The sequence below is a fragment of the Pseudomonas sp. CFBP13528 genome, assembly GCF_005233615.1.
GTDB lineage: Bacteria > Pseudomonadota > Gammaproteobacteria > Pseudomonadales > Pseudomonadaceae > Aquipseudomonas > Aquipseudomonas fluorescens_AM.
Genome location: NZ_QGAJ01000001.1, coordinates 619,177 through 676,239 on the forward strand (window position 1 = coordinate 619,177; position 57,063 = coordinate 676,239).

The 57,063-nt window shown below is 62.1% G+C and carries 52 protein-coding genes (2 of these 52 cut by a window edge); 27 read left to right on the forward strand and 25 right to left on the reverse strand.

Annotated features, from left to right (window positions below):
* The 8 genes from PspCFBP13528_RS02925 to fdhA form a co-directional block, all read left to right on the forward strand.
* Positions 1-2: a 2-nt sliver of a TraX family protein gene (locus tag PspCFBP13528_RS02925; protein ID WP_065949500.1), read on the forward strand. Its footprint begins 727 nt before the window's first position; only 2 of the gene's 729 nt are visible here; its start codon lies off the left edge, out of view; only part of the stop codon is in view: it crosses the left edge, with 2 bases visible at positions 1-2.
* Positions 3-253: 251 nt separating this feature from the next.
* Entirely contained in the window at positions 254-1,507 is a 1,254-nt protein-coding gene (gene glyA, locus PspCFBP13528_RS02930; protein WP_137199609.1) for a serine hydroxymethyltransferase, read from the forward strand.
* Between the two features lie 22 nt (positions 1,508-1,529).
* The gene (locus PspCFBP13528_RS02935) at positions 1,530-2,780 is read left to right on the forward strand and encodes a sarcosine oxidase subunit beta (RefSeq protein ID WP_010207084.1); all 1,251 of its coding nucleotides are present in this window, start codon (positions 1,530-1,532) and stop codon (positions 2,778-2,780) included.
* Positions 2,781-2,795: 15 nt separating this feature from the next.
* The gene (locus tag PspCFBP13528_RS02940) at positions 2,796-3,098 is read left to right on the forward strand and encodes a sarcosine oxidase subunit delta (protein ID WP_065885450.1); all 303 of its coding nucleotides are present in this window, start codon (positions 2,796-2,798) and stop codon (positions 3,096-3,098) included.
* Positions 3,095-6,112: a sarcosine oxidase subunit alpha gene (locus PspCFBP13528_RS02945; protein ID WP_137199610.1), complete on the forward strand. Its 3,018-nt coding sequence runs from the start codon at positions 3,095-3,097 to the stop codon at positions 6,110-6,112. The genes PspCFBP13528_RS02940 and PspCFBP13528_RS02945 overlap by 4 nt, the downstream gene beginning before the upstream one ends.
* 122 nt (positions 6,113-6,234) lie before the next feature.
* On the forward strand, positions 6,235-6,867 hold the full coding sequence (soxG, locus tag PspCFBP13528_RS02950; RefSeq protein ID WP_065949504.1) for a sarcosine oxidase subunit gamma family protein: 633 nt from the start codon (positions 6,235-6,237) through the stop codon (positions 6,865-6,867).
* Positions 6,868-7,028: 161 nt separating this feature from the next.
* A complete protein-coding gene (gene purU, locus PspCFBP13528_RS02955; RefSeq protein ID WP_137199611.1) occupies positions 7,029-7,886 on the forward strand; it encodes a formyltetrahydrofolate deformylase in 858 nt (285 codons plus the stop codon).
* Between the two features lie 182 nt (positions 7,887-8,068).
* The gene (gene fdhA, locus PspCFBP13528_RS02960; RefSeq protein ID WP_005792122.1) at positions 8,069-9,268 is read left to right on the forward strand and encodes a formaldehyde dehydrogenase, glutathione-independent; all 1,200 of its coding nucleotides are present in this window, start codon (positions 8,069-8,071) and stop codon (positions 9,266-9,268) included.
* Between the two features lie 59 nt (positions 9,269-9,327).
* On the opposite strand, the gene PspCFBP13528_RS02965 is transcribed toward fdhA, so the two are convergent.
* A complete protein-coding gene (locus PspCFBP13528_RS02965; RefSeq protein WP_065949505.1) occupies positions 9,328-9,786 on the reverse strand; it encodes an anti-sigma factor in 459 nt (152 codons plus the stop codon).
* A gap of 124 nt (positions 9,787-9,910) precedes the next feature.
* On the opposite strand from PspCFBP13528_RS02965, the gene PspCFBP13528_RS02970 reads away from it, so the two are divergent.
* Positions 9,911-10,483, forward strand: a complete 573-nt coding sequence (locus PspCFBP13528_RS02970) for a DUF2780 domain-containing protein (protein WP_065949506.1) — start codon at positions 9,911-9,913, stop codon at positions 10,481-10,483.
* Here PspCFBP13528_RS02970 and PspCFBP13528_RS02975 read toward each other — a convergent pair.
* Positions 10,480-11,367 carry an acyltransferase gene (locus PspCFBP13528_RS02975; protein ID WP_065949507.1) on the reverse strand — a complete coding sequence of 296 codons (888 nt, stop codon included), beginning with the start codon at positions 11,365-11,367 and terminating at the stop codon, positions 10,480-10,482. The two genes, PspCFBP13528_RS02970 and PspCFBP13528_RS02975, sit on opposite strands and share 4 nt — an antisense overlap.
* A 173-nt stretch (positions 11,368-11,540) precedes the next feature.
* Between PspCFBP13528_RS02975 and PspCFBP13528_RS02980 the strand changes: the two genes are divergently transcribed.
* Genes PspCFBP13528_RS02980 through creD form a run of 4 tightly spaced genes read left to right on the forward strand, consistent with a single transcriptional unit; the run spans position 11,541 to position 15,559 of the window.
* Positions 11,541-12,041: an ATP-dependent zinc protease gene (locus PspCFBP13528_RS02980; protein WP_065949508.1), complete on the forward strand. Its 501-nt coding sequence runs from the start codon at positions 11,541-11,543 to the stop codon at positions 12,039-12,041.
* Between the two features lie 9 nt (positions 12,042-12,050).
* Entirely contained in the window at positions 12,051-12,719 is a 669-nt protein-coding gene (creB, locus tag PspCFBP13528_RS02985; protein ID WP_065949509.1) for a two-component system response regulator CreB, read from the forward strand.
* Positions 12,719-14,158, forward strand: a complete 1,440-nt coding sequence (creC, locus tag PspCFBP13528_RS02990; RefSeq protein ID WP_137199612.1) for a two-component system sensor histidine kinase CreC — start codon at positions 12,719-12,721, stop codon at positions 14,156-14,158. The genes creB and creC overlap by 1 nt, the downstream gene beginning before the upstream one ends.
* Before the next feature lie 51 nt (positions 14,159-14,209).
* Positions 14,210-15,559, forward strand: coding sequence for a cell envelope integrity protein CreD (gene creD / locus PspCFBP13528_RS02995; RefSeq protein ID WP_137199613.1), 1,350 nt, complete (start codon positions 14,210-14,212; stop codon positions 15,557-15,559).
* 91 nt (positions 15,560-15,650) lie between these two features.
* On the opposite strand, the gene PspCFBP13528_RS03000 is transcribed toward creD, so the two are convergent.
* The 8 genes from PspCFBP13528_RS03000 to PspCFBP13528_RS03035 all read right to left on the reverse strand — a co-directional run bounded on the left by PspCFBP13528_RS03000 (position 15,651) and on the right by PspCFBP13528_RS03035 (position 24,627).
* A complete protein-coding gene (locus PspCFBP13528_RS03000) occupies positions 15,651-16,280 on the reverse strand; it encodes a glutathione S-transferase family protein (RefSeq protein ID WP_065949512.1) in 630 nt (209 codons plus the stop codon).
* A 163-nt stretch (positions 16,281-16,443) separates the two neighbouring features.
* On the reverse strand, positions 16,444-16,626 hold the full coding sequence (locus tag PspCFBP13528_RS03005) for a hypothetical protein (protein ID WP_137199614.1): 183 nt from the start codon (positions 16,624-16,626) through the stop codon (positions 16,444-16,446).
* A complete protein-coding gene (locus tag PspCFBP13528_RS03010) occupies positions 16,623-17,726 on the reverse strand; it encodes a PepSY-associated TM helix domain-containing protein (RefSeq protein WP_137199615.1) in 1,104 nt (367 codons plus the stop codon). Before PspCFBP13528_RS03010 ends, PspCFBP13528_RS03005 begins: the two co-directional genes overlap by 4 nt.
* 62 nt (positions 17,727-17,788) lie before the next feature.
* Complete coding sequence (locus PspCFBP13528_RS03015) at positions 17,789-20,218, reverse strand: TonB-dependent siderophore receptor (RefSeq protein ID WP_137199616.1); 2,430 nt, start codon at positions 20,216-20,218, stop codon at positions 17,789-17,791.
* A 204-nt stretch (positions 20,219-20,422) separates the two neighbouring features.
* Entirely contained in the window at positions 20,423-21,391 is a 969-nt protein-coding gene (locus PspCFBP13528_RS03020) for a FecR family protein (RefSeq protein ID WP_137199617.1), read from the reverse strand.
* Positions 21,388-21,906, reverse strand: coding sequence for an RNA polymerase sigma factor (locus PspCFBP13528_RS03025; RefSeq protein WP_057723624.1), 519 nt, complete (start codon positions 21,904-21,906; stop codon positions 21,388-21,390). Before PspCFBP13528_RS03025 ends, PspCFBP13528_RS03020 begins: the two co-directional genes overlap by 4 nt.
* 94 nt (positions 21,907-22,000) lie before the next feature.
* A complete protein-coding gene (locus PspCFBP13528_RS03030; RefSeq protein WP_137199618.1) occupies positions 22,001-22,708 on the reverse strand; it encodes a 3'-5' exonuclease in 708 nt (235 codons plus the stop codon).
* Positions 22,705-24,627: a putative nucleotidyltransferase substrate binding domain-containing protein gene (locus tag PspCFBP13528_RS03035; RefSeq protein WP_178084412.1), complete on the reverse strand. Its 1,923-nt coding sequence runs from the start codon at positions 24,625-24,627 to the stop codon at positions 22,705-22,707. The genes PspCFBP13528_RS03030 and PspCFBP13528_RS03035 overlap by 4 nt, the downstream gene beginning before the upstream one ends.
* Before the next feature lie 244 nt (positions 24,628-24,871).
* Between PspCFBP13528_RS03035 and PspCFBP13528_RS03040 the strand changes: the two genes are divergently transcribed.
* The gene (locus PspCFBP13528_RS03040) at positions 24,872-25,318 is read left to right on the forward strand and encodes a response regulator (RefSeq protein WP_065949519.1); all 447 of its coding nucleotides are present in this window, start codon (positions 24,872-24,874) and stop codon (positions 25,316-25,318) included.
* 163 nt (positions 25,319-25,481) lie between these two features.
* Here PspCFBP13528_RS03040 and PspCFBP13528_RS03045 read toward each other — a convergent pair whose 3' ends face one another.
* On the reverse strand, positions 25,482-27,659 hold the full coding sequence (locus PspCFBP13528_RS03045) for a malate synthase G (protein ID WP_137199619.1): 2,178 nt from the start codon (positions 27,657-27,659) through the stop codon (positions 25,482-25,484).
* Positions 27,660-28,022: 363 nt separating this feature from the next.
* On the opposite strand from PspCFBP13528_RS03045, the gene PspCFBP13528_RS03050 reads away from it, so the two are divergent.
* On the forward strand, positions 28,023-28,535 hold the full coding sequence (locus PspCFBP13528_RS03050) for an ACT domain-containing protein (protein ID WP_065949521.1): 513 nt from the start codon (positions 28,023-28,025) through the stop codon (positions 28,533-28,535).
* Between the two features lie 221 nt (positions 28,536-28,756).
* On the opposite strand, the gene rarD is transcribed toward PspCFBP13528_RS03050, so the two are convergent.
* The 5 genes from rarD to PspCFBP13528_RS03075 form a co-directional block, all read right to left on the reverse strand.
* On the reverse strand, positions 28,757-29,641 hold the full coding sequence (gene rarD, locus PspCFBP13528_RS03055; protein WP_065934285.1) for an EamA family transporter RarD: 885 nt from the start codon (positions 29,639-29,641) through the stop codon (positions 28,757-28,759).
* 183 nt (positions 29,642-29,824) lie between these two features.
* Positions 29,825-30,799, reverse strand: coding sequence for a serine/threonine protein kinase (locus PspCFBP13528_RS03060; protein WP_003176519.1), 975 nt, complete (start codon positions 30,797-30,799; stop codon positions 29,825-29,827).
* Positions 30,800-30,981: 182 nt separating this feature from the next.
* Positions 30,982-32,880, reverse strand: a complete 1,899-nt coding sequence (locus tag PspCFBP13528_RS03065) for a PhoX family phosphatase (RefSeq protein ID WP_137199620.1) — start codon at positions 32,878-32,880, stop codon at positions 30,982-30,984.
* Positions 32,881-32,959: 79 nt separating this feature from the next.
* Positions 32,960-33,724: a TOBE domain-containing protein gene (locus PspCFBP13528_RS03070; protein ID WP_101219885.1), complete on the reverse strand. Its 765-nt coding sequence runs from the start codon at positions 33,722-33,724 to the stop codon at positions 32,960-32,962.
* A gap of 57 nt (positions 33,725-33,781) precedes the next feature.
* The gene (locus tag PspCFBP13528_RS03075; protein ID WP_101219886.1) at positions 33,782-34,519 is read right to left on the reverse strand and encodes a ComF family protein; all 738 of its coding nucleotides are present in this window, start codon (positions 34,517-34,519) and stop codon (positions 33,782-33,784) included.
* 92 nt (positions 34,520-34,611) lie between these two features.
* Here PspCFBP13528_RS03075 and bioB point away from each other — a divergent pair, with 92 nt between their 5' ends.
* The 10 genes from bioB to PspCFBP13528_RS03125 all read left to right on the forward strand — a co-directional run bounded on the left by bioB (position 34,612) and on the right by PspCFBP13528_RS03125 (position 47,086).
* Positions 34,612-35,670 (forward strand): biotin synthase BioB, encoded by a 1,059-nt coding sequence (gene bioB, locus PspCFBP13528_RS03080; RefSeq protein ID WP_137199621.1) that lies wholly within the window; start codon positions 34,612-34,614, stop codon positions 35,668-35,670.
* 83 nt (positions 35,671-35,753) lie between these two features.
* Positions 35,754-36,935, forward strand: a complete 1,182-nt coding sequence (gene bioF, locus PspCFBP13528_RS03085) for an 8-amino-7-oxononanoate synthase (RefSeq protein WP_065950944.1) — start codon at positions 35,754-35,756, stop codon at positions 36,933-36,935.
* Positions 36,928-37,659, forward strand: a complete 732-nt coding sequence (locus PspCFBP13528_RS03090; RefSeq protein WP_101219888.1) for an alpha/beta fold hydrolase — start codon at positions 36,928-36,930, stop codon at positions 37,657-37,659. Before bioF ends, PspCFBP13528_RS03090 begins: the two co-directional genes overlap by 8 nt.
* Positions 37,652-38,464 (forward strand): malonyl-ACP O-methyltransferase BioC, encoded by an 813-nt coding sequence (gene bioC, locus PspCFBP13528_RS03095; RefSeq protein ID WP_137199622.1) that lies wholly within the window; start codon positions 37,652-37,654, stop codon positions 38,462-38,464. The genes PspCFBP13528_RS03090 and bioC overlap by 8 nt, the downstream gene beginning before the upstream one ends.
* Entirely contained in the window at positions 38,461-39,141 is a 681-nt protein-coding gene (gene bioD / locus PspCFBP13528_RS03100) for a dethiobiotin synthase (RefSeq protein WP_137199623.1), read from the forward strand. Before bioC ends, bioD begins: the two co-directional genes overlap by 4 nt.
* Positions 39,142-39,247: 106 nt before the next feature.
* Entirely contained in the window at positions 39,248-39,529 is a 282-nt protein-coding gene (locus PspCFBP13528_RS03105) for a pyrroloquinoline quinone biosynthesis protein PqqE (protein ID WP_065950940.1), read from the forward strand.
* Positions 39,530-39,865: 336 nt separating this feature from the next.
* Positions 39,866-41,671: a phenylacyl-CoA dehydrogenase gene (locus PspCFBP13528_RS03110; protein ID WP_101219891.1), complete on the forward strand. Its 1,806-nt coding sequence runs from the start codon at positions 39,866-39,868 to the stop codon at positions 41,669-41,671.
* 340 nt (positions 41,672-42,011) lie between these two features.
* Positions 42,012-43,301: a GGDEF domain-containing protein gene (locus tag PspCFBP13528_RS03115; protein ID WP_137199624.1), complete on the forward strand. Its 1,290-nt coding sequence runs from the start codon at positions 42,012-42,014 to the stop codon at positions 43,299-43,301.
* Positions 43,302-43,391: 90 nt separating this feature from the next.
* A complete protein-coding gene (locus PspCFBP13528_RS03120; protein ID WP_137199625.1) occupies positions 43,392-45,161 on the forward strand; it encodes an acyl-CoA dehydrogenase C-terminal domain-containing protein in 1,770 nt (589 codons plus the stop codon).
* A gap of 146 nt (positions 45,162-45,307) precedes the next feature.
* The gene (locus tag PspCFBP13528_RS03125; protein ID WP_137199626.1) at positions 45,308-47,086 is read left to right on the forward strand and encodes an acyl-CoA dehydrogenase C-terminal domain-containing protein; all 1,779 of its coding nucleotides are present in this window, start codon (positions 45,308-45,310) and stop codon (positions 47,084-47,086) included.
* A 226-nt stretch (positions 47,087-47,312) separates the two neighbouring features.
* Here PspCFBP13528_RS03125 and PspCFBP13528_RS03130 read toward each other — a convergent pair whose 3' ends face one another.
* Positions 47,313-48,212 (reverse strand): LysR family transcriptional regulator, encoded by a 900-nt coding sequence (locus PspCFBP13528_RS03130; RefSeq protein WP_065885481.1) that lies wholly within the window; start codon positions 48,210-48,212, stop codon positions 47,313-47,315.
* A 209-nt stretch (positions 48,213-48,421) separates the two neighbouring features.
* On the opposite strand from PspCFBP13528_RS03130, the gene PspCFBP13528_RS03135 reads away from it, so the two are divergent.
* Together PspCFBP13528_RS03135 and PspCFBP13528_RS03140 are read left to right on the forward strand one after the other, a co-directional pair.
* Complete coding sequence (locus PspCFBP13528_RS03135) at positions 48,422-49,684, forward strand: aminotransferase class III-fold pyridoxal phosphate-dependent enzyme (RefSeq protein ID WP_137199627.1); 1,263 nt, start codon at positions 48,422-48,424, stop codon at positions 49,682-49,684.
* Positions 49,685-49,865: 181 nt separating this feature from the next.
* Complete coding sequence (locus tag PspCFBP13528_RS03140) at positions 49,866-50,024, forward strand: YqaE/Pmp3 family membrane protein (protein ID WP_003194776.1); 159 nt, start codon at positions 49,866-49,868, stop codon at positions 50,022-50,024.
* A gap of 5 nt (positions 50,025-50,029) precedes the next feature.
* Here the strand turns inward: PspCFBP13528_RS03140 and pqqE are convergent, their stop codons facing one another.
* The 8 genes from pqqE to PspCFBP13528_RS03180 all read right to left on the reverse strand — a co-directional run.
* The gene (gene pqqE, locus PspCFBP13528_RS03145; protein ID WP_162515415.1) at positions 50,030-51,181 is read right to left on the reverse strand and encodes a pyrroloquinoline quinone biosynthesis protein PqqE; all 1,152 of its coding nucleotides are present in this window, start codon (positions 51,179-51,181) and stop codon (positions 50,030-50,032) included.
* On the reverse strand, positions 51,153-51,428 hold the full coding sequence (pqqD, locus tag PspCFBP13528_RS03150) for a pyrroloquinoline quinone biosynthesis peptide chaperone PqqD (RefSeq protein ID WP_065950933.1): 276 nt from the start codon (positions 51,426-51,428) through the stop codon (positions 51,153-51,155). The genes pqqE and pqqD overlap by 29 nt, the downstream gene beginning before the upstream one ends.
* Positions 51,425-52,177, reverse strand: coding sequence for a pyrroloquinoline-quinone synthase PqqC (gene pqqC / locus PspCFBP13528_RS03155; protein ID WP_057723649.1), 753 nt, complete (start codon positions 52,175-52,177; stop codon positions 51,425-51,427). The genes pqqD and pqqC overlap by 4 nt, the downstream gene beginning before the upstream one ends.
* Positions 52,178-52,187: 10 nt before the next feature.
* A complete protein-coding gene (gene pqqB / locus PspCFBP13528_RS03160; protein ID WP_065950931.1) occupies positions 52,188-53,099 on the reverse strand; it encodes a pyrroloquinoline quinone biosynthesis protein PqqB in 912 nt (303 codons plus the stop codon).
* A 70-nt stretch (positions 53,100-53,169) separates the two neighbouring features.
* Positions 53,170-53,244, reverse strand: coding sequence for a pyrroloquinoline quinone precursor peptide PqqA (gene pqqA / locus PspCFBP13528_RS03165; protein WP_003194766.1), 75 nt, complete (start codon positions 53,242-53,244; stop codon positions 53,170-53,172).
* A gap of 159 nt (positions 53,245-53,403) precedes the next feature.
* Positions 53,404-55,776 carry a pyrroloquinoline quinone biosynthesis protein PqqF gene (pqqF, locus tag PspCFBP13528_RS03170; protein ID WP_137199629.1) on the reverse strand — a complete coding sequence of 791 codons (2,373 nt, stop codon included), beginning with the start codon at positions 55,774-55,776 and terminating at the stop codon, positions 53,404-53,406.
* 48 nt (positions 55,777-55,824) lie between these two features.
* Positions 55,825-56,619 (reverse strand): carbon-nitrogen hydrolase family protein, encoded by a 795-nt coding sequence (locus PspCFBP13528_RS03175; RefSeq protein WP_065950929.1) that lies wholly within the window; start codon positions 56,617-56,619, stop codon positions 55,825-55,827.
* Between the two features lie 10 nt (positions 56,620-56,629).
* Positions 56,630-57,063, reverse strand: the end of a protein-coding gene (locus PspCFBP13528_RS03180; RefSeq protein ID WP_101219922.1) for an NAD(P)/FAD-dependent oxidoreductase. 1,249 nt of this gene lie beyond the right edge of the window; the window shows 434 of its 1,683 coding nt (coding positions 1,250-1,683); its start codon lies beyond the right edge, outside the window — the gene reads right to left on this strand; its stop codon occupies positions 56,630-56,632.

Genomic DNA, 57,063 nt, shown 5'->3' on the forward strand with positions numbered 1-57,063 from the left:
GACCCCTGTGGGAGGGGCTTGCCCCCGATGGCTGAGTGTCAGCCTCTGCATAGGCAAGCTGACCCACCGCTATCGGGAGCAAGCTCCCTCCCACACAAGCCCTATTCCACATTTGTTCTGCGTCGCTGGAGGAATGTCGTAAACGCACCTTTGCGTGGCGTGCGCAGGCATTTGGCCCGCACGCGCCAGCCCTACCATCGCATCAAAGGGCCCTGCGAGGGCCTCAACAATACGAAAGGCTGGGAGAGACGCGATGTTCAGCAAACAAGACCAGATCCAGGGATATGACGACGCACTGCTGGCGGCGATGAATGCCGAGGAGCAGCGTCAGGAAGACCATATCGAGCTGATCGCGTCGGAGAACTACACCAGCAAACGCGTGATGCAAGCGCAAGGCAGCGGCCTCACCAACAAATACGCCGAAGGCTACCCGGGCAAGCGCTACTACGGTGGCTGCGAGCATGTGGACAAGGTCGAGGCCCTGGCCATCGAGCGCGCCAAGCAGCTGTTCGGCGCCGATTACGCCAACGTGCAGCCGCACTCCGGTTCGTCCGCCAACAGCGCGGTGTATCTGGCGCTGATCAATCCCGGCGACACGATCCTGGGCATGAGCCTGGCCCACGGCGGCCACCTGACCCACGGCGCCAAGGTGTCGTCCTCGGGCAAGCTGTACAACGCGGTGCAATACGGCATCAACACCGACACCGGCCTGATCGATTACGACGAAGTCGAACGCCTGGCCGTGGAGCACCAGCCGAAGATGGTGGTAGCCGGTTTCTCCGCCTACTCCAAGACCCTGGATTTCCCACGTTTCCGTGCGATTGCCGACAAGGTGGGCGCGCTGCTGTTCGTCGACATGGCCCACGTCGCCGGCCTGGTTGCCGCCGGCCTGTACCCGAACCCGCTGCCGTACGCCGATGTGGTCACCACCACCACGCACAAGACCCTGCGCGGTCCGCGTGGCGGCCTGATCCTGGCCAAGGCCAACGAAGCCATTGAAAAGAAACTCAACGCCGCCGTATTCCCCGGCGCCCAGGGCGGCCCGCTGATGCATGTGATCGCCGGCAAGGCGGTGTGCTTCAAGGAGGCGCTGGAGCCCGGCTTCAAGGCGTATCAGCAACAGGTGATCGATAACGCCCAGGCCATGGCCGAGGTGTTCATCAAGCGCGGCTACGACGTGGTCTCCGGTGGCACCGATAACCACCTGTTCCTGGTCAGCCTGATCCGTCAGGGCCTCACCGGTAAAGACGCGGACGCCGCCCTCGGTCGCGCCCACATCACCGTCAACAAGAACGCCGTGCCGAATGACCCGCAGTCGCCATTCGTGACCTCGGGCCTGCGCATCGGCACTCCGGCGGTGACCACCCGCGGTTTCAAGGTGGCGCAGTGCATCGAATTGGCGGGCTGGATCTGCGACATCCTCGACAACCTCGGCGACGCCGACGTCGAGGCCAACGTGGCCAAACACGTGTCTGCCCTGTGCGCTGATTTCCCGGTTTATCGCTGAGCGCGGTTTTGGAGTAATGACTATGCAACGCTACTCAGGCTTCGGCCTCTTCAAGCACTCCCTCAGCCATCACGAAAACTGGCAGAAGATGTGGCGCACGCCGACCCCGAAAAAGGTCTACGACGTGGTCATCGTCGGCGGCGGCGGGCATGGTCTGGCGACCGCCTACTACCTGGCCAAGGAGCACGGCATCACCAACGTGGCCGTGGTCGAAAAAGGCTGGCTGGGCGGCGGTAACACCGCGCGCAACACCACCATCGTGCGCTCCAACTACCTGTGGGACGAGTCGGCGCACCTGTACGAACACGCGATGAAACTCTGGGAAGGTTTGTCCCAGGACCTGAACTACAACGTGATGTTCTCCCAGCGCGGCGTCTACAACCTGTGCCACACCCTGCAGGACATCCGTGATTCCGAGCGTCGCGTCAGCGCCAACCGCCTCAATGGCGTGGACGGCGAACTGCTCAATGCCAAGCAGGTAGCGGACGAGATTCCGTACCTCGACTGCTCGAAAAACACCCGCTACCCGGTGCTCGGCGCCACTGTGCAACGTCGCGGCGGCGTGGCCCGTCACGATGCCGTGGCCTGGGGCTTTGCCCGCGCCGCCGACGCCCTTGGCGTGGACCTGATCCAGCAGACCGAAGTGATCGGCTTTCGCAAGGAAAACGGCGTGTGCATCGGCGTGGAAACCAACAAGGGCTTTATCGGCGCCAAGCGCGTCGGTGTGGTCACGGCCGGTAACTCCGGGCACATGGCCTCGCTGGCCGGTTTCCGCCTGCCGATCGAATCCCATCCACTGCAAGCACTGGTGTCGGAGCCGATCAAACCGATTATCGACAGCGTGATCATGTCCAACGCCGTGCACGGTTACATCAGCCAGTCCGACAAGGGCGACCTGGTGATCGGCGCCGGTATCGATGGCTACAACGGTTACGGCCAGCGCGGCTCGTACCCGGTGATCGAACACACCATCCAGGCCATCGTCGAGATGTTCCCGGTGCTCTCACGCGTGCGCATGAACCGCCAGTGGGGCGGCATCGTCGACACCACGCCGGACGCGTGCCCGATCATCTCCAAGACCCCGGTGCCGAACATGTTCTTCAACTGCGGGTGGGGCACCGGTGGCTTCAAGGCCACGCCGGGCTCGGGCAACGTGTTCGCCGCGAGCCTGGCCAAGGGTGAAATGCACCCATTGGCTGCGCCTTTCTCCATCGACCGTTTCCACAACGGTGCGCTGATCGACGAACACGGCGCCGCGGCCGTCGCCCACTAACAGGAGAACCACCTTATGTTGCATATCTTCTGTCCTCACTGTGGCGAACTGCGCTCCGAAGAGGAATTCCACGCGTCCGGCCAAGCGCACATCCCGCGCCCGCTGGACCCGAATGCCTGCACCGACGCCGAGTGGGGCGACTACATGTTCTTTCGCGACAACCCCCGTGGCCTGCATCACGAACTGTGGATTCACGCCGCCGGTTGCCGCCAGTATTTCAACGCGACCCGTGACACCGTGACCTACGAAATTCTTGAAACCTACAAGATCGGTGAGAAGCCTCAGTTCACCGCCAAGGCCTCTGGAGAGAAGGTATGAGCCAGATCAATCGCCTGTCCAACGGTGGCCGCATCGACCGCAATAAAGTCCTGACCTTCACGTTCAACGGCCAGAGCTACAAAGGCTTTGAAGGCGACACCCTGGCCGCCGCCCTGCTGGCCAACGGCGTCGACATCATCGGCCGCAGCTTCAAGTACTCGCGGCCTCGCGGCATCTTTGCTGCGGGCGCCGAAGAGCCGAACGCGGTGCTGCAGATCGGGGCCACCGAAGCCACCCAGATTCCCAACGTGCGCGCCACGCAACAGGCACTGTACCAGGGCTTGGTCGCCACCAGCACCAACGGCTGGCCGAGCGTCAACAACGACATGATGGGCATTCTTGGCAAGGTCGGCGGCAAGCTGATGCCGCCGGGTTTCTACTACAAAACCTTCATGTACCCGCAATCGTTCTGGATGACTTACGAGAAGTACATCCGCAAAGCGGCTGGCCTTGGCCGTTCGCCGACCGAGAACGACCCGGACACCTACGACAACTTCAACCGTCACTGCGACGTGCTGGTGGTCGGCGCAGGCCCTTCCGGTCTCGCCGCAGCACTGGCGGCTGCGCGCAGCGGTGCGCGGGTGATCATCGCCGATGAGCAGGAAGAGTTCGGCGGTTCGCTGCTCGATTCGCGTGAAAGCCTCGACGGCAAGCCGGCCACCGAATGGGTTGCCAGCGTCATCGCTGAACTCAAAGCCCTGCCGGACGTGGTGCTGCTGCCCCGCGCCACCGTCAACGGCTACCACGACCATAACTTCCTGACCATTCACGAGCGCCTCACCGACCACCTTGGCGACCGCGCACCGATTGGCGTGGTGCGCCAGCGCATCCACCGCGTGCGCGCCAAGCGTGTGGTGCTGGCGACCGGTGCTTGCGAGCGCCCGCTGGTGTACGGCAACAACGACGTGCCGGGCAACATGCTGGCCGGTGCGGTCTCTACCTACGTGCGTCGCTACGGCGTGGCACCGGGCAAGAAACTGGTGCTGTCGACCAACAACGACCACGCCTACCGGGTCGCGTTGGACTGGCTCGACGCCGGCCTGCAAGTGGTCGCCGTCGCCGATGTACGCCATAACCCACGCGGTGCCCTGGTTGAAGAAGCCCGCGCCAAAGGCATTCGTATCCTCACCGGCAGCGCCGTGGTCGAAGCCCGGGGCACCAAGCGCGTGAGTGCTGCGCGTGTGGCTGCGATCGATGTCAAAGCCCACAAAGTCACCAGCCCCGGCGAGTGGCTGGACTGCGACCTGGTGGCCAGCTCCGGCGGCTACAGCCCGGTGGTGCACCTGGCTTCGCACCTGGGCGGCAAGCCGACCTGGCGTGAAGACATCCTCGGTTTTGTGCCAGGCGAAGCCCCGCAGAAACGCGTGTGCGTCGGCGGTATCAATGGCGTCTACGGCCTTGGGGATTCCCTCGCCGATGGGTTCGAAGGTGGCGTGCGCGCTGCCAGCGAAGCGGGTTTTGCCCCGGTTGAAGGGGTGTTGCCCAAAGCCCTGAGCCGTCTGGAAGAACCAACCCTGGCGCTGTTCCAGGTGCCCCACGAAAAAGCCACCGCGCGGGCGCCGAAGCAATTTGTCGACCTGCAGAACGACGTCACCGCTGCCGCCATCGAACTGGCGACCCGCGAAGGTTTCGAGTCGGTGGAGCACGTCAAGCGCTACACCGCGCTGGGCTTCGGCACCGACCAGGGCAAGCTGGGTAACGTCAACGGTTTGGCCATTGCGGCGCGCTCGCTGAACGTGACCATCCCGCAGATGGGCACCACCATGTTCCGCCCCAACTACACGCCGGTGACTTTCGGTGCGATAGCGGGGCGTCACTGTGGGCACATTTTCGAACCGGTGCGCTACACCGCGCTGCAAGCCTGGCACGTAAAGAGCGGCGCCGAGTTTGAAGATGTCGGCCAGTGGAAACGCCCTTGGTATTTCCCACGCAACGGTGAAGACCTGCACGCGGCGGTCAAACGTGAATGCCTGGCGGTGCGCGACAGCGTCGGCCTGCTCGATGCCTCGACCCTCGGCAAGATCGACATCCAGGGTCCGGATGCCCGTGAGTTTCTCAACCGCATCTACAGCAACGCCTGGACCAAGCTTGACGTGGGCAAGGCGCGCTACGGCCTGATGTGCAAGGAAGACGGCATGGTCTTCGATGACGGCGTCACCGCCTGTCTGGCCGACAACCATTTCCTGATGACCACCACCACCGGCGGCGCCGCCCGCGTGCTGCAGTGGCTGGAAATCTATCAGCAGACCGAATGGCCGGACCTCAAGGTGTATTTCACCTCGGTCACCGACCACTGGGCGACCATGACCCTGTCCGGCCCCAACAGCCGCAAGCTGCTCAGTGAGGTCACCGACATCGACCTGGACAAGGACGGCTTCCCGTTCATGACCTGGAAGGAAGGCCTGGTCGGCGGCGTACCGGCGCGGGTGTTCCGTATCTCGTTTACCGGTGAGCTGTCGTATGAAGTCAACGTGCAGGCCGACTACGCCATGGGCGTGCTGGAAAAGATCGTCGAGGCCGGCAAAAAGTACAACCTGACCCCGTACGGCACCGAAACCATGCACGTCCTGCGCGCCGAAAAGGGCTTCATCATTGTCGGCCAGGATACCGACGGCTCGATGACCCCGGACGACCTGAACATGGGTTGGTGCGTGGGCCGTACCAAACCGTTCTCGTGGATCGGCTGGCGTGGGATGAACCGTGAAGATTGCGTGCGTGAAGAGCGTAAGCAGCTGGTCGGGCTCAAACCGATTGATCCGACCGTATGGCTGCCGGAAGGCGCGCAACTGGTGTTCGATCCGAAGCAGACGATTCCGATGAAAATGGTCGGCCACGTGACCTCAAGCTATGCACACAACTCCCTGGGTTATTCGTTTGCCATGGGCGTGGTGAAAGGCGGCTTGAAGCGCATCGGCGAGCGGGTGTTTTCGCCGCAGGCCGATGGCAGTGTGATCGAGGCGGAGATTGTCTCTTCGGTGTTCTTTGACCCTAAGGGTGATCGGCAGAACATCTGATAGACCGCGGCGCGCCCATCGGGGGCAAGCCCCCTCCCACAGGGGAATGCATTCCAAGTGTGGGAGGGGCTTGCCCCCGATGAGGCCATCAGCCTCACAACAGAATTCAGAACAGGTGCTTTATGACAGCAGCCAATGTTTACCAGCAACGCCCCACCACCGGCGCCAAGGCCGAGTCGTCGCTGCACCATGCCGACCTCGCCAGCCTGGTCGGCAAGGGCCGCAAGAATGCCGGCGTAACCGTGCGGGAAAAGAAACTCCTCGGCCACTTGACCCTCCGTGGCGATGGCCACGATGCCGCGTTCGCCGCCGGGGTGCACACGGCCCTGGGCATCGAACTGCCCGGTGCCCTGAGCGTGGTCTTCAAGGGTGAGACGAGCCTGCAATGGCTCGGCCCGGACGAATGGCTGCTCATTGTCCCGGGCGGCGAAGAATTCGCCGCCGAACAGAACCTGCGCGCGGCTCTGGGCGACCTGCATATCCAGATCGTCAACGTCAGTGGCGGCCAGCAGATCCTCGAACTCAGCGGCCCGAACGTGCGCGATGTGTTGATGAAATCCACCAGCTACGATGTGCACCCCGACAACTTCCCGGTGGGCAAGGCGGTAGGCACGGTGTTCGCGAAATCGCAACTGGTGATCCGCCATACCGCTGAGGACACCTGGGAACTGCTGATTCGCCGCAGCTTCTCGGATTACTGGTGGCTGTGGCTGCAGGACGCCTCGGCCGAATTCGGCCTGAGCGTTCAAGCCTGACATGGCGCTCGCGCTGTCTCACCCCTTCACTGTAGGAGCGAGCTTGCTCGCGAAAAACTCAAAGACGCCGCGTTCATTCAGCATGCACGCATCATCGTTGGCGTTCTTCGCGAGCAAGCTCGCTCCTACAGTAGATAGCGTTGTTTGAGGAGTTACCCGCTATGAGCCGCGCACCCGATACATGGATTTTGACCGCCGACTGCCCCAGCGTGCTCGGCACGGTGGACGCGGTCACCCGCTACCTGTTCGAGCAGGGTTGCTACGTTACCGAGCACCATTCGTTCGATGACCGCCTCTCGGGCCGCTTTTTTATTCGGGTGGAATTCCGTCAGCCCGATGGATTTGACGAGCAGGGTTTTCGCAATGGCCTGGCCACGCGCGGTGAAGCCTTTGGCATGATCTTCGAGCTGACGGCGCCGAACTACCGGCCAAAAGTGGTGATCATGGTCTCCAAGGCCGATCACTGCCTCAACGACCTGTTGTACCGCCAGCGCATCGGCCAGTTGTCGATGGACGTGGTCGCGGTGGTGTCCAACCATCCCGATTTGAAACCTTTGGCCGACTGGCATCAAATTCCCTACTACCATTTCCCCCTCGACCCCAACGACAAACCGTCCCAGGAGCGTCAAGTGTGGCAAGTGGTAGAAGACACCGGCGCCGAACTGGTGATCCTTGCGCGTTACATGCAAGTGCTGTCGCCGGAGCTGTGCCGCAAGCTGGACGGCAAGGCGATCAACATTCATCACTCGTTGCTGCCGGGGTTCAAGGGCGCCAAGCCGTATCACCAGGCGTACAACAAGGGGGTGAAACTGGTCGGCGCCACGGCGCATTACATCAACAACGACCTGGATGAAGGGCCGATCATCGCCCAGGGTGTGGAGGTGGTGGATCACAGCCACTATCCCGAGGATTTGATTGCCAAGGGGCGGGATATCGAAGGGCTGACATTGGCACGGGCGGTGGGGTATCACATTGAGCGGCGGGTGTTTTTGAACGCCAATAGAACGGTGGTGCTCTGACTGACGCCATCGGGGGCAAGCCCCCTCCCACATTTGAAATGCGTTCCCCTGTGGGAGGGGGCTTGCCCCCGATGAGGCCCTCACCCACAACCCAAGAAACAGCATCTGTACCCGAGCACTTAAACGCGCTGCCCATCCAAACAGGCAACGCAGTTCCATAAAAACAACAGCGAGGTGAAAGCATGTCTGGTAATCGTGGTGTCGTGTATCTCGGCAATGGCAAAGTCGAAGTACAGAAAATCGACTATCCCAAAATGCAGGACCCCCGTGGCAGGAAGATCGAGCATGGCGTCATCCTGCGCGTGGTTTCCACCAACATCTGCGGCTCCGACCAACACATGGTGCGTGGCCGCACCACTGCCCAGACCGGCCTGGTGCTGGGGCATGAAATCACTGGCGAAGTGATCGAGAAGGGCAGCGACGTTGAAAACCTGAAAATCGGTGACCTGGTCTCCGTTCCCTTCAACGTGGCCTGCGGTCGTTGCCGCTCCTGCAAAGAGCAACACACCGGCGTATGCCTGACCGTCAACCCGGCGCGTGCCGGTGGCGCCTACGGTTATGTGGACATGGGCGACTGGACCGGCGGCCAGGCTGAGTACGTGCTGGTGCCCTACGCCGACTTCAACCTGCTGAAACTGCCGGACCGCGACAAGGCCATGGAAAAAATCCGCGACCTGACCTGCCTCTCCGACATTCTGCCGACCGGCTACCACGGCGCCGTGACGGCCGGGGTTGGCCCTGGCAGCACCGTGTACATCGCCGGCGCCGGCCCGGTCGGGCTTGCCGCTGCGGCGTCCGCACGCTTGCTCGGCGCGGCAGTGGTGATCATCGGCGACGTCAATTCAATCCGCCTGGCCCATGCCAAGGCCCAGGGTTTCGAAATTGTCGACCTGTCCACCGACACCCCGCTGCACGAGCAGATCGCCGCACTATTGGGCGAGCCCGAAGTGGATTGCGCCGTCGACTGCGTGGGCTTTGAAGCACGCGGCCACGGCCACGACGGCGTCAAGGCCGAAGCCCCGGCCACCGTGCTCAACTCGCTGATGGGCGTGGTGCGCGTGGCAGGCAAGATCGGTATCCCCGGCCTGTACGTCACTGAAGATCCAGGTGCCGTCGATGCCGCCGCAAAAATGGGCAGCCTGAGCATTCGCTTTGGGTTGGGCTGGGCCAAATCCCACAGCTTCCACACCGGGCAGACACCCGTGATGAAGTACAACCGCCAACTGATGCAGGCGATCATGTGGGACCGTATCAACATCGCCGAGATCGTCGGCGTGCAGGTCATCAGCCTGGATGACGCGCCACGCGGTTATGGCGAGTTCGATGCGGGTGTGCCGAAGAAGTTTGTGATCGATCCGCACAAGCTGTTCAGCGCGGCGTAACGCGTTGAGCAAATGAAAAGGGCGACCTATGGGTCGCCCTTTTTTTGTGGGAGGGGGGATCAGCGTGTGGCCAGTGCGCCCTGGTAGACGGTCGGGCCTGTCGGTTGTTTGCTGATGGAACCACCTTTGGTCTCCGAACTGACCATCAACTCCACCGGCTGGCTGATGGTTTCCTGCTGGCGCGGGTTGAGGCCGATGATGCCCTTGCCGTCCTCCGGCAACAGGCCCAGGGACACAGGCGTACCATCTTTAGGAATTGCCCACAGCTCCAGGCTCTGGTCTGGCGCGGGTGCCGTGGCGGCAATCGGCTGCACTTCCAGGTAATCCTTGTGGGCCATGATTTGTGCGGCCGGCTGCTGGGTGGTGGTCACCAACGTCGCCGCGGACTTGACGCTGTCCTGGGTGTAGAGCGCGCCACCAATACCGGCAACCACCACGGCGCAGGCGCCAATGAACAGGCGAGGGCGGCTCCAGAACGCAGGCTTGTGCTCAATCGCTTGGGGGTGGATCGCAGTCATAAGTCTCTTCCTGACAAATTTTGTAGTCAGTTCATGGACCCGCTTATCCCCAATGGGTTCCGGAACAACCGACGGGATACCCAGTCCAACGCCTGCTTTGCACCTATCTCCTGAGGTTGTCTTGATGAAGATTTCACGCGGTTTCGCCCTTTCCTGCCTGTTGACCGTGGCCGCCGGCCCGGTGTTCGCCGCAGGTTTCAGCCTTGGCGATGCAGCCAACGCCATTTCCGGCATGCAGGGTGGCAACAACAAAGCCGCCGCCGCCGCGCCAACATCGGAAACGGCCGACCTGCTGACGGCCCTGACCTCGCAACTCAATATCACCCCGGAGCAAGCGGTCGGTGGCACCGGCGCCATGCTGGGCCTGGCCAAGAACAAACTGAGCGGCAACGACTTTGCGCAGCTGGGCAACAGCGTGCCAGGCCTCGATAAGTTGTCGGGTAACAATGCATTGGGCAGCCTTGGTGCCCTGAGCGGGATGCTCGGCCAGAACGGCGGCAGCAAGACCAGCGGCCTGGACGGCCTGCTGGGTAACGTGAAAAACACCAATGACTTGAACACTGCGTTCAGCGCCCTGGGCATGGACAGCGGCATGATCGGCCAGTTTGCCCCGGTGATCCTGCAATACCTGGGCGGGCAGGGCGCCGACAGCTCGGTACTGGGCAAACTGGCCCAGGCCTGGGGCACCGGTAGCTAAGACCGCTCCGCGCGCAAGTGTTCGATGCGCGCATCCTTCTCCGTCCAGAGCTGGTTGACCCAGTTCTGGACGGTCTGGCGAAACGCCGGATCGTTCTCGTAATCCCCCTGCCACAACGCCGGGTCCAGTTCACGGGTGCGGATATCCACAATCACCTTCGGCACCGCGCCGCTGATCAAATCCCAGAACCCCGGAATCCTGTGTTGTGGGTAGACCACGGTCACGTCGAGGATGGCGTCCAGTTGCTCACCCATTGCCGCCAGTACAAACGCGACGCCGCCTGCCTTGGGCTTGAGCAGCCGGGTGAACGGTGAATCCTGCTGGGTGCGTTTGGCCTCGCTGAACCGCGTGCCTTCCAGGTAATTGACCACGGTCACCGGCTGGCGCTTGAACAGCTCGCAGGCCTGTTTGGTGATCTTCAGGTCCTGTCCGGCCAGCTCCGGGTGCTTGGCCAGGAACGCCTTGGTGTAGCGCTTCATGAACGGGTAATCCAGCGCCCACCAGGCCAGGCCGAGGAAGGGCACCCAGATCAGCTCTTTTTTCAGGAAGAATTTGAAGAACGGCGTACGCCGGTTCAGCGCCTGGATCAATGCGGGAATATCCACCCAGGACTGGTGGTTGCTGATGACCAGGTAAGAGGTGTCACCCCGCAGGTCCTCACCGCCGCGAATATCCCATTGGGTTGGAATGCACACGGCGAAGATCAGCTTGTCGATCTCGGCCCAGGTCTCGGCGATCCACATCACCGCCCAGGACGCATAGTCACGCCAGCGGCCCGGCGCCACCAGCTTGAGCAGGGCGAATACCATCAAGGGGCCGATCAGGATCAGCGTGTTGAGTAACAGCAGCAGTGTGACCAGACAGCCGGTGAGCAGGCGGCGCATAAATAACTCTTGGAATTCTGTGGACGGACCATGATAAGCAGCTTGAGTCCAGAGGCCAAATCCCGATTCGCCGCACCAATGTGATCGTTCCCACACGCAGCGCGGGAACGAGCTAACTAAGTGCCGCCTTTGCGGTCTAGAATTCGCCTACTTCTCTCCGAGGAAATCACGTCGTGAAACTGCTCCTAGCCTCGCTCGCTCTCGCGGCCTTGCCCGTCATGGCTGCCGAACCGACCCTCTACGGTCGCTACGAATACATCCAATTGCCGGAAATCGGCCAGACCTTCAAGGCCAAGATGGACACCGGCGCGCTGACCGCCTCGCTGTCGGCCCGTGACATCGAGACCTTCACCCGTGATGGCGACGATTGGGTACGCTTCCGCCTCGGCGGCAAGGACGCCGACAACAAAGTCTACGAACACAAGGTCTCGCGCATCAGCAAGATCAAGAGCCGCGCCGATGAAGATGACGACAAGGACGAAGCCAGTGTGGCCAAGCGCCCGGTGATCGATCTGGAAATGTGCCTGGGCGACGTCAAGCGTACCGTGGAGGTCAACCTCACCGACCGCAGCAGCTTCAACTACCCGCTGCTGATCGGCGCCAAGGCCCTGCGTGAATTCGGTGCAGCGGTTAACCCGGCGCGTCGCTACACTGCCGACAAACCGGACTGCTGACGGACCCACATGGCGCATATCCTGATTGTCGAAGACGAAGCGGCGATAGCCGACACGCTGATATTCGCCCTGCAGGGCGAGGGCTTTACCACCACCTGGCTGAGCCTCGGCCAGGCGGCGCTGGAGCATCAGCGTCATACCCCGGCCGACCTGATCATCCTCGACATCGGCCTGCCTGACATCACAGGTTTTGAAACCTGCAAGCAGCTGCGCCGGTTCAGCGAAGTGCCGGTGATGTTCCTCAGCGCGCGGGATGGCGAGATCGACCGCGTGGTGGGGCTGGAGATCGGCGCCGACGATTATGTGGTCAAACCGTTCAGCCCGCGTGAAGTCGCCGCAAGGGTGCGGGCGATTCTCAAGCGTGTCGGGCCGGGTGTGGCGCCTGCTGTCTTCCAGGTGGACCTGGAGCGCATGCAGATCCACTATCGCGGCCAGCCGCTGAGCCTGACGCGTCATGAATTCCTTCTGTTGCAAAGCCTGCTGGAGCAACCCGAACGTGTGTTCAGCCGCGAGCAACTGCTGGACGCGGTGGGGGTACCGGCCGACGCCGGCTACGAGCGCAATATCGACAGTCATATCAAAAGCCTGCGCAGCAAGTTGCGCAACGTGGCGGCCGAGGCTGAGCCGATCCAGACCCATCGCGGCCTGGGTTACAGCTACAACCCGAGCCACAGCTGATGCGCCTGGGGCTGCGGATTTTCCTGGTGTACGCGCTGTTCATCGGCCTCACCGGCTATTTTGTGCTCAGCACTGTGATGAAGGAAATCCGCCCCGGCGTGCGCCAGTCCACCGAAGAAACCCTGGTGGACACCGCCAACCTGCTCGCCGAAATCCTGCGCAATGATGTGAAGAACGGCACCCTCGGCCAGAGCCATTGGCCAGAGTTGCTCAAGGCTTACGGCAATCGCCAACCCGGCGCGGTGATCTGGGGCCTGCCGAAAAACCAGGTCAACCACCGCATCTACGTGACCGACGCCCACGGCACGGTGTTGCTCGACTCCACCGGCGAAGCGGTGGGCCAGGACTATTCGAAATGGAACGACGTGTACCTGACCCTGCGCGGCGAATATGGCGCGCGCTCCACCCGCAGCGCACCGGATGACCCTGCTTCATCGGTGATGCATGTGGGCGCGCCGATTCGCGACGAGGGCCGGATCATCGGCGTGGTCACCGTGGCCAAGCCCAACAGCTCGTTGCAGCCCTACGTTGACCGTACCGAGCGCCGTCTGCTGTGGTACGGCGCCGGGCTGGTCATTCTCGGCCTGCTGCTGGGCGCACTGTTGTCTTGGTGGCTGAGCGTCGCCCTGAAACGCCTGACCGCCTATGCCGAGGCCGTCAGCGAAGGCCGTCGTGCCGAGTTGCCCCATTACCGGGGCGGCGAGCTCAAGCAGTTGTCCACCGCTGTCGAGCACATGCGCACACAGTTGGAGGGCAAGGCCTATGTCGAACACTATGTACATACCCTGACTCACGAACTGAAAAGCCCGCTGGCGGCGATTCGCGGTGCGGCGGAGTTGCTGCAGGGCGACATGACACGCGAACAGCAGCAGCGTTTTGTCGGCAATATCGACAGCGAAAGCGCGCGCCTGCAGCAGTTGATCGAGCGGCTGTTGAACCTGGCGCAGGTGGAGCAACGCCAGGGGCTGGAAGAGCAGTCGAACATCCCGTTGGCGGCCCTGGTCGAGGCTGCTCTCAACGCCCAGTGTGCGCGGATCGAAGGCGCCGGGTTGCACGTCGAGCAGACGATTTCGGCTGATGTGAAGGTGTATGGCGAGCCTTTCCTGCTGCGCCAGGCCCTGGGCAACCTGCTGGACAACGCCCTGGATTTCACCCCGCCCGGCGGCGCGCTGCGGTTCAGTGCGCAGGTACGGCACAACGACGTTCACGTCAGCCTGTTCAACCAGGCTGCGCCGATTCCCGACTACGCTTTGCCGCGCCTGAGCGAGCGTTTCTATTCCCTGCCGCGCCCGGCCAGCGGACGCAAAAGCACCGGGCTGGGCCTCAACTTTGTCGAGGAAGTGATGAAACTGCACGGCGGCGCGTTGCAGGTCGGCAACGTACCGGGTGGCGTGCAAGCGGTGCTGCATCTCCACACAGTCTCCACATTGCCCACATAAACCGTCCACACAGGCTGCCCAGACTCTCCCCATCAAAACAGGGAGAGACCCATGAACCGCAGCCTGCTTTTCAAACTTGGCGCGATTGCGCTGCTGATCCTGCTGTTGCTGATTCCGTTGTTGATGATCAACGGCATCATCAGCGACCGCCAGCAACTGCGCGACGGCGTATTGATGGACATCGCCCGCAGTTCAAGCTTCGCCCAGCGGCTCACCGGGCCGGTGCTGGTGGTGCCGTTTCGCAAGACGGTGCGCGAGTGGAAGCTCAATGAAAAGCTCAACAAACGCTACGAGGAAACCCGTGAAGAGCGCGGCCGCTTGTATTTTCTGCCGGAGCGTTTCGAACTCGACGGCCAGGTGCAAACCGAACTGCGCGCCCGGGGCATTTACCAGGCGCGGTTGTTCCATGCCGACAACCGCATCAGTGGGCGTTTCGAGTTGCCTGCGCAACTGGGTATCACGGAAAACTTCGCCGATTACCGTTTTGAACCGGCGTTTCTGGCCGTGGGCATCAGCGATATTCGCGGCATCGAAAACGCGCTGGAGCTGGAGCTGGGCGAGCAGCGCCTGGCGTTTTCGCCGAGCTCTCAAGTTGATTGGTTGGGCGAGGGCGTGCATGTGATGCTGCCGGAGCAGGACAGCAAAAAGCCTGCCGCCGTGGATTTCGCCTTCGACCTGCGCCTGCAGGGCACCGAACAACTGCAGGTGGTGCCGGTGGGCAAGACCAGCCAGGTATCACTGGCCTCCAACTGGCCGCACCCGAGTTTTGTCGGCAACTTTCTGCCGACACAGCGCGAGGTCACCGACAAGGGTTTCACTGCCAAGTGGCAGACCTCGTTTTTCGCCACGAACCTCGAACAGGCCCTGCAAACCTGCCTGGACCGCCAAGGCTGTGATGACTTCAACAACCGCAGCTTCGGTGTGAACTTCATCGACCCGGTGGACCAGTACCTCAAGAGCGACCGCGCGATCAAATACGCGCTGCTGTTCATCGCCCTGACGTTTGCCGGCTTCTTCCTGTTCGAAGTACTCAAGAACCTGGCGGTGCACCCCGTCCAATACGCGTTGGTGGGCGTTGCGCTGGCGTTCTTCTACCTGCTGTTGCTGTCGCTGTCCGAGCATTTGGGGTTTGCCCTGGCTTATCTGATATCGGCCAGCGCCTGCGTGGTGTTGATTGGTTTCTACGTGTGCCATGTGCTGCGCAGCGTGGCCCACGGCCTGGGCTTTTCGGCGGGGCTGGCGGCATTGTATGGCTTGTTGTACGGGCTGCTGAGTGCCGAGGATTACGCGTTGCTGATGGGCTCGTTGCTGCTGTTCGGCCTGCTCGGAACGGTGATGGTGCTGACACGCAAGCTGGATTGGTATGGGGTAGGCAAGCGCAAGGTGGAGGCGGTGCAATGATCGGGTTGCGCGAAGACCAGCAAATGAAGGCCAGGATGGTCACCTTCCTCAATCACGCCGCCGCCCCTCCCACATTGGGTCCGGGTGAAGGTCAGACGGGCGGCTGGGTCTGCTGCATCGAAGGCCGCTGGCTGACCTCGGCGTACCAGGCGGCAAGCTTGGGATTGTCCGCGCGCCATTGCAGGTCCGGGTGGCGAAAGTCGAGGTAGCCCAGGGCGCAGGCCACGCTGATGGCGGCGACGTCGAAGTGGCTGGCCAGTTCAGCGATGGCGTCCTGTTCCAGCTCAGCCAGTGCACGCCGCATCTTGTTGCGCTGCTCGTCCAGCCACTGGTCCCAGTGTTTCTCCACCGGGCGCATGGCGGTTTCGTAGCGCACCAGCACGGCGGCATCCATGATCCCGTCAGCCATCGAGGCCAGGGTCAGGCGGCGCCAGCGGGCCGAGCCGTCGCGGGGGATCAGCGGGTTGCCGACGTGCTGGTGGTCGAAGTAATCGAGGATCACTCGGCTGTCGTGCAGCACCGAACCGTCGGCCAGGCGCAGGGCCGGGATCTTGCCGACCGGGTTGCCTTGCACCACCTCGGCGTCCGGGTTGACGGGGGTGGGCAGGCAGGCGTGCAGGGCGACACGGTCCTGCTGACCGGTCTCGATCAACAACACGCGGACTTTGCGTACGAAGGGCGAAGCGGGGTTGTGGAACAAGGTCATGCTGGGGGCGGACATGGGCATTCCTCGAAATAGGCTGGGGTTAGCCTAGAGGGTTGCGCGGTGGCTGGCGAGGGAGATTTTCGCTGGAGCTGATGGCCTCATCGGGGGCAAGCCCCCTCCCACACTTGAATGTGTTCACAAATCAAATGTGGGAGGGGGCTTGCCCCCGATGAGGCCATCAGCCACGCCGCCTGACCAACGCCCAGGCACCAATGCCCGCCGGTATACCCAACCCCACCCAACTCAACGAATCCCACCCCCCATCCCCCAGCAACGCCGCAAACAACCCGGCGGCGCTGAGCAGGCCAATCCCCAGCGGAATGCCAAACACCTTCCAGAAACTCGACTGTCGCGGCCTCATGCCTTGCCCGCCTTGCGCCGCACGCTCCATAGGTAAATCCCGCTGACCAGCACCACGATGGTCAGCACATCCAGCGCCGCCCACAGGATTTTCATCGGCATGCCGCCATAGTCACCGAAGTGCAGCGGCTGGGACATGCCCATGGCGTCCATGTACCACGGCCGTTCGGCGATGGCGGTGACGGCCAGGGTGCTGGCGTCGATCAACACCGGTGTGAGCAGATGGGAGGTGAGGTGGGTACTGCCTTTCATGAACACGGCGTAGTGATGCTCGCTGGAGAAGCGCGTGCCGGGGAAGGCGATAAAGTCCGGTTGCATGCCGGGCGCAGCCTTGGCAGCGATGCTCAGCAAATCGCTTGCCGGCGCGCGTTGGGTCAGTGGCGGGGCGTCTTTGTAGGGTTCGATCAGGGCGCCGAGGCTGTCCTGGCGCCAGGCGGCGATGATCAGGTCGGCACAGGCGCTGATCACACCGGTCACGCCCACCACCAGCGCCCAGGTCAGGGTGACCACGCCGATCAGGTTATGCAGGTCGAGCCAGCGCAGGCGGGTGGATTTGTCCTGGCGCACGGTGGCGAACTTCAAGCGGCGCATGAACGGCAGGTACAGCACCGTCCCTGATACAAGCGCCAGCACGAACAGCAAGCCCATGAACGCAAGCAGCAGTTTGCCTGGCAGCCCGGCGAACATGTCCACATGCAGGCGCAACAGGAACAGGGTGAGCCCGCCATTGGCTGAAGGCATCTCCACCGTTTCGCCGGTACGCGCATCGAGCATGAAGGTATGCGACGCATTCGGCTCGGTACCGGCCGTGGCGGCCATGATCGCGATCACACCGTTCTTGTCGTCCTCGTCCCAGGCCAGGTACTGCATGGCCTCGCCGGGGCGATGGGCCTGGGCCTTGGCCACCAGTTGCTCCAGGTTGAGCTGTGGCGTATCGGCGGCCATCTGCTTGAGCTCGGGTTCGTTGCCCAGCAGGTGATCGATCTCGTGGTGAAACACCAGCGGCAGGCCGGTGAGGGCGAGCAGCAGCAGGAAAACGGTGCAGATCAGGCTGGTCCAGGTGTGGACGAAGGACCAGCGGCGGATGGTTTTGCTTTTCATTTTCTAGCCTTCAGACACACCAAAGCCGCCCCTGTGGACGGCCTGGTCGTTAACTCAGCCGATTACCACTGGTAGGTGGCGCTGGCGACAACGCTGCGTTGGTCGCCGAAGTAGCAGTAGGAACCGTCACAGGTGGAAATGTAGTCCTTGTTGAACAGGTTGGTAGCGTTGAGTTTGACCGATGCACCTTTGAGGCTGTTGTCGAGGCGGCCCAGGTCGTAATGCACCGCACCGTCGAACACGGTGTAGGCGTTGGCCTTACCCAGCCAGGTGTTGCCCTGGTCGCCATAGGTATTGCCGGTGTAGCGGGCGCCGAAGCCGATACCGAAGCCGTCGAGTACGCCGGTGTGCCAGGTGTAGTCGGTCCAGAGCGAAGCCTGCTGGTTGGGCATCAGTTGCAGGCGGTTGCCCTTGAAGTCGCCTTTTTGCACTTCGGATTTGGCCAGGGTGTACGCCGCGATCACCTTGAGGTTCTCGGTCACGTCAGAAACGGCTTCCAGTTCCAGGCCTTTGACTTTCACTTCGCCGGTCTGGTCGGTGATCGGGGTGCCGCTCGTTCCGGTGCTGGTGACCAGTACGTTTTTCTGCGTGAGGCTATAGATCGCCGCACTCAGCAAGGTATTGGAGCCCGGTGGCTGATACTTGATTCCCAGTTCCCATTGCTTACCTTCGGTGGGCTTATACGACTTGACCGGGTCGGCGCTGGCGTTGCTTGCTGGCTGGAAGGATTCGGCGTAGGACAGGTATGGCACGAAGCCCGAATCGAACACATAGCTGACTGCCGCGTTGCCGCTGAAGTTTTTGTTGCGGTCGGTGTTGGTCGCGTCTTGTTTGTTGAAGTACGTGGTGCCCTGGTGCACCCAGTCTTCACGACCACCGAGGGTCAGGCGCCAGTTGTTGAGGGCCATCTGATCTTGCACGTAGAGGCCGGTCTGCACGGTTTTCTGGTTGTAGTCGTAGAACGCATCGGAGCGCGCCGGGCGCACTACCGGCGTGGTATTGACCGGGTTGAAGATATTGACGCGCCCGGCCCCCCCGAAGATCGACAGGTACGAGGTGTCGGTCCGCTGGTGGTCCAGACCCAGCAACAGGGTGTGGGTGACATCACCGGTAGCGAAGTCGGCCTGGAAGTTGTTATCCACCGCGAACTGTCCGATGTTCTCGTCGACGTTGGTCGAGAGGCGATCCATGTTGCCCGCTGCATCCACTGGAGCGAAGGCATAGGAACCCACGGTCAGTTGCTGGAACGACAACTCCGACTTGGTGTAACGCAGGTTCTGCTTGAACTGCCAGGTATCGTTGAAGCGATGCTCGAAGGCATAGCCCAGCGCGTAGTAAGTGCGGTCGTAGAACTCGTAATCTGGATCGCCCAGGTTCTTGTGATGTGATACGTCGCCCAATGGCGATTTGATCTTGGTGCCCACGATCGGCAGGAACTGACTGGTGGCGCCAGTATCGTCACGCGTGAACTGCGACAGCAGCGTCAGCTTGGTGTCGGTGTCGATATTCCACGTCAGGCTCGGCGCGATGTTGTAGCGCTTGTTGTCGATGTGATCGACCTGGGTGCCGGCATCGCGCACCACGCCGCTGAGGCCGTACAGGAACTGGCCTTCATCATCGATCTTGCCGGTGCTGGCAAAGTTGATCTGACGGTAGTTGTCGCTGCCGTATTGCACCTGGATGGCGCTGCTCTGTTCGGCGCTGGGGCGGCGACTGACCATGTCCAGCAGGCCGCCCGGCGGGGTCTGGCCGTAAACCGAGGAAGCCGGGCCACGCAGCAGGGCGAGGCGGTCGAGGTTCCAGGTTTCGGCTTTCGGGTTGGCGTACACGCCACGGGGCAGGGGCAGGCCATCGAGGAATTGGGTGGGTTCGAAGCCACGCACGCGCATCCAGTCGTAACGGGTGTCGCTGCCGTAGCTGGCGGACACAATGCCGGGCATGTATTTGACCGCGTCGTCGAGGTTCTGCACGTTGCGATCCTGCATTTGCTCGCGGGTCGCCACCGAGATCGAGCGCGGCGCCTCGACCAGGGCCGTGTCGGTCTTGGTGTCGGCGGCAGTGCGCTTGGCCAGGTAGCCTTCCGCGGGCCCCCAGGCGCTCTCGTAATTGCTTTGACCGATAATACTGGTCTGCGGTAACGCCACCACGCCGTCCGCAATCGCCACCAGGGTAAATGTCCCGGCGCTGCTCTGCTCCAACTGCAGCCCGGTCCCGCGCAAGGCTTCGCGCAACGCGCCCTGGGCATCGAACTGGCCTTTGACCGGTGCCGAGGTCTTGCCGGCGGCGAGCGTCGGGTTGAGGGTGAGCGCGAGACCGCCCTGGCTGGCAATCTGGTTCAGGGTGGCGGCCAGTGGCGCGGCCGGCAGGTTGTAGGCGCGCACGCTGGTGGACTGTTCGGCGGCGATCAGCGTGGGGCTGATCAGCGGGGCACCGAGGGCAATGGCCACGGCTAACAGGCTGGGGCGCAACAGAGTGTCTAGCGTGCGGGACATGGGTGGCTCCTGAATGGAAATATTTCTCAATTGCCTAGGTGCCGGACGAGAATCGGAAAGTGATAGGGCGGGGTGAAAATATTTTTGGGCGGTGTTTTTGTGGGCCTCATCGGGGGAAAGCCCCCTCCCACAATGGGCCGCGTTCACAAATTAAAGTGTGGGAGGGGGCTTGCCCCCGATAACGGTCTTCAGATGCCGCAGAACCTAAGGCCTACCCTTGACGGTCACCCACCACGGCGTGTGCTGCTCGATCTGCACCGGCAAGGTCGGCAACAGCGCATTGAGCGCCAGGGTGGTGTCGTGCAGCGGGAAGCTACCGGTGATGCGCAGGTCGGCCACGCTGTCGTCCACACCCAGATGGCCGCTGCGATAACGGCCGAGCTCAGCCACCACATCGCCCAGGCGGGCGTTGTCGACCACCAGCATGCCGCGGGTCCAGGCGTCGCTGGCCGGCGGAACGGCAAGCGGCGCACCAAGGCCGTCGCTGCGCATCAGCACTTGCTCGCCGGCCTTGAAAATCTGTTCCTGAGGCAATGCTTCAGGCTGGGCGGCCACCGCCGATTGCAGCACGCTCAGGCGCGTGGCGTCGTCCTCGCGCCTCACGATGAACCGCGTACCCAGCGCCCGCAGGTTGCCGTCGCGGGTTTGTACAGAGAACGGGCGCGGATCGTTATGGCCGGTCTCGACCAGGATTTCGCCCTCCTGCAACACAATCACGCGGCGTTTATCGTCGAAACGCACGTCAATGGCCGTGTGGGTATTGAGGTTGATCCGGGTGCCGTCCGCCAGCTCAAGGGTGCGCTGCTCGCCGGTGGCGGTGCGTTGATCGGCCAGCCAATAGTGGATGGGCACATAGCGTTCGCCGGCAAACAATGCCAGGCCACACACCAGCGCGATGCTCGCCAGGCCACGGCCCAGTTTGCGCATGCGCTGGTGCGCAGTTTCGCGCGATTGCAACAATGCAGCCCGCGCAGGGCCGGAAGCTGCGCTGAAACGTTGGTCGAGCATGCCCAGCTGGCGCCAGGCGCGGGCGTGTTCTTCGTCGCTGGCCAGCCACTTGGCGAATTCTTCCTGTTCCACCACGCTGCCGTCGCCGGAATCGAGGGACAGTTGCCAGGCAATCGCGGCGTCCAGCACACGGGCCGACACCGGCTTGGCGCTGATCAGGCTCACGATGGCTCGCCATACAGCGCGATGTAGCACTGGCGAATGCCCTGGGCGAGATACTGGCGCACGCGCGGCACCGACACACCCAGGCGCTGGGCGATGTCTGCATGGCCCAGGCCGTCGAGGCGGTTATAGAGGAAGGCGGCGCGGGCTTTGCTCGACAGTTTGCCGAGCAGACGGTCGATGGCCTTGAGGTCTTCGAGGATCAGTTGCTGCGCTTCAGGCGATGGGTGTTCGCTTTCCGGGATCAGCATCAATTCGGTGAGGTAGGCCTGTTCCAGGGCGGCGCGGCGGAAGTAGTCGAACAGCAAACCCTTGGCAATCGCGACCAGAAAGGCGCGTGGCTCGCGAGGTTCGCGCAGGCCGTCACGGCCCAGCAGGCGCATGAAGGTGTCCTGGCTCAGGTCTTCGGCGCGGCTCGGGCAAGCCACGTTGCGCCGTAGCCAGGCCAGCAGCCAGCCACGATGGTCGCGATACAACGCGCCAACAAGCTCACTGTGTGGGGTCTGGGCCGACGACAAGGCATCACCGAATAAAGTTTAAACTAACGAGAATTATTCGCGATTGTCTCAGAGGTGTGTGGTGGGCGCAATTGGCGTCTGTCGGGCAGCGCCACTAAAACGATGGCGCCTGTTTACGCCGCCGCCATTGGCTCAAGCGCGCGTGCAGCGCGTGGGGCGTGTCGATGTGTTGCTGGCGTGCGCGGCTGAACAGGATCAGCATCAGCTCCGCCGTGGCCAGTGCATCGGCACTGGCGTGATGGCGCTCGCCCACCTGCAACCCGAAATGGTTGATCCATTCATCCAGACCGGCCTCACGGATGTTCGCCTCGGGGCACAACAGCGGGGCGATATCGGCCACATCGAGAAAGGGATGGCCCAGGCGATAACCCAGGCTTTCCTTGAGCGCCCGGCTCAGCATGTGTTGATCGAACGGCGCATGGAAGGCCAGCAGCGGGCTGTCGTCCACGAACGCCATGAAATCCAGCAGCGCATCCACCGGGTCGCTGCCGGCCGCGATTGCGCTGGGGCCGAGGCCGTGGATCAGCACGCTGGGGCTGAGTTTGCCGGCGGTGCGTTGCAGGGTGCGTTCGAACATCTGCGAGAAGTCCACCGCACCGTCCTCGATGACCACGGCGCCGATGGACAGCACCTGGTCACGGTTGATGTGCAGGCCGCTGGTTTCCAGGTCGACCACCACCCAGCGCTGGCTGCGCAAGGGCGCATCGCCCAGTGCGGCGGGCGCGGGCAGTTGGCCCAGGCGTTGCTGCTGCGCCGCATTGAGCCGCGGTTTTTTCGCGCGCAGCCAGCTGAACAGGCTCACAGCTGATACCGCAAGGTCAGGCTGCTTTGCAGGCGCTGGGCCTGACGCAGGGATTCGCGCAGGATGCGCCGGTCCAGGTGATTGAGGCTGTCAGGATCGACGCGGTTGGAATACGGCAGGTTTTCCCGGGTCTGTACCTGATGCTGCTGCATGCGGGTTTGTTGAATGAAGTGGTAAGCCTCTTCGTACGCCGCCCCGTCCAGTGGCTCGATCACCTGTCTGGCGACCAACTGGCGCAGCCGCTCCAGGGTGTTGTTGGCGTGGATGCCATGGGCCAGGGCCAACAGGCGCGCACCGTCCACGAACGGCGTAAGGCCCTGCACCTTGAGATCCAGGGTGGCCTTTTCGCCGCTTTTGCGCGTCAGCACAAACTCGCGAAAGCGCCCTACGGGTGGGCGTTGGCGCAAGGCGTTCTCGGCCAGCATGCGTTGGAACAGCCGGTTGTCCGCCACCTGATCCAGAATGCCCTGGCGCAGTTGTGCGCAACCCTGCTCATCGCCCCACACCACGCGCAGGTCGAAATAGATGCTCGAACCCAGCAGGTTCTCCGGCGTGGCGTCGCGAATGAAGGCGGCAAACCGTCGGGCCCATTCGGCCCGTGACAGGCACAGTTCCGGGTTGCCGGCCATGATATTGCCCTTGCACAGGCTGAAACCGCACAGCGCCAGGCTCTGGTTGATCTGCTGCGCCAGGGGCAGCAGGCGCTCGCGAATCTCGGCGGCTTCCACCGCGTCTCGGGCCTCGAACAGGATGCCGTTGTCCTGGTCGGTGTACAGCGTCTGTTCGCGGCGGCCTTCGCTGCCAAAGCACAGCCAACTGAAGGGCACGCCAGGGTCGCCTTTTTCCGCCAGGGTCAACTCGATGACCCGGCACACGGTGTGATCGTTAAGCAAGGTAATGATGTGGGTGATCTGCGTAGACGACGCGCCGTGGGCCAGCATGCGTTCGACCAGCTGGCCGATCTCGCCGCGGATCGCCACCAGTTGTTCCACACGGGATGCGTTGCGGATGGTACGCGCCAGGTGCACCAGGTCGACGCGTTGCAGGGAAAACAGGTCGCGCTCCGAGACCACGCCGCACAGGCGTTGGTCCTGCACCAGGCACACATGGGCGATATGCCGCTCGGTCATGGCGATCGCCGCGTCGAACGCGCTGTGGTCCGGGCTCAGGAAGAACGGCGCCTGGGTCATATGGGCGGCGATGCCTTGACTGAAATCAACGGTGCCGTCGGCCACCACTTGGCGCAGGTCACGCAGGGTGAAGATGCCCAGCGGCGCCTTGTGCTCATCGACAATCACAATGCTGCCGACCTGCTGCTCATGCATCAGCCGCACCGCTTCGCGCAGCGCAGTGTCCGGGCTGCACATGACCGGGTGGCGCATCGCCAGTTCACCCAGGCGAGTGTTCAACGAGTATTGGGTGCCGAGGGTTTCCACGGCTTTTTGCTGCACCTGCTGGTTGACCTGGTCGAGCAGGCTGCTGACACCGCGCAAGGCGAAATCACGAAACGGGCTGGAAAGGGCGAACAGCTTGATGAACGCCATCTTGTTCAGTTGCAGGCAAAAGGTGTCTTCGCAGGCTTTGTGCTCGGTGCGGGTGGCGCGTTCACCGAGCAAGGCGGCGAGGGGGAAGCATTCGCCGGTGGTGATCTCGAAGGTGGGGTCTGTCGAGTCCGGCCGCTCGCCGACCACGCGACCCTGCTTGACGATATAAAAATGCTCGACCGGCCCGCCCGACGGCTTGAGGATGCTGTCGCCGGGGCCATAGAAACGCAGTTGGCACTGTTCCACCAGAAACGCCAGGTGCGCATTTTCCATCTGGTTGAACGGTGGGAAGCGCTGCAGGAATTGCAGGGTGCCGTGGATGTTCTGCAACACGGCGGTTTTACCCGCCTGCGTGAAAGCATCAGCTTTACTCATAACAGTGACCGCAGTTTTTTTGTCGTTATCGTGCTGCATGGTCGACTTCTGTACGGCGGGTGCCCATTGGACGTAAGTCTAGGTCGGTGACCCCTGCGCACAACTAGGGAAAAGCCTTACATGACTATCGTCCAAAACCCGTGGAACGCCCACTAGGCAAACTTTCCGACGAAGTGCACATTGTTCGCCCTTCCGCAGATGTCTGACGAGTGCTGGGAGATTGATAAGAATTGCTGAGAAACGTATGTCCGACCACGATATTTTGAGTGATGCCGAGCGCGAGGCGCTGAGCGCCGTGATGCTGGAGCCTGATTTACCGCCACAACGCGTGTTGATCGTGGACGACGACAAGGATGCGCGTGAACTGCTGGCGGAAATCCTCGGGCTGGACGGCATTCGCTGCATGACGGCTGACAACGGGGAGCGCGCGTGGGAGTTGTTGAAGTCGCACAGTTCCATTGGTTTGCTGATCACCGATTTGCGCATGGCGCCGAGCAACGGTTTGCAGCTGATCCGCCAGGTGCGCGAATCGACCCGTGCGGCGTTGCCGATCATCATCATGTCGGGTGACGCCGAAGCGCCGGATGTGATTGATGCGATGCATTTGAGCGTGGTGGACTTTCTGCTCAAGCCGATTGATAGCGTTAAGTTGGCGAAGCTGGTGAAGCGCGAGTTGGGGATGGTTTCCTGATTTTTGTGGTGAGTGTGATGGCCTCATCGGGGGCAAGCCCCCTCCCACATTTGAATGTGCTCACAAATCAAAGTGTGGGAGGGGGCTTGCCCCCGATAGCGCCAGTCCAGCCACCCCACCCGCAAATAAAAAGCCCTGATCTGGCGATCAGGGCTTTTTTCATTCACAGGCCATTTTTAGCCTTGAACTCCCGACGCCGGCGGTGCAACACCGGCTCGGTGTAACCGTTGGGCTGTCTGGTTCCTTCAATCACCAACTCCACCGCCGCCTGGAACGCGATGTTGCTGTCGAAATCCGGCGCCAGCGGGCGGTACAGCGCGTCCCCGGCATTCTGGCGGTCCACCACCGGCGCCATGCGCTTGAGGCTTTCCATGACCTGGGCTTCATTGACGATGCCGTGGCGCAACCAGTTGGCGATGTGCTGGCTGGAGATTCGCAGGGTGGCGCGGTCTTCCATCAGGCCCACATCGTTGATGTCCGGCACTTTCGAACAACCGACGCCCTGGTCGATCCAGCGCACCACGTAGCCAAGAATGCCCTGGGCATTGTTGTCCAGTTCGTTGCGGATCTCTTCTTCGGACCAATTGGTATGTTGCGCCAGAGGAATCGTCAGGATGTCATCCACCGAGGCACGCTCGCGCTTGGCCAACTCGGCCTGGCGGGCGAACACATCGACTTTGTGGTAGTGCAATGCATGCAGTGCAGCCGCCGTTGGCGACGGTACCCAGGCCGTGTTGGCACCGGCCAGTGGGTGAGCGATTTTCTGTTCGAGCATCGCGGCCATCAGGTCGGGCATCGCCCACATGCCTTTACCGATCTGTGCACGCCCTTGCAGGCCAGTGCTCAAGCCAATATCGACGTTCCAGTTTTCGTAGGCGCCGATCCACTTCTCGGATTTCATGGCGGCCTTGCGCACCATGGCGCCGGCTTCCATGGAGGTGTGGATTTCGTCGCCGGTGCGGTCGAGGAAGCCGGTGTTGATGAACACCACGCGCTCGCTGGCCGCCTTGATGCAGGCCTTGAGGTTGACCGTGGTGCGGCGCTCCTCGTCCATGATCCCGACTTTCAGCGTATTACGCGCAAGGTTCAGCACGTCTTCGATGCGGCCGAACAGCTCGTTGGTGAACGCCGCTTCTTCGGGGCCATGCATCTTCGGTTTGACGATGTACACGGAACCTGTGCGGCTGTTCTTGCGCGAGCTGTTGCCGTTGAGGCTGTGGATCGCCGCCAGGCTGGTGAGCAGGCCGTCGAGGATGCCTTCCGGCACTTCGTTGCCGTCTTTATCGAGGATCGCGTCGATGGTCATCAAGTGGCCAACGTTGCGCACGAACAACAGCGAGCGGCCGTGCAGGGTGACGTCGTTGCCATCCACGCCGGTGTAGACGCGATCAGGGTTCATGGTGCGGGTAAAGGTCTTGCCGCCCTTGGCCACTTCTTCGGCCAGGTCGCCCTTCATCAGGCCGAGCCAGTTGCGGTAGATCACCACTTTGTCGTCGGCATCCACGGCGGCGACGGAGTCTTCGCAGTCCATGATGGTGGTCAGCGCAGCTTCCATCAGCACGTCTTTGACGCCGGCGGCGTCGGTCTGGCCGACCGGGGTGCCGGCGTCGATCTGGAGCTCGAAATGCAGGCCGTTGTGCTTGAACAGGATCGCAATCGGCTCGGCCGCAGGGCCCTGGAACCCGATCAGCTGCGCGTCGTCACGCAGGCCGCTGTTGCTGCCGCCCTTGAGGCTGACGATCAGCTTGCCGTCGACGATCTTGTAGCCGGTGGAGTCGACGTGGCTGCCGGCGCTGAGCGGCGCGGCTTCATCGAGGAAGGCGCGGGCGAAGGCGATGACCTTGTCGCCGCGCACTTTGTTGTAGCCCTTGCCCTTTTGCGCGCCGTCGGCTTCGCTGATGGCATCGGTGCCATACAGCGCGTCATACAGCGAACCCCAACGTGCATTGGAAGCATTGAGGGCAAAGCGGGCGTTCATCACCGGCACCACCAATTGAGGGCCGGCCATGCGTGCGATTTCGTCGTCGACGTTTTGGGTCGAAGCCTGGAAGTCTGCGGCTTCTGGCAGCAGGTATCCGATGTCTTGCAGGAAGGCTTTGTAGGCCACCGGGTCGTGGGCCTGGCCGGCATGGGTCTGGTGCCAGGTATCGATGCGCGCCTGGAAATCGTCGCGTTTGGCGAGCAGGGCTTTGTTCTTCGGCGCCAGGTCGTGAATAACCTTGTCGGCGCCGGCCCAGAACTGGTCGGCAGTGATGCCGGTACCGGGAATGGCTTCGTTGTTCACGAAGTCGAACAGGACTTTGGCGACCTGCAGGCCACCGACTTGAACGTGTTCAGTCATTGCTTGCCTCACTCTGCGGAGCTTATGCGCTTTTTCAGATTTTCATTATGTAGTGCACGGTTGGGCATACTACATGATGACTTGCGGTTGTGAAAATTAGACTAAATACGTCGTTTAGCGACCCACTTTGGTCGTACGGTCACAGCGGAGAATCGGATGTTCTCAAAAAACTATTGGATTGTTCCAGATAAATATAAAAATGGTACACGATTTGTTTTCGAGCTACCGCGCGTCCACCTTGTAGGAGCGAGCTAGCTCGCGAAAAACCTAAGAGCACCGCTGGTGTCAGTTTTTTCGCGTTATCGTTGACGACCTTCGCGAGCAAGCTCGCTCCTACAGGAATCGCACCCGAGGTACTTCGCCATGGATCATCTTGTACTCACAATTATCGCCGCCGACAAACCCGGCCTGGTTGAACGCATCGCGCACAACATCGCTGCCCACGGTGGCAACTGGCTGGAGAGCCGCATGGCCCATATGGCTGGGCAGTTTGCCGGGATCCTGCGCGTCAGCGTTCCCGCAGAGAACCGTCAGGAACTGGTGGGGGCGCTGGAGGACTTATCCACCCACGGCATTCGCGTACTGGTGGGCGAGGGCAGTTCCGGCCAGGCATCGGCTTCCAAACCGATCGTGATGACCCTGGTGGGCAATGATCGCGCGGGCATCGTGCGGGAGATCACTGCGCTGTTGAGCAGGCAGGGCGTCAACCTGGAGCGCTTGAGCACCGATGTGCGCCCGGCCCCGATGAGCGGCGATCCGCTGTTCAACGCCGAGGCCTTGTTGCAGGTGCCGTCTAGCTTATCCCTGGAGACGTTGCAGGCGTCCCTTGAAACCCTGGCAGACGATTTGATGGTAGAACTGCGCAACGATGAATGACCCCCATCAGGTTATGCATGGAAATCTTGCATGGGCCTGTGGATAACCTGTAGAGACTCGACGCCAGGCCCCGCTGGCCGGGCTTCTGCGCCAGCTGAGCAAAAAACGAGCAGTTTCAAGGGCTTGTGCACAAATGGCGGGGACCAGGTTGTGGATAACCTTGGGGTGAATGTCTGCAAGCCAGGCCGGCTATGGCTTGCAGGGCTTTGAACGTTTTTTGATCAGCGTTTGCGCACGCTCAGCCAGATATCCACGCTGTACACCACCAGGCCCGCCCAGATAAAGGCGAAGGCGGTCAGCGTGCTGGGCGCCAGGTGTTCGCCGAACAGCAGCACGGCTTCCAGCAGCACCAGGGTGGGCGCTACGTACTGCAGAAAGCCCAGTGCCGTGTAAGGCAGATGCCGCGCGGCGGCGTTGAAACAGACCAGCGGGATCAGCGTCACCGGGCCTGCGGCCACCAGCCACCAGGCCTCGGAGGTGCTCCAGAATTCCAGCTGTGCGCTGTGGGCCGTCGGGTTGAACAGCAACCAGGCGATGGCAATCGGGACCAGCATCCAGGTTTCCACCACCAGCCCCGGCAGGGCTTTTACCGGCGCCTGTTTGCGGATCAGCCCGTAGAAGCCAAACGTCAGCGCCAGTACCAGCGATACCCACGGCAAACTGCCGACTTGCCACACCTGTTGCGCCACACCGACCGCCGCCAGAACCACGGCTACCCATTGCAGGCGGCGCAGGCGTTCGCCGAGCAGCAGCATCCCCAGCAGTACGTTGACCAGCGGGTTGATGTAGTAACCCAGGCTCGCTTCCAGCATGCGCCCGGTGTTGACCGACCATACATACGTCAGCCAGTTGGCCGCGATCAACGAACCGCTGAGGGCCAGGATCGCCAGGCGCCTGGGGTTGTCGCGCAGCTCGCGAAACCAGCCCGGGTGTTTCCACACCATCAACAGCAAGCCACCGAACAGCGCCGACCACAGCACGCGATGCACGATGATCTCGGCGGCGGGGACACTGGCAATGGCTTTGAAATACAGCGGGAACAGGCCCCAGATGACATAGGCGCTCAGGCCCAGGATGTAACCCTTGCGGGGGTTGGCGGCGTGCATTGCAGAATCCTTGCTCAGGCAGCTTACAAAGCGCGATTGTAAGGATATTTGTCCATGCATGGGGCCCCGCTTCGCTTTTATGTGGGAGGGAGCTTGCCCCCGATAGCGGGGTATCGGTCGCCATATGCCTCAGCTGACAGGCCGCCTTCGGGGGCAAGCCCCCTCCCACCTAAAGCGCAGCAGTCAGAAGAGTTTCAGCGGTTCTTCGTTGAGGGCCGACAGCTGCTCACGCAACGCCAGCACTTGATCACCCCAATAGCGCTCGCTGCCAAACCACGGGAAGCTGTGGGGAAATGCCGGGTCGTCCCAGCGCCGCGCCAACCAGGCGCTGTAGTGCATCAGGCGCAGGGCGCGCAAGGGTTCGATCAGGGCCAGTTCCCGCGGGTCGAAGTCGTGGAACTCCTGGTAGCCGTCCATCAATTCCGACAATTGGCCCAGGCATTCCTGGCGATCGCCGGCGAGCATCATCCACAGGTCCTGCACCGCCGGGCCCATGCGGCAGTCATCCAGGTCGACGATGTGGAACATCTCGTCGCGGCACATCATGTTGCCGGGGTGGCAGTCGCCGTGCATGCGGATGTTCTTGTGCGGGGTGGCCTTGTAGACCTCTTCCACGCGCTTGAGCAGGTCGCGGGCCACGGACTCGTAGGCCGGTAGCAGGCTCTTGGGAATGAAGTTGCCTTCGAGCAGGGTGGTCAGGGAATCATGACCGAAGTTCTTTACGCCGAGGGCCTCGCGGTGTTCGAACGGGCGGGTGGACCCCACGGCATGCAAACGGCCGAGCAGTTGCCCGAGGCGATAGAGCTGGTCGAGGTTGCCCGGCTCCGGCGCGCGGCCGCCACGGCGCGGAAACAGGGTGAAGCGGAAACCCTGGTGCTCGAACAGGCTTGCGCCGTTGTGGATCAGCGGCGCGACCACCGGCACGTCGCATTCAGCCAGTTCGAAGGTGAAACGGTGTTCTTCCAGGATCGCTTCGTTGGTCCAGCGCTGCGGCCGGTAGAACTTGGCGATCAGGGGCTCGGAATCTTCGATGCCCACCTGATACACGCGGTTTTCGTAGCTGTTGAGCGCCAAAATGCGCGCATCGCTGAGAAAACCGATGCTTTCGACGGCGTCGAGAACCAGGTCAGGGGTGAGTGTTTCAAACGGGTGGGCCATGCGAACTCCTGCGCGCAGCAGGTCGCCGCGTCCGGCCGGGTATGGTAACGCACCGGGGCTGAGATAGGTGGTGGCTGTGCTATTGCTATCGGGGGCAAGCCCCCTCCCACACTTGATTTGTGAATACAGGTAAAGGTGGGAGGGGCGGTGCGACGATTCGACTTGCCCTCGATGAGGCCCTGTCAGGCGCCGACAACCCCGCCATCATCGCGCCGAATCGCCAGCACCGACGAACGCGGCTTGCCGTTCGGCAGATGCTCCGGCCACGTCGAGCCGCCAGTTTCACCGGGATGTTGAATACCCACAAACAGCGTTTTCTGATCCGGCGAAAAGCTGATCCCGGTGACTTCACACGCCACCGGCCCGACCATGAAGCGACGAATCTCCCCGGTGCCCGGGTCGGCACACAGCATCTGGTTGTTGCCCATGCCGGCGAAGTCGCCCGCGTTGCTGTAGTCGCCGTCGGTGAGAATCCACAGGCGACCGGCCTTGTCGAAACCCAGGCCGTCCGGGCTGTTGAACATGTTCTGCGGGTTGATGTTGGACGAGCCGCCCTTCGGCGCGCCCGCGTGTACGCCGGGGTTGCCGGCGACGACGAACAGGTCCCAGGTGAAGTCCGTGGCACCGTGGTTATCGGCGTCGGCTTTCCAGCGCAGGATCTGGCCATAGACGTTCTTCTCACGCGGGTTGGGCCCGCCCACCGGCTGGCCGTCTTCGCCACGCTTGGCGTTGTTGGTGAGGGTGCAGTAGACCTGGCCGTCGATGGGGCTGACCACGATCCATTCCGGGCGGTCCATGCGCGTGGCGTTCACCACGCTGGCGGCCAGGCGCGCATGGATCAGCACTTCGGCCTGGCTGGCAAAGCCTGTGCCGGCGTCGATGCCGTTTTTGCCATGGGTGAGTTCGACCCACTGGCCCTTGCCCTTGGGATGATCGGCATCGCCATTGCCCGCGTCGAAGATCGCCACGTACAAGGTGCCGTGATCGAGCAAATCCTTGTTGGCCTTCGGGTTGTCGTGGTTGATCGGATCGCGGCTGACGAACTTGTAGATGAATTCGCCACGTTCATCATCGCCCATGTACACCACGGCGCGTCCGTCGCGGGTCTCGGCCAGGGCCGCGTTTTCGTGCTTGAAACGGCCCAGGGCGGTGCGCTTGACCGGGGTGGATTGCGGGTCGAACGGGTCGATTTCCACCACCCAGCCGTGACGATTGAGTTCGTTGGGGTTCGTGGCCATGTCGAAGCGCGGGTCGTGCGGGTGCCAGTTGATGTCTTTGCTGGCGGCGACCGCGCCGTAGCGTTTTTGCCCGGCGTCGAAGACCTGCTGGGGGTTGCTGCTGCCGAAACAGTCGGTGAAGTTCTCTTCGCAGGTGAGGTAAGTGCCCCACGGGGTCTTGCCGTTGGCGCAGTTCTGGAAGGTGCCCAGAGCGTTCTTGCCGGTGTTGTCGGCGCCGGTTTTCAGCCAGTCGTGGCCGGCGGCGGGGCCGCTCAGGCGGATTGGCGTGTTGCCGTGAATGCGCCGGTTATAGCGTGAGTCCTGGACGAACTGCCAGGTATCGCCCTTGCGCTGTATTTCGATCACCGACACGCCTTCGCTGGCCAGGGCCTTGCGCACGTCTTCGGCCGATTGCGGTGCGCCGCCGTGGGCGTAGAGGTAGCGGTAGTTGGTGTATTCGTTGTTGATCGCCATCAAGGCGCGGTTGTCGTCGCCGGGGAAGGGAAACAGGCTCATGCCGTCATTGTTGTCGCCGAACTGCTGTTCCTGGGCCTTGGCCGTGCCGTTGCCGGAGGGATCGAAGGCCGGCGCCTGCTTGCTCAACGGCTGGCCCCAGCTGATCAGCACCGAGGCGCTGTAGCCGGGCGGCAGGCTGATGGTGTCGCTGGTGGCGGCGGCGATGCCGGTAAAGCCCAGCAACGGGCTGACAGAGGCGGCATTCACGGCCAGGGCGCTGCGACTGAGCAGGTTGCCGCCCAGGAACATCGCCGCACCGCACAGGGCGCCGGCACCGATAAAGCGGCGACGGGTGAGGCCGACCATCTGTTCGAGGTCGGTGGCTTGGTTTTCTTCCAGCAGGCTCATGTCAGGCTCCTTACGGTTTTTGCAGACACCTTAAGGAGCGGGCGTGACGAAATTGTTGCAGTTTGATGGCGGGTGCCGGCTACACCGGCGTGCCAAGCAATACCTGGCCGGGGGCGAATTGCACCTGGACCGGCTGGCCAGGCGCGGCGTTGAGTGCGCTCAGTGCGGCGGGCTGCGCCAGGGCACATAGCACCTGACCGCTTGGCAGGCCGATTCGGACTTCGCTGGGGCCGTCTTCAGCGTCGAGAATCGTCTCAATCACACCGCTCAAGCAATTGTGTCCAAGTGTTGCGGTTTGCCCGATGGCCAATAATTCCAGCCAGCCGGCCTTGATCAGGGCGACCACTTCCACGCCGGGCTCCAGCTCCAGCCGTTGCGTGCTGTCGTGTGTGATGTGTGCATCCAGATACAGGCCACCCGCCAGTTCCAGGCGCACCCTGTCATTGCGCCCATGGCGCTCGATGGCGCTGACCTGGCCGTGCAGTTGATTGCGCGCACTGGTGCGCAGCATCAGGCGGCCCAGCAGATTGAAGTCGCGGGCTGCTTCGTCTGTTGCAAGTACCTCGGCTTGCAGGGCTTGCAGGCGCTGATATAGGCGCAGCACGCGTTCACCTTCACTCGTCAGCCTGGCGCCGCCACCGCCTTTGCCGCCGACGCTGCGCTCCACCAGCGGCGTTTGCGCCAGGTTGTTCAGTTCATCGATGGCGTCCCACGTGGCCTTGTAGCTCAACCCGGCACTTTTGGCGGCACGGGTGAGGGAGCCCTGCTCGGCGATATGCGCCAGCAACGCGATGCGCTGAGGGCGGCGGATGATGTGCTGGCTGAGCGGCGAGGGCAGTGACATGGGATGACGCCTGGCTGGAATGAGCGGACGTTGCCGCCCGGCGGTCCGGGAGTCAAGTCACGTGCCGGGTTTGGGCGTGCGGGCCAGGCAATACACATCGACCTGGCGCGCGCCGGCCTTCATCAATAACCGCGCCAGGCTGTGGGCGGTGGCGCCGGTGGTCAGCACGTCGTCCACCAACGCCAGGTGGCGACCCTGCACCCGGGCGCCGGGTGCCAGGGCGAAGGCGTCGAGCAGGTTGCGTTTGCGCGTTTTGGCGTCGAGGTCTTGTTGCGCGATGGTTTCCTGGGGACGCAGCAACAGGTGTTCATCGCAGGGGATGTCCAGGTCGGTGCTGAGCCAGCGCGCCAGCATCACGGCCTGGTTATAGCCACGCTGGCGCAGACGTTTGGGGGGCATCGGCACCGGCAGCAGGCAATCGGGGCGGGTGAGTTCGGCATTCTCGAACCGATGCTGCAACAGCCGCCCGAGCAAGCGTCCCAGCAGGTGCCCCAACGGCCAGCGCGCCTGATGCTTGAACCGGCTGATCAGGCTGTCCACCGGGAAGCTGTAGGTCCAGGGCGCAATCACGTGTTTATACGCGGGCGGATGTGTCTGGCATTGGCCGCACACCAGTCCGTCCATGGGCAAGGGCAGGGCGCAGACTTCACAGCACTCCATCAGCCACGGCAGCTCGGTCTCGCAGGCGTTGCACACGCAATCGGCGCTTTCGGCGCGCTCATCGCAGATCAAACAGGATTGTACGCTTTTTAACCAGATGTAAACCTGGTGTTTGTGGGTTGGTTGACAGTGCATGAATCTTCCTTAAATATGCCGAGCATCCGTGTCGTGCCTGTGGGTATTGCCCCTCCCGCAGCGTTAGTCAAAGCATAATCAAGGAATCACCCATGAGCGCCAGCACCTCTGCCACCCTGCGTCACGATTGGTCTTTGGCCGAAGTCAAAGCCCTGTTCGTGCAGCCGTTCAATGACCTGCTGTTCCAGGCGCAGACCGTGCACCGTGCGCATTTCGACGCCAATCGCGTGCAGGTGTCCACCCTGCTGTCGATCAAAACCGGCGCCTGCCCGGAAGATTGCAAATATTGTCCGCAGTCGGGTCACTACAACACCGGCCTGGAAAAAGAAAAGCTGATGGAGGTGAAAAAGGTCCTCGAAGAGGCTGCGCGCGCCAAGGCCATCGGTTCGACGCGTTTCTGCATGGGCGCCGCCTGGAAACATCCATCGGCCAAAGACATGCCCTACGTGCTGGAGATGGTCAAAGGCGTGAAGGCCATGGGCCTGGAAACCTGCATGACCCTCGGCCGTCTCGATCAGGACCAGACCGTCGCGTTGGCCCAGGCCGGCCTCGACTATTACAACCACAACCTCGATACCTCGCCGGAATTCTACGGTTCGATCATCACCACGCGCACCTACAGCGAACGCCTGCAAACCCTGGCCTATGTGCGTGAGTCGGGGATGAAGATCTGCTCCGGCGGTATTCTCGGCATGGGTGAGTCCCTGGATGACCGCGCCAACCTGCTGATTCAATTGGCCAACCTGCCGGAGCATCCGGAGTCGGTGCCGATCAACATGCTGGTCAAGGTGGCCGGTACGCCGTTGGAAAACGCCGAGGACATCGACCCGTTCGACTTCATCCGCATGCTGGCGGTGGCGCGCATCCTGATGCCGCAATCCCATGTGCGCCTGTCGGCCGGCCGCGAAGCGATGAACGAGCAGATGCAGGCCCTGGCGTTCTTTGCCGGTGCCAACTCGATCTTCTACGGCGACAAGCTGCTGACCACCGCCAACCCGCAGGCGGACAAGGACATGCAACTGTTCTCGCGCCTCGGGATCCTGCCGGAGGCGCGGGAAGAGCATGCCGACGAAGTGCATCAGGCCGCCATTGAACAGGCGTTGGTGGAGCAGAAGAGCAGCGAACAGTTTTACAACGCCGCCGCCGTTTGATTGAAATGCATTCCAAAGGTGGGAGGGGGGCAAGCCCCCTCCCACCTTTTGAACCGCGAACACCCTGCTGAATCGAGGCCTGCATGTCTTTCGATCTCGCCGCGCGCCTCGCTGCCCGCCGTGCCGAACACCTTTACCGTCAACGCCCCTTGCTGCAGAGCCCCCAGGGCCCGGAAGTGGTGGTGGACGGCAAGCCGCTCCTGGCGTTTTGTAACAATGACTACCTGGGCCTGGCCAACCATCCGCAGGTGATCGAGGCCTGGCGCGCCGGTGCGTCCCGCTGGGGCGTGGGCGGTGGCGCGTCGCACCTGGTGGTGGGGCATGCCACGCCGCACCACGCGCTGGAAGAAGCCCTGGCCGACCTGACCGGGCGCCCGCGTGCATTGCTGTTTACCACCGGCTACATGGCCAACCTCGGCGCGGTCACCGCCTTGGTGGGGCAGGGCGACACCGTGCTGGAAGATCGTCTGAACCATGCGTCGTTGCTGGATGCCGGTTTGCTGTCCGGGGCACGTTTCACCCGTTACCTGCATAACGACGCCGCCAGCCTGGCCAAGCGCCTGGAGAAAGCCACCGGTAACACTCTGGTGGTGACCGATGGCGTATTCAGCATGGACGGCGACCTCGCCGATTTGCCGGCGCTGGCCCGTGAAACCAAGGCCAGAGGTGCCTGGTTGATGGTCGATGACGCCCACGGTTTCGGCCCGCTGGGGGCCAACGGCGCGGGCATCGTCGAGCATTTTGGCTTGAGCCAGGAAGATGTGCCGGTATTGGTCGGCACCCTCGGTAAAGCGTTCGGCACCGCCGGTGCCTTTGTGGCGGGCAGTGAAGAACTGATCGAAAGCCTGATTCAATTCGCCCGGCCGTACATCTACACCACCAGCCAGCCGCCGGCGCTGGCGTGCGCCACCCTCAAAAGCCTGGAGCTGCTGCGCACCGAGCATTGGCGCCGCGAGCACCTCAACGGGTTGATCCGTCAGTTCCGCCAGGGCGCCGAGCAGATCGGCCTTAAGTTGATGGACAGTTTTACGCCGATCCAGCCGATCCTGATGGGCGACAGCGCGCGAGCCTTGCGCCTGTCGCAGATGCTGCGCGAGCGCGGGCTGATGGTGACCGCGATCCGTCCCCCCACCGTGCCCGCCGGCAGCGCCCGTTTGCGCGTGACGTTGACGGCGGCCCACAGCGCAGCGCAGGTGCAGCTATTGTTAAACGCATTGCAAGCGTGTTTCCGGTTGTTAAACACCATGGAGCCCGAGCATGCGTGATCGACTGGTATTGCTGCCCGGCTGGGGCCTGGGTGTATCGCCGCTGGAACCGCTGGCCGCGGCGTTGCACGGCTTGAATGAACACTTGCACGTGCAGATCGAACCGTTGCCGGCCCTGGACTCCAGCGATTTGACCGAATGGCTCGACGAACTGGATGCCACGCTGCCGGACAATGCCTGGCTCGGCGGCTGGTCCCTGGGCGGCATGCTCGCCTCGGAGCTGGCGGCACGACGCGCGGAGCGTTGCTGCGGGTTGCTCACCCTGGCGAGCAATCCGTGTTTTGTCGCCCATGATGCTTGGCCGCAGGCCATGCCTGCCGACACATTCGACGCGTTCCTCGCCGGCTGCCACGCCGACTCCCAGGTCACCCTCAAGCGCTTTGGCCTGTTGTGCGCCAAGGGCGCGGCCGACCCGCGCGGGCTTTCGCGTCTGTTGGTCAGTGGGGCACCGAACACCTCGCCCAGCGTGTTGATGCCCGGCCTGGAATTGCTTGCCCAATTGGACACCCGCGCCGCCTTGCAGGCCTTTCGCGGGCCGCAACTGCACCTGTTTGCCGGTCAGGATGGGCTGGTGCCCGCCGAAGCCGCCAGTGACTTGCTGGCGCTGCTGCCCGATGTGGAAATCGGCCTGATTGAACAGGCCGGTCACGCTTTTCTTCTGGAGGACCCCCACGGTGTAGCGGGGGCCATCCAGGCTTTTTTGCATGAGTGCGTCGATGACTGATCTATCCCATCCCCACCTGGCGGGTGCCTTGCCCGACAAGCGCCAGGTGGCCGCGTCGTTCTCCCGGGCTGCGGCCAGTTATGACAGCGTGGCCGAGTTGCAGCGAGCGGTGGGCCATGCCCTGCTCGCGCAATTACCGGCGGGACTCGCGCCACAACGCTGGCTCGATCTGGGCTGCGGCACGGGCTATTTCAGCCGTGCTCTGGCGGAGCGGCTACCTGCCAGCCAAGGCACCGCGCTGGATATTGCCGAAGGAATGCTCAACCATGCGCGGCCTTCAGGCGGCGCGCAGCACTTCATCGCCGGTGATGCGGAACGCTTGCCGCTGAAGGCTGAAAGCTTCGCGCTGATTTTTTCCAGCCTGGCGGTGCAGTGGTGTGCGAACTTCGACGCAGTCCTCAGTGAAGCCCTTCGCGTGCTGCAACCGGGCGGCGTGCTGGCCTTTGCCAGCCTGTGCGTGGGCACGCTGGATGAGCTGCGCGAGAGCTGGCGCGCGGCGGATGGCTGGGTTCACGTCAACCGTTTCCGCACCTTCGAGGCTTATCAGCAACTGTGCGCAGCCAGCGGTTTTCGGGTGACCAGCCTGGAACGGCGGCCCCATGTCCTGCATTACCCGGACGTGCGCAGCCTGACCCATGAGCTGAAAGCCCTGGGCGCACATAACCTCAACCCCGGTCGCCGGGGAGGGTTGACCGGCCGCGCGCGGGTTGCGGCACTGGTCCAGGCTTACGAACAGCTCCGTCAGGTCCAGGGCTTGCCCGCTACGTACCAGGTGGTGTACGCCGTACTGGAGAAACCTCTATGAACGCTGCTTATTTCATCACCGGTACCGACACCGACGTGGGCAAGACCACCATCGCCGCCGGCCTGCTGCATGCCGCGCGCCAGGCGGGTAAAACCACGGCGGCGGGAAAACCCGTGGCCTCCGGCTGCCAGATCACGCCCAAGGGCTTGCGTAACGCCGATGCCCTGGCACTGCTAGCCGAATGTTCGTTGCCGTTGACCTATGCCGAGGTCAACCCGGTGGCGTTTGAACCTGCGATTGCGCCGCATCTGGCGGCACGTGAGGCGGGCGTTGCGCTGACGGTGCAAGCGCTGCTCCAGCCGATGCAGCGAGTGCTTGAGCACAAAGCGGACTTCACGTTGATCGAAGGCGCAGGGGGGTGGCGCGTGCCGCTGGCCGATCAAGCCAACCTGTCGGACCTGGCCATTGCGCTCAAGTTACCGGTGATCCTGGTGGTGGGGGTGCGTCTGGGGTGTATCAGCCATGCGCTGCTCACCGCCGAAGCGATCGCGCGCGATGGATTACCGCTGGCCGGTTGGGTGGCCAATATCATCGACCCGAAGACCTCTCGTCTGGAAGAGAACCTCGCCACCCTGGCCGAGCGTTTACCGGCGCCTTGCCTTGGACGGGTACCGAAACTCAAGCATGCCGGGGCAGCCGCGGTGGCCGCTTACCTGGAAATGGACCTGCTTGACTGATTTTGGCTATCGCTAAGGCAATGTGCCATTAGTGTTTTTAACGGGCCTTTCACCAGGATGTCTGGTTCAATTGGCTCTCACGATTCTCTAAAGGCAGGCTTACGCCATGGAAATCTCTGGAAGCAGCGCGTTTTATTCGGGCCTGAGCACCATCCAGGCCGGGCAGAACCGTGTCGACCAGGCCGCTGGGAAGATCGCCAGCGCCGCGACGTCCCAGCCATCGGCCGCGCAAAGCGACCGTCTGCAAGCCAACGATCGCGCTCAGGCGTCCAATTCGGCGAGCAATATGGTCGAAATGGCCCAGGGCAAGTTTCAAGTGGAGCTTGGCGCGAAAGTCGCCAAGGCTTCGGACGAAATGCTCGGTACGCTGATCGATACCTACGCCTGATCCTCACGCTGAATGCACTGCACAATGTGGGAGGGGGCTTGCCCCCGATAGCGGTCCATCAGCCAGCTTATTCATAGCTGACCTGCCGCTATCGGGAGCAAGCCCCCTCCCACATGTGTTTTGTGCCCTCGCGCTGGACTCCTACACTCCTCTTAATCATGTGGCACCACGCCACAGGCTTTGCCGTGTGCGCCATTGATCCGTATCAAGACAAACGGCAGCGGGCCGACGCTTGACAACCCCAGGTCGTAAACGTATGTTTCAAACACCTGTTTGACCGCCCTGACTCATCCATGCGGTTGTTCATCCCAGATACATCAGCAGAGGTTTATCGCTATGCCTGACTACAAGGCCCCCTTGCGTGATATTCGCTTCGTTCGTGACGAACTGCTCGGTTATGAAGCGCACTATCAGAGCCTGCCGGCTTGCCAGGACGCTACTCCGGACATGGTTGACGCCATTCTCGAAGAAGGCGCCAAGTTCTGTGAGCAAGTGCTGGCGCCGCTGAACCGCGTGGGTGACATCGAAGGGTGTACCTGGAGCGAGTCAGGCGTTAAAACCCCTGCTGGTTTCAAAGAAGCCTACAAACAGTTCGTCGAAGGCGGCTGGCCAAGCCTGGCCCATGACGTGGAGCACGGCGGCCAAGGTCTGCCGGAGTCCCTGGGCCTTGCCGTGAGTGAAATGGTCGGCGAAGCCAACTGGTCGTGGGGCATGTACCCAGGCCTGTCCCACGGTGCGATGAACACTATTTCCGAGCACGGCACGCCGGAGCAGCAAGAGGCCTACCTGACCAAGCTGGTGTCGGGCGAGTGGACCGGCACCATGTGCCTGACCGAGCCGCACTGCGGCACCGACCTGGGCATGCTGCGCACCAAGGCCGAACCTCAGGCTGACGGTTCCTACAAAGTGTCCGGCACCAAGATCTTCATCTCGGCCGGTGAGCACGACATGGCCGATAATATCGTCCACATCGTGCTGGCGCGCCTGCCGGATGCACCGGCCGGCACCAAAGGCATCTCGTTGTTTATCGTGCCTAAATTCCTGCCCAACGCCGATGGTTCGGTGGGCGAGCGCAACGCGGTGACCTGTGGCTCCCTGGAGCACAAGATGGGCATCCACGGCAACGCCACCTGCGTGATGAATTTCGACGCGGCCACCGGTTACCTGATCGGTCCGGCGAACAAAGGCCTGAACTGCATGTTCACCTTCATGAACACCGCTCGCCTGGGGACCGCGCTGCAAGGCCTGGCCCACGCCGAGATCGGTTTCCAGGGTGGCCTGAAATATGCGCGTGACCGCCTGCAAATGCGTTCCCTGACCGGCCCGAAAGCGCCGGAAAAAGCCGCCGACCCGATCATCGTGCACCCTGACGTGCGCCGCATGCTGTTGACCATGAAAGCCTTCGCCGAAGGCAACCGTGCGATGGTGTACTTCACCGCCAAGCAAGTGGACATCGTCAAGTACGGCACCGATGACGAAGCCAAGAAACAGGCCGACGGCCTGCTGGCCTTCATGACTCCGATCGCCAAGGCGTTCATGACTGAAGTTGGTTTCGAGTCCGCCAACCACGGCGTACAGATCTACGGCGGTCACGGGTTCATCGCCGAGTGGGGCATGGAGCAGAACGTTCGCGACAGCCGCATTTCGATGCTGTACGAAGGCACCACCGGCATCCAGGCCCTCGACCTGCTCGGCCGCAAGGTACTGATGACCCAGGGCGAAGCGCTCAAGGGCTTCACCAAAATCGTGCACAAGTTCTGCCAGGCCAACGAAGGCAACGACGCCGTCAAGGAATTCGTTGCACCGCTGGCGGCGTTGAACAAAGAGTGGGGCGAGTTGACCATGAAGGTCGGCATGGCCGCGATGAAAGACCGTGAAGAAGTCGGTGCCGCCTCGGTGGACTACCTGATGTACTCCGGTTACGCGTGCCTGGCTTACTTCTGGGCCGACATGGCACGCCTGGCCGCCGAAAAACTGGCCGCCGGTACCAGCGAAGAGGCGTTCTACACCGCCAAGCTGCAGACCGCGCGCTTCTACTTCCAGCGCATCCTGCCGCGTACCCGCACTCATGTTGCGACCATGCTGTCGGGCGCCAATAACCTGATGGACATGAAAGAAGAAGACTTCGGCCTGGCTTACTAAGCCTTACCGGGTTCAGAAAAACCGCTTCCTTTCGGGGAAGCGGTTTTTTTTGCCCGTGCGAAAGCCGCTGGCCAAGCATTGAAATGCGCTCAATGTGGGAGGGGGCTTGCTCCCGATAGCGGCCTGTCAGTCGATAGCTATTTGACTGACCCACCGCCATCGGGAGCAAGCCCCCTCCCACATGCGGTTTCAGCCGATCCGAAAAATGCGCGCTGACACTAAGGGTTTAATGAAGCGTGCCGTTACAGTGATGGCAATGTGATACAGGTCGGACGGGTTGTGTTTAACTGGCTGCGTAGTAGCACCATGCCATTATTTTTTGCGGGTCGGAGTTCTACCCTTGTCACGCGTGTCCGCTGTGCGCTTCAGTCATTTCCTTCCCTCTTTGCTGCTGTTGCTGGCTGGGCTTTCGGCTGCCTACCTCAAGGACCTCAACGTTTTCTTCACCTCGCTGTTCAACGTGCTGCCGACCCTGGTGCTGTTGCTCGGCGGAGCGTACTGCGCGGTGTATCGGCGCCAGCGTGAGCTGTTCCTGATGATCACGGTGTACATCACGTATTTTCTGCTGGACACCCAGACCGATTTCTACCGCGACAATGGCCGCGTGCGCGAAGACGCGGCCGTGGTGTTTCACCTGTGCTGCCTGCTGCTGCCGTTGCTGTTCAGCGTGTACGCGCTGTGGCAGGAAAAGACCCACCTGTTCCGTGACTTCGTCGCACGCTGCGCGGTGCTATTGGCCGTCGGCAGCGTGGCGCTGGCCCTGGAGCAAAGCTACCCACAAGGGGTGCTGGACTGGTTGGCCGAGATCCGCTGGCCGGCGCTGCATGGCGCCTGGATGAGCCTGATCCAGCTTGCATACCCGATGTTTCTGATTGGCTTTATCACCCTGGCCGCCCAGTACTGGTATCAGCCACGCCCGTTGCACGCCGCGCAACTGGTGGGGTTGCTGGGGATGTTCTGGATGCTGCCGCAAACCTTCATCCTGCCGTTTACGCTCAACATCATGTGCAGCCAGGTGATGCTGATGATCGCTGCCAGTGTGGCGCATGAGGCGTATCAAATGGCCTTTCGCGATGAGCTGACCGGCTTGCCGGGCCGCCGCGCCCTCAACGAACGCATGCAGCGGCTGGGGCGCAACTATGTGTTGGCGATGAGCGACGTGGACCACTTCAAACGTTTCAACGACACCCACGGCCATGACGTGGGCGACCAGGTGTTGCGCCTGGTGGCGAGCAAGCTGTCCAAGGTCAGCGGCGGCGGGCGCGCCTACCGTTACGGCGGTGAAGAGTTCGCCGTGGTGTTTGCCGGCAAGAGCCTGGATGAATGCCTGCCGCACCTGGAGGAGATCCGCGAAATCATTGCCAACTATGCGATCAAGTTGCGCAACCCGGACCGCCCCAATGACGACCATCAAGGTCGCCAGCGTCGGGCCGCCAGCGGTGCGTCCAGTGTGTCGGTGACGGTCAGCATCGGCGTGGCCGAGCGCCAGGCCGAGCAGCGTAGTCCTGAAGAAGTGCTCAAGTGCGCCGATCAGGCGCTCTATGCCGCCAAGGGCGCCGGGCGCAACTGCGTGATCGCCGCCGGGCAGAACCGTCGCGGTGCCGTGCGCATGGAAAGCGCTGCCGGTTGAGTAATGGCGCTGTATTCAGCAGCGCTACAGTGATTGTTTGCGGCGTTGGCCGGCAGTAGGTTGGGATCATCTGCCGCCGGAGACACTGCCATGCCTGAGTACAAAGCTCCCCTGCGCGATATGCGCTTTCTGATCGACAACGTGTTCGATTTTCATGGCCACTACGCGGCCCTGGGCGCGACGGACGCCAGCCCCGACATGGTCAGTGCAATTCTCGAAGAAGGCGCGAAGTTCTGCGAAAACGTACTCGCGCCGCTCAATCGCAGCGGCGATGAGGAGGGCTGCCATTTCGACAATGGCGTCGTGACCACGCCCAAGGGCTTCAAGCAGGCTTTCGCCCAGTACGTGGAAGGCGGCTGGCACGGCGTGGCGGCGGACCCGGCCTACGGCGGCCAGGGTTTGCCGCAGTCCCTCGGGCTGGTGCTGAGCGAGATGATCGGCTCCAGCAATACGTCCTGGGGCATGTACCCGGGCCTGACCCACGGTGCAATGTCGGCGATCCACGCCCACGGCACCGACGAACAGAAAGCCACGTACCTGCACAAACTCACCGCCGGCGAGTGGACCGGCACCATGTGCCTGACCGAAGCCCACTGCGGCACCGACCTGGGCTTGATCAAAACCCGCGCCATTCCCCAGACCGATGGCAGTTATGCGCTCACCGGCAGCAAGATCTTCATCTCGGCCGGTGAGCACGACATGAGTGCCAATATCATCCATCTGGTGCTGGCCAAGCTGCCGTATGCACCGGCGGGGACCAAGGGCATCTCGCTGTTCATCGTGCCCAAGTTCCATGCCGACTCCGGTGAACGCAACGCCGTGCACTGCGGCTCCATCGAGCACAAGATGGGCATCAAGGCCTCGGCCACCTGCGTACTGAACTTCGACGGCGCCAAGGGCTTCCTGATTGGCGAGGCCAACAAAGGCCTCAACTGCATGTTCACCATGATGAACCACGCGCGCCTGGGCACCGGGATGCAGGGGTTGTGCAATGGCGAGGCAAGCTTCCAGGGCGCGATCAAATACGCCGGCGAGCGCCTGCAAATGCGCTCGTTGACCGGCGCCAAGGCCCCGGAAAAAGCCGCCGACCCGATTATCGTGCATGCCGATGTGCGTCGCATGTTGCTGACCATGAAAGCCTTCAACGAAGGCAATCGTGCGCTGACCTACTTCACTGCCCAGTTGCTCGACACCGCGCACCTGAGCGGCGACGCCGGCCAGCGCCAGGAGGCCGAAGACCTGTTGGCCTTCCTCACACCGATCTGCAAAGCCTTCATGACCGAAACCGGGCTGGAGGTGACCAACCACGGTATGCAGGTGTTCGGTGGCCATGGCTATATTCGCGAGTGGGGCATGGAGCAACTGGCCCGTGATGCGCGGATTGCGCCGATCTACGAAGGCACCAACGGTATCCAGGCGCTCGATCTGCTGGGGCGCAAGGTGCTGGGCAGCCAGGGCAAGTTGCTGCGCGGCTTTACCAGAATCGTGCATAAGTTCTGCGCCGCCAATGCCGAGCATGCGCAATTCAAGGCCCATGTCGAGCACCTCGACCAGTTGAACCAGCAATGGGGTGAGCTGACGCTGAAGGTCGGCACGGCCGCGATGAGCAATCCCGACGAAGTGGGAGCGGCGGCCATGGACTACCTGATGTACAGCGGTTACATCATCCTCGCCTACCTGTGGTTGCGCATGGCGATTGCGGCTCAGGCGCACGACGACCCAGGGTTTGCCCAGGCCAAGCGGGCGACGTGTGACTTTTATTTCAAACGCCTGTTGCCGCGCACCACGATGCACCGGGCAGCAGTGGAGGCGGGCAGCGAATGCCTGATGAGCTTGCCGGCGCAGGCGTTTTCCCTGTAGATGTGCGGGCAACAGGATCGTTCGTGACTTGTAAATACTTGTCGGTCACGAACGGACCCTATGTGTCTTAAAAGTTGTTCGGGTACACTCGGAGCCTGTAAAACCGATCCTATCGAATCACTTTTCACGTTCTCACGAGGTTTGCCATGGCTGATTACAAAGCGCCGTTGCGTGATATGCGCTTCGTCCTCAACGAAGTTTTTGACGTCGCCAGCACCTGGGCGCAGTTGCCTGCCCTGGCAGACACGGTTGACGCCGAAACCGTTGAAGCCATCCTCGAAGAGGCCGGCAAGGTCACCGCCAAATCCATCGCGCCGTTAAGCCGTGCTGGCGATGAGCAAGGCTGCCATTGGGTGGACGGTGCCGTCAGCACGCCGGACGGTTTTGTGCAGGCTTACGCGACCTATGCCGAAGGCGGCTGGGTGGGTGTCGGCGGCGACCCGGTGTATGGCGGCATGGGCATGCCCAAGGCGGTGTCGGCGCAAGTCGAGGAGATGATCAACTCGTCCAGCCTGGCGTTCGGCCTGTACCCGATGTTGACCTCGGGCGCTTGTGTGTCGATCAATACCCACGCCAGCGACGAACTCAAGGCCACCTACCTGCCGAAGATGTATTCCGGCGAATGGGCCGGTTCCATGTGCCTGACCGAAGCCCATGCCGGTACCGACCTGGGCATGATTCGCACCAAGGCCGAGCCGCAAGCGGATGGTTCCTACAAAGTCAGCGGCACCAAGATTTTCATTACCGGCGGTGAACACGACCTGACCGAAAACATCATCCACCTGGTGCTGGCCAAGCTTCCTGATGCACCGGCGGGTCCCAAAGGCATCTCGCTGTTCCTGGTCCCCAAGTTCATGGTGAACGCCGACGGCAGCCTTGGCGCACGCAACCCGGTGACCTGCGGCTCGATCGAGCACAAGATGGGCATCCAGGCCTCCGCGACGTGCGTGATGAACTTCGACGAAGCCGTTGGCTACCTCGTCGGTGAGCCCAACCGTGGCTTGGCGGCGATGTTCACCATGATGAACTACGAGCGCCTGGGGGTGGGTATCCAGGGCCTCGCTTCCGGTGAGCGCTCCTATCAGAACGCGATTGAATATGCCCGCGACCGGCTGCAGAGCCGTTCGCCATTGGGCGCACAAGCCAGGGACAAACCGGCCGATCCGATCATCGTGCACCCGGACGTGCGCCGCATGCTGCTGACCATGAAGGCGGCGAACGAGGGCGGTCGTGCGTTCTCCACCTACGTGGCCACGCAGTTGGACATCGCCAAGTTCAGCGAAGACGCTGCCGCCCGTGAGCGCGCCGATAATCTGGTGGCGTTGCTGACGCCGGTCGCCAAGGCGTTTCTCAGCGACCTGGGCCTGGAAACCACCGTGCTCGGCCAGCAAGTGTTTGGTGGCCACGGCTACATTCGCGAGTGGGGCCAGGAGCAATTGGTGCGTGATGTGCGCATCACCCAGATCTACGAAGGCACCAATGGTATTCAGGCGCTGGATTTGATGGGGCGCAAGATCGTCGGCAGCGGTGGCGCGTTCTATACCTTGTTCGCCGATGAGATCCGCCAGTTCATCGCCAGTGCCGGCGCGCAACTGGGCGAGTTCACCCGCCCGCTCGGCGCGGCGGTGGACAACCTGGATGAATTGACCGCCTGGGTGCTGGACCGTGCCAGGACCAACCCGAATGAAATCGGCGCGGCATCGGTGGAATACCTGCACGCGTTTGGTTACATGGCGTATGCCTATATGTGGGCACGCATGGCCAAGGCCGCGTTGGGCAAAGAGACCGAAGACGATTTCTATGCCAGTAAGCTGGGCACGGCGCGCTTCTACTTTGCGCGCCTGTTGCCGCGTATTCACTCGTTGAGCGCGTCGGTGAAAGCCGGTAGCGAATCGCTGTTCCTGATGGATGAAGCACTGTTCTAGGGGCGAGGCGTGCGTGTAAGCAATCTCTTACATGACGTGCTGCTAATCGTCCTCTATCGCCAGATTGGATCCACGGATAATCTACTTCACATGGACGTCGCGCAGGAAGCGCAAAGCAACAACACGGACACGTAGGATTCTGCCAGGATGGCGGAGTGAAATGGATGTCAGGGAAACAGTCTGCAAAGCCCCGCTTCGGCGGGGTTTTCTTTTGCCCGCGAAAAAGTCAGGCGCCTGCCTGCGGGGCATTCATCACGTCTTCGAGCAACGTGCGCAGCAACGCCACCGTCGCTTGCTGGCGCTGCACGTCACGGCACACCAAACCGACTTTCAACGGCACCCTGGGTTCGCTCAAGGGTTTCCACAGCAGCGACTGGCTGTTGTGTTCGTCCTGGGAACGCCCCGGCAACACAGTGGCCAACTGGGTATGAGGCAGGCTGTCGAGAATCCCCGCCATGGTATTGAGCTCGGCCTGCACCTGCGGGCGTCGGCCCAGGTTGGCCAACTGACCCTGCCAGATCTGCCGTACCTGGAATTCCTCCCCCAGCAGCAACATCGGCAACTCCGCTGCCTGTTTCAGCGAGACCTTCTTGAATTCCCGCAAGGGATGTTGCTCAGGGATGACCACCTTCAATTCATCCTCGTACAACAACACGCCATGCAGGCCGGGTTGGCGTGGTGGCAGGTAGCTGATACCGATGTCCAGCGAGCCGTTGAGCAGCCGCCGCTCGATCTCAAGCCCGGTCAATTCGTAGATCTGCACGACCAGGTGGGGTTGGGCCTTGCGCACCCGTTCCAGCATTTGCGGCACCAGGCTGGTGTGCACGGTTTGCAGCACACCGATGGCCAAGGTGCGCATCGCCTGGCCCTTGAAGTTACGCAACGCCTCCACGGCTTGCTGCATGCCGTCGATCAGGGGCAAGGCGTGGTTGTACAGCGTGTGCGCGGCCAGGGTGGGGAGCAGGCGCTTGCTGCTGCGTTCGAACAGGCTCACGTCGAGGTTCTGCTCCAGTTGGCGAACCTGCTGCGACAAGGCCGGCTGGGAGATCGACAGACGCTCCGCGGCACGGCCTACATGGCCTTCCTCATACACCGCGACGAAATAACGCAGTTGCTTGAAATCCATAAGATTTGCTTATCGAAAAAGCTGGAAAATCGAAATGGCCGTTGGCCTCCGAGCCGCCTAGTCTAGCGGCTATTCGCAGGGCTTACAGGGCCGAATCGGGCAATGAATAACGTTTTTGGTAATGGCGTTTACATAGGCAAGGCAAAATACCTCGTTGCACTGTTGGTACCCAGTACCTACCCAGGTGCGGTTGCTATCGGGGCGCAACTGTGAATCTGTTCCGGCGCCCCGCGCCGAGCCTTGACGACCTGGTCCTTCATGCTCCGCATCATGATTTTTGCAGCCAATGCCTGATGCCCACGGTTGCGCGTCCATCCGAGGTTTTCGTCCAGGGTCAAGGCGCCTGGCTCTCGGACAGTGACGGCCGTGCCTACCTGGATTTCAGCCAGGGCGGCGGCGCCAACAGCCTCGGTCACAGCCCACAAGCGGTGCGCGACGCCCTCACCGAACAGATGAAAACCGTGATCAACCCGGGCATGGGCTTGTACAACCGGGCGCAGCTCGACCTGGTTGACCGCTTGTGCCATCACACCGGCAGCGATCAGGCTTATCTGCTCAACAGCGGTGCACAGGCCTGCGAAGCCGCAATCAAACTGGCGCGCAAATGGGGCCAACTGCATCGCGGCGGCGCTTATCACATCATTACGGTGAGCAACGGCTGCCACGGCCATAGTTTCGCCGCAATGTCGGCTTCGGCCGTTGCCTGCGAAAACCGTTTCGAGCCGCAATTGCCGGGTTTCAGTCATGTCCCCTTCAACGATCTGCCGGCTCTGCACGCCGCCGTCGATGCGCACACTGTCGCCATCATGCTGGAGCCGATCCAAAGCGCCGCCGGTGTCATCCCGGCGACCGAACACTACCTCAAAGGCGTTGAACGTCTGTGCCGCGAACTGGGCATCCTGCTGATCCTCGACGAAGTGCAAACCGGGATCGGCCGCTGCGGCAGTCTGCTCGCCGAGCAGCAATATGGCGTCCGTGCCGACATCATTACTCTCGGCAAAGGCCTGGGCGGTGGTGTGCCGCTGGCGGCGTTGCTGGCACGTGGCACAGCCTGTTGCTTCGAAACGGGCGAACTGGACGGTACCCATCACGGCAACGCGCTGATGGCGGCAGCGGGAAGTGCGGTACTCAATGCCGTATTGACCAGCAGTTTTTTCGAACAGGTACGCGAATCCGGCCTCTACCTGGCAGAAGGCCTTACTCGCCTGGCCTACCGTTACGAGCACGGGCAGTTGCGCGGCAACGGACTGATGTGGGGCCTGACACTGTCGCACGATTGCGCGGCTGCCGTGGTAAAGGCCGCGCTGCACGAGGGCTTGATCCTCACCGCTGCGCAGCCGGATTGTTTGCGTTTCACCCCCGCCCTGAACGTCAGCAAGAACCACATTGACGAAATGCTCCTGCGCCTGGCCCGTGCCTTCTCTCGGGTACGCACCGCCCAACTGCAATGCCGCAAGGGCATTGCCGTCTGACCCCATTTCCTGAACCGTCTCGCGGGATACGCGGCGCCTCCAGTCTGATTCTTTTGGCTGGGGGCGTTTTTTTGCGTGCTCCTTAAAGGATGGCCCAATGCCAGAAACCACTGAACCCTCACGAAGCGCCAATGTCGATTAGCTACACGGCTCACACGAGCCGATTTTCTGGAGCTGCCCCATGGACATCATTCGTATCATCATCGCCATTCTGCTACCGCCACTGGGTGTGTTCCTGCAAGTAGGATTCGGCGGCGCATTCTGGCTGAACATCCTGCTGACCCTGTGCGGTTACTTCCCCGGCATCATTCACGCCGTGTACATCATCGCCAAGCGCTGAGACCCTCAGCCTTTTGCGATGAGGCGTGAATTACGCTCATTGCGAAACGCCAGTTGTTCAATGGTCTGGGTGGAATGTTCGGCTTCTTCCCGCGCTTGCAGGATGATGCCGTGCTGCTCGGACTTGCTGCACACCGGGTCGGCGTTGCTCGCATCCCCGGTGAGCATGAACGCCTGGCAACGGCAGCCGCCGAAGTCCTTTTCCTTCTCATCGCATGAACGGCATGGCTCGGGCATCCAGTCGTAGCCGCGAAAACGGTTGAAACCGAACGAGTCGTACCAGATGTGCTGCATGCTGTGGTCGCGCACGTTGGGAAATTGCACCGGCATCTGTCGGGCACCGTGGCAGGGCAGGGCGGTGCCGTCTGGCGTGACTGTCAGAAAAATACTGCCCCAGCCATTCATGCAGGCTTTCGGGCGTTCTTCGTAGTAATCCGGCGTCACGAAAATCAACTTGCACGGATGGCCCTCGGCTTCGAGCCTGGCGCGGTATTCGTTGGTGATGCGTTCGGCGCGCACCAGTTGTTCCCGTGTCGGCAACAAGCCCACACGATTGAGCTGCGCCCAGCCGTAGAACTGGCAAGTGGCGAGTTCAACAAAGTCTGCCTCAAGCGCAATACACAGCTCGATGATGCGGTCGATCTTGTCGATATTGTGCCGATGGGTGACAAAGTTCAGCACCATCGGGTAGCCGTGCGCCTTCACCGCGCGGGCCATTTCCAGCTTTTGCGCGAAGGCCTTTTTCGAGCCGGCCAGCAGGTTGTTGACCTGTTCGTCGCTGGCCTGGAAGCTGATCTGGATATGGTCCAGGCCGGCCTTTTTAAAGTCGCTGATCTTCTGTTCGGTCAGGCCGATGCCTGAGGTGATCAGGTTGGTGTAGAACCCCAGCTTGCGTGCTTCAAAGATCAGCTCGGCCAGGTCCTGGCGCACCAGCGGTTCACCGCCGGAAAACCCAAGCTGCGCGGCGCCCATCTCGCGGGCCTCGCGAAATACCTTGACCCACTGTTCGGTGCTCAGCTCCTTGCCCTGCTCGGCAAAATCCAGCGGGTTGGAACAATACGGGCACTGCAGCGGGCAGCGGTAGGTCAGCTCGGCGAGCAGCCACAGCGGCAGGCCGATAGCGGGTTTTTCAGGCAAGGGTGATCCAGTGCTCGGCACGGGCGACCTCCATGAATTGCTCGATGTCATCACCGAGTTCCGGCACGCCGGGGAATTGCTGGTTCAGCTCGGCGATGATGGCGGCCACGTCGCGCTCGCCGTCAATCAGGCCACCAATCAGCGCGGCGCTGTCGTTGAGCTTGATCATGCCTTCCGGGTAAAGCAGCACATGGCCTTTCTGTGCGGGCTCGTACTGATAGCGATAACCCGGGCGCCAGGTCGGTTTTTTGCTGCGATCAAAACTCATAGGGTGATCCCTTTATGCCAGACCCGCTCTGCGGTCACGCTGTGGTACGGCGGGCGGTTCAGTTCGTAGGCCATGCTCATGGCGTCGAGCATGCTCCACAGGATGTCCAGTTTGAACTGGAGAATTTCCAGCATGCGCTCCTGGCCTTCACGGGTGGTGTAGTGCTGCAGGGTGATCGCCAATCCGTGTTCCACATCGCGACGGGCCTGGCCCAACCGGGTGCGGAAGTATTCGTAGCCGGCCGGGTCGATCCACGGGTAATGCTGCGGCCAACTGTCGAGGCGCGACTGGTGGATCTGCGGCGCGAACAGTTCGGTCAACGAGCTGCTGGCGGCCTCTTGCCAACTGGCGCGGCGGGCGAAGTTGACGTAGGCGTCTACCGCAAAGCGCACGCCGGGCAGTACCAGTTCCTGGGAGCGCAGTTGGTCGGGGTCGAGGCCAACGGCCTGGCCCAGGCGCAGCCAGGCTTCGATGCCGCCGTCTTCTCCGGGCGCGCCATCGTGGTCGAGCAGGCGCTGGATCCATTCGCGACGGATTTCCCGGTCCGGGCAGTTGGCCAGGATCGCAGCGTCCTTCAGCGGAATGTTCACCTGATAGTAGAAGCGGTTGGCGACCCAGCCCTGGATCTGCTCGCGGGTGGCGCGGCCTTCGTACATCGCCACGTGGTACGGGTGGTGGATGTGGTAGAAGGCGCCTTTGGCGCGCAGGGCCTGTTCGAATGCTTCAGGGGTCATCGGTGTATCAGTCATTTGCGGTCTCCTACAACTCAATGCTCATGCCGTCGTAGGCTACTTCGACATTTCGCCGTACCAGCTCGGCTCGCTCGGGGGAGTCTTCATCAAGGATCGGGTTGGTGTTGTTGATGTGGATAAGCACTTTGCGCTGTGTTGGCAACTGCTCCAGCACCTCGAGCATGCCGCCAGGACCGTTCTGCGCCAGGTGGCCCATTTCGCGGCCGGTGCGGGTGCCGACGCCACGGCGCTGCATTTCGTCGTCGTCCCACATCGTGCCGTCCACCAGCAGGCAGTCGCTGCCGGCCATGATCTCCAGCAGTGGCGCGTCGACCTTGCCCAGGCCTGGGGCGTAGAACAATTTGCCGCCGGTGCGCAGGTCTTCGACGATCAGGCCGATGTTGTCGCCCGGGTGCGGGTCGAAGCGATGCGGCGAATAAGGCGGCGCCGCGCTGCGCAGCGGCAGTGGGGTGAAACGCAGGTTGGGGCACGCCGGAATGGTGAAGCTGGCATCCAGTTCGATACGGTTCCAGGCCAGGCCGCCGTTCCAGTGAGTGAGCATGGTGAACAGCGGGAAACCGGTACTCAGGTCTTCATGGACCATGTCGGTGCACCACACCTGATGCGGGCAACCCTCGCGCAGGCTCAGCAGGCCGGTGGTGTGGTCGATCTGGCTGTCCATCAGGATGATTGCGCTGATGCCGGTGTCCCGCAGGGCGCGGCCCGGTTGCATCGGCGCAAACCCCTGCAACTGCGCGCGGATATCCGGCGACGCATTGCACAACACCCAGTTCACACCATCGTCGGAAATCGCAATGGACGACTGGGTACGCGCCTGGGCCCGCAGGCTGCCATCACGAAAACCTGCGCAGTTCACGCAGTTGCAGTTCCACTGCGGGAAGCCACCGCCGGCGGCGGAACCTAGAATCTGGACAAACATGGTCGCTCCATCAGCAAAGCTCAAAACAAAAACGCCCCGGGCGAACCGAGGCGTTGTAGTACCCAGCAGATTAACGGCTGGCGAAGTACATGGTGACTTCGAAACCGATGCGCAGATCAGTGTAAGCAGGTTTGGACCAGGTCATATTCATACTCCTATCAAGGGACGGGGATGTTCACTACCAAGTAGTACATATAGTCCACCTCCCATGGGAGATGTTCAGATATTGCGTGTGAATATTACGCAATTCTTTTCGAGTTAGCGCTGTCTTGAAAGAAAAAGCCTGTTGCAAAGCTGGCAACGATCAATCCGCCGGCTGCCACACCCCTTGGGTGCACGGCCCGTTAGCGAGGCAACGCCAGCCGCCTGTGGCGTCGTTCAGGTGGTGAGCGGCGCGCCGCACATCTTCCCGGGAGCAGGTTTGTATCAAATCTTGTAATTGCTCCAGGTAGTCCGATGGCTGGCCCGCCAAGTGCGCGTGCCACAGCAAATCGGCGGCTTGGGCCATGGGCAGCGACTGGACAGTGAATTGCTGCGCCAGAGCCTCGTTACCCATGTCCGCGCTGCGTTCTATCAATGACGGCAGATGTTTCAGAAAGGTCTGCACCTGTTCGATGATTTCATCCAGGGACGCGCTGGGTGACTGCACGCCAAACAGCAGGCCGGTTTGCCCATTGATCTGTCGGATGCAGCTGAAAACGGCGTAGCCGATTTGTAGTTCAACGCGCAGGCGCTGATAGAACGGCCCTTGAAGCAGGTGACCGAGCAAACGCCAGGCGGCTTCATCGCTCAGGGCCTGGGTGGGTGTTGGGCAGAACAACAGCAGTGCCGCTTCGCTGGATTCGGTGTTTATCTCGTGCCAGACGCGCTGACCTTGGAGATTTTGAAACGGGTACTGGAGATGTACAGGCTGCCCAGGCAATCGTGCCTCGACGGTCTTGATCGCCGCTTCACAGGCCGCCGGTAAACCTGAGCCCAGCCCATGCCAGCGCGCGCTCGCCCATGAGGCTGGCGTGGCTTGGGGCGTTGGCTGAACATCGGCACAGCAACCGGGTAATGCCTTGAGCAATTCGCGGATGGCGATCATCGGTGTCGCGGGCGGCGGCAGGCGTTCATCGGCAGTGCTCAAGCAGTGCGTCAGCGCTTCGAGCACGGCGGGCATGGGCTCGTGGAAACCGAACATTTTTACCTGCCAGTCATTGGCGATGGTGTCGAAACACAACTCGACGCCCGCTTGAGCGGCACTCTCGCGCAGTGGCTGCAACAGATTTTCCAGACCGGCAGGCACGCCGCAGTCGAATCGCCAGCGCAGGTACAGCGCGCCTTCGTCAGTGTCATTGGCCAATGCCTGGCTGAAGGTCAGCGCCGACATGTCCCGTCGCCCCCGTGAGCGATCCTGGGCGAATGTGCGCAAGCCACGGTGGGCGCTGGTCTGGCCGCGAATCAAGCCGGCCCGTTCTTCTTTGACGGGCGGGCGCAGGAACGGGTTGTTCGGTGGAAGCTGCCACCCATGCGTGGCGGGTGGCAGATGCAAGGCGTCGAGCATGGCCTTGAGGGCTGCGAGGCCTTGTTCCGATAAGTCTTGCGTGTCGTTGCGTGCGAGCGTCAGGGCGTCTTGGACCTGCTGTTGGCGCGCCTTGAGCAAGGCGAACTCTTCGCGTAACGGCGTCCAGTCGCTGTGTGCGAAAAAACTCAGCCAGTCGTACAACAGCGCCTCGATCTGTGTCGTCGAGTCGCTTTGGGTGTCGAGGGTAAAGTCGATATCCAGCACGGCCTGTCCGGCAAAGTGATACGGCACCGATGCGTGCACTGCAGTCGCAAGGCGTCGATCTTTGATTTCTACGAGCAAGCCGCCCGGCGCCGCACTGTTAAGCCAGGTACAGAGAAACGCCAGCGCTTCGCGCGGAGCATCACAGGTGATGACCTGGTGCAGATGATGATCGGCAACGTGCTGATAGCCCCGCGCTTGCCCGGCCATCAGCGCTGGTGGCGCGGCCTGGGGGTGCAGCGGGCCAGGGGGCAGCTGTGCACTGAATCGCTGCGCCAACGCTTCCAGGTCTTCCTGCGATTGTGGACCGGCCAGGCTCAACGTCATCTGCCCGCTCTGATAGAAGTGCTGATGAAATTCGCGCAACGCCTGCTGAAAGGCCTCACGTTCCACTGGCAGGCTGTCGCGATTGCCCGCGTGAAAGCCACGCAGCGGATGATCAGCGGCCAGGCCCTTCAGCAAGGCTACCTGTTGCTGCGCCTTGGCATCCTGAGACCAGGCCACGAACTCCGCATGCAGCACTTCGCGCTCGCGCAGTTGCTCGTCAATGGCCAGGCGAGGGTGCGTCAGCATGTCGGCCAAGCGCACGAGCCCCTCGTCGAAGGTCGAAACCGGCAGCTCGAAAAAGAACTCGGTGACGCGCTCCCGGGTGCTGGCATTCACTTGTCCGCCGTGGCGCTGCACGTAGGCCATCAGCCCTTCGCCTGCGGGAAAACGCTCGGTTCCCAGAAACAACAAGTGCTCCAGAAAATGCGCCAGCCCCGGCCATGCCAATGGCGCGTCATAACTGCCCGCAGCCACGCGTAAAACAGCGGCGCAGCGCTTCAAGCGCGGCGCATGGCGCAGGCAAAGGTGCAGGCCATTGGCCAGAGTCAGGTGCAGAGGATAAGGGTGAACCGGGGCAGGCATGGGCACTTCCGAAACGGGGCAAGTGCCTATGCTAGCAAACCCGGTGGGTCAGGGCTTGTGCAGTGCGGCGTAAAGCTCGGGACGACGGTCCTGCAAGTAGTGATTGGCGGCGCGGGCGTCGAGGATCGCTTGCCGCTCCAGCGTGCCGACGATCAACGTCTCATCCAGGCCCGCCTGGGCGATGCGCTGACCATCCGGCGCGGCAATGCTGCTTTGGCCGCAGTAGTGAATATCGTCTTCGTGCCCGCAGTAATTGGCGTAGGCCACGAAACATTGGTTCTCGAACGCCCGCGCCCGCACAGTGACGTCGGCGACAAAGTCGAACGGCACCATATTGGCAGTGGGCACCAGGATCAGTTCGGCACCGGCCAGGGCCAGGCGGCGTGTGTTTTCCGGGAACTCCAGGTCGTAGCAAATCAGGAAACCCAGCTTCCAGCCGTTCAGTTCCACCAACGGGAAGTCGTCGTCACCGGCGCTGAACATCGAATGGTCCAGATCGCCAAACAGGTGAGTCTTGCGGTAGTTGCACAAACGGGTGCCATGGGCGTCGATCAACTGCACGGCGTTGTAGACCTGGCCATCCTCGGCCCGCTCCGGATAACCGTACACAATCGCCAGCCCGGCACTCTGCGCGATGTCAGCAATGGCTTGTGCAGATTCCCCATCCTGAGCCTCGGCCAGCGCGCCCGCAGCCTCGGCGCCAATGTTGTAGCCCGTCAGGAACATCTCCGGCAACACCAGCACATCGGCTCCCGCTGCTTCATGTGCCAGTTGTCGCAGGCGCTTGAGATTACCGGCGACATCCAGCGGCAGTGGCGGGCATTGGTACAGGGCGACACGCATGTCAGGCTCCTTATTCGGGCAGGGCGATGGGCCCTATCTCGTCAAACACATCGCCGGGCCCCGGATTTTCCGGATGGGTGCTGCCGCCGAAGTGGTTCATGATGCCCCACACCGCGTTCAGCGAGGTCTGCACCGCGCCTTCAACCCAGGCAGGGGTCCAGGAAACGTCGTCGCCAGCAATAAAAATCCCACGTTGCTCGGCAGGCATGTCCTTCTGCATGAAGTGCGCATACATGCGCTGGTTATACCGATAGTGGCCGGGCAATGCACCTTTGAAGGCCCCGAGGAAATGCGGGTCGGCTTCCCAGGACACCGTGATCGGGTCGCCGATGATACGCGCCTTGATGTCGACTTTCGGGTAGATCTTGGCCAGCGCGTCGAGTGCCAGCTTGACCCGCTTATCGATGGGCTGGGGCAGCATTTTCAGCGCGTCGCTCATCCACG

Coding starts and splice junctions, on each gene's coding strand:
- PspCFBP13528_RS02970 (WP_065949506.1), top strand. CDS start 9,911: ATGAAGATTTCACGCGGTTTCGCCCTTTCCTGCCTGTTGACCGTGGCC.
- fdhA (WP_005792122.1), top strand. CDS start 8,069: ATGTCTGGTAATCGTGGTGTCGTGTATCTCGGCAATGGCAAAGTCGAA.
- creB (WP_065949509.1), top strand. CDS start 12,051: ATGGCGCATATCCTGATTGTCGAAGACGAAGCGGCGATAGCCGACACG.
- PspCFBP13528_RS03050 (WP_065949521.1), top strand. CDS start 28,023: ATGGATCATCTTGTACTCACAATTATCGCCGCCGACAAACCCGGCCTG.
- creC (WP_137199612.1), top strand. CDS start 12,719: ATGCGCCTGGGGCTGCGGATTTTCCTGGTGTACGCGCTGTTCATCGGC.
- PspCFBP13528_RS03075 (WP_101219886.1), bottom strand. CDS start 34,519: ATGCACTGTCAACCAACCCACAAACACCAGGTTTACATCTGGTTAAAA.
- pqqF (WP_137199629.1), bottom strand. CDS start 55,776: ATGCCTGCCCCGGTTCACCCTTATCCTCTGCACCTGACTCTGGCCAAT.
- PspCFBP13528_RS02935 (WP_010207084.1), top strand. CDS start 1,530: ATGCAACGCTACTCAGGCTTCGGCCTCTTCAAGCACTCCCTCAGCCAT.
- PspCFBP13528_RS03040 (WP_065949519.1), top strand. CDS start 24,872: ATGTCCGACCACGATATTTTGAGTGATGCCGAGCGCGAGGCGCTGAGC.
- PspCFBP13528_RS03125 (WP_137199626.1), top strand. CDS start 45,308: ATGGCTGATTACAAAGCGCCGTTGCGTGATATGCGCTTCGTCCTCAAC.
- PspCFBP13528_RS03060 (WP_003176519.1), bottom strand. CDS start 30,799: ATGGCCCACCCGTTTGAAACACTCACCCCTGACCTGGTTCTCGACGCC.
- bioB (WP_137199621.1), top strand. CDS start 34,612: ATGAGCGCCAGCACCTCTGCCACCCTGCGTCACGATTGGTCTTTGGCC.
- PspCFBP13528_RS02975 (WP_065949507.1), bottom strand. CDS start 11,367: ATGCGCCGCCTGCTCACCGGCTGTCTGGTCACACTGCTGCTGTTACTC.
- PspCFBP13528_RS03110 (WP_101219891.1), top strand. CDS start 39,866: ATGCCTGACTACAAGGCCCCCTTGCGTGATATTCGCTTCGTTCGTGAC.
- PspCFBP13528_RS03120 (WP_137199625.1), top strand. CDS start 43,392: ATGCCTGAGTACAAAGCTCCCCTGCGCGATATGCGCTTTCTGATCGAC.
- pqqB (WP_065950931.1), bottom strand. CDS start 53,099: ATGTTTGTCCAGATTCTAGGTTCCGCCGCCGGCGGTGGCTTCCCGCAG.
- PspCFBP13528_RS03140 (WP_003194776.1), top strand. CDS start 49,866: ATGGACATCATTCGTATCATCATCGCCATTCTGCTACCGCCACTGGGT.
- PspCFBP13528_RS03010 (WP_137199615.1), bottom strand. CDS start 17,726: ATGAAAAGCAAAACCATCCGCCGCTGGTCCTTCGTCCACACCTGGACC.
- PspCFBP13528_RS03105 (WP_065950940.1), top strand. CDS start 39,248: ATGGAAATCTCTGGAAGCAGCGCGTTTTATTCGGGCCTGAGCACCATC.
- glyA (WP_137199609.1), top strand. CDS start 254: ATGTTCAGCAAACAAGACCAGATCCAGGGATATGACGACGCACTGCTG.
- bioD (WP_137199623.1), top strand. CDS start 38,461: ATGAACGCTGCTTATTTCATCACCGGTACCGACACCGACGTGGGCAAG.
- PspCFBP13528_RS03045 (WP_137199619.1), bottom strand. CDS start 27,659: ATGACTGAACACGTTCAAGTCGGTGGCCTGCAGGTCGCCAAAGTCCTG.
- bioF (WP_065950944.1), top strand. CDS start 35,754: ATGTCTTTCGATCTCGCCGCGCGCCTCGCTGCCCGCCGTGCCGAACAC.
- pqqD (WP_065950933.1), bottom strand. CDS start 51,428: ATGAGTTTTGATCGCAGCAAAAAACCGACCTGGCGCCCGGGTTATCGC.
- PspCFBP13528_RS03090 (WP_101219888.1), top strand. CDS start 36,928: ATGCGTGATCGACTGGTATTGCTGCCCGGCTGGGGCCTGGGTGTATCG.
- PspCFBP13528_RS03005 (WP_137199614.1), bottom strand. CDS start 16,626: ATGAGGCCGCGACAGTCGAGTTTCTGGAAGGTGTTTGGCATTCCGCTG.
- PspCFBP13528_RS03035 (WP_178084412.1), bottom strand. CDS start 24,627: ATGAGTAAAGCTGATGCTTTCACGCAGGCGGGTAAAACCGCCGTGTTG.
- creD (WP_137199613.1), top strand. CDS start 14,210: ATGAACCGCAGCCTGCTTTTCAAACTTGGCGCGATTGCGCTGCTGATC.
- PspCFBP13528_RS03175 (WP_065950929.1), bottom strand. CDS start 56,619: ATGCGTGTCGCCCTGTACCAATGCCCGCCACTGCCGCTGGATGTCGCC.
- PspCFBP13528_RS02940 (WP_065885450.1), top strand. CDS start 2,796: ATGTTGCATATCTTCTGTCCTCACTGTGGCGAACTGCGCTCCGAAGAG.
- PspCFBP13528_RS03130 (WP_065885481.1), bottom strand. CDS start 48,212: ATGGATTTCAAGCAACTGCGTTATTTCGTCGCGGTGTATGAGGAAGGC.
- purU (WP_137199611.1), top strand. CDS start 7,029: ATGAGCCGCGCACCCGATACATGGATTTTGACCGCCGACTGCCCCAGC.
- PspCFBP13528_RS03070 (WP_101219885.1), bottom strand. CDS start 33,724: ATGTCACTGCCCTCGCCGCTCAGCCAGCACATCATCCGCCGCCCTCAG.
- PspCFBP13528_RS03000 (WP_065949512.1), bottom strand. CDS start 16,280: ATGTCCGCCCCCAGCATGACCTTGTTCCACAACCCCGCTTCGCCCTTC.
- soxG (WP_065949504.1), top strand. CDS start 6,235: ATGACAGCAGCCAATGTTTACCAGCAACGCCCCACCACCGGCGCCAAG.
- rarD (WP_065934285.1), bottom strand. CDS start 29,641: ATGCACGCCGCCAACCCCCGCAAGGGTTACATCCTGGGCCTGAGCGCC.
- bioC (WP_137199622.1), top strand. CDS start 37,652: ATGACTGATCTATCCCATCCCCACCTGGCGGGTGCCTTGCCCGACAAG.
- PspCFBP13528_RS02965 (WP_065949505.1), bottom strand. CDS start 9,786: ATGACTGCGATCCACCCCCAAGCGATTGAGCACAAGCCTGCGTTCTGG.
- PspCFBP13528_RS02945 (WP_137199610.1), top strand. CDS start 3,095: ATGAGCCAGATCAATCGCCTGTCCAACGGTGGCCGCATCGACCGCAAT.
- PspCFBP13528_RS03015 (WP_137199616.1), bottom strand. CDS start 20,218: ATGTCCCGCACGCTAGACACTCTGTTGCGCCCCAGCCTGTTAGCCGTG.
- pqqC (WP_057723649.1), bottom strand. CDS start 52,177: ATGACTGATACACCGATGACCCCTGAAGCATTCGAACAGGCCCTGCGC.
- PspCFBP13528_RS03065 (WP_137199620.1), bottom strand. CDS start 32,880: ATGAGCCTGCTGGAAGAAAACCAAGCCACCGACCTCGAACAGATGGTC.